We start from the raw sequence: 56644 nt of genomic DNA, 5'->3' as shown, positions 1-56644 counted from the left end.
ACAACCCCTGCGCCTCCTGGCCGACGTCGTACACATCCCGAGGCCAGGGGCGCGGGTCGGGCGGTGCCGTGTGCTCGCGCTGCCTTCGGCGCCGAAGGCAGCGCGACCGGCTGTCCCTCTCGAAGGCCATGAGACCGTGGCCGCCTGGTCTTCGCTGGGGCACAGCGCCTGAGCGGAAGCTCGATGATCATTCTGGTCCGGAACAACGCGCTGTCACCATCCGTCAGACGCAGGGGACACGCACCGACATGAAGGCTCGCGCATTCCAGCAGTGTCTCCCCGAAGGACTGTCGTCGCCGACGCCACGACGACTGGCTCCGCTGTGGCCGTACGCCTGTGCGACCCCGCCTTGGATCTGCCGTGGAGACGGTTCATCAGGAGTGCCGAGCTGCCATGTGGCAGTAGCGGCGACGGGCTGCGCCCACGCCTGCACAGCTCGGGGGGACGGGGCCGGCCCATGGCTTCGTGTGTGGGGTGCTCATGGCAGTGGCAATCCCCGGGTCAGTGGGCGACGGGCCATCCGCTGCTCCAGTCCAGGAGATTGATGCCGAGTTTGGGCCTGCCGTCGTCGTTGCCGTCGTAGTAGTGGTAGACGATCAGATCGCCGTCGGCGTCCTTCATGATCGACTGGCCGCCGGGGCCGATGTACCGGCCATGGGACTCCAGCACCGGTGTCCCGCCGTTGTTCATGAGCGCGACTCCGTTCCTGTCGTGGTACGGCCCGGTCACGCTGGTGGCACGCCCGACCTTGACCTTGTAGGTGGAGCCGGTGCCGGCGCAGCAGGTGTCGTAGGAGGCGAAGAGGTAGTAGAAACCGCCCCGTTTGACGACGAAGGGTGCTTCGACTGCCTTGGTGCCGCTGGGGCGGGAGGCGAGAGAGTACCGGGTGGTGTTGCCGACGAGTTGCTTTCCGGTGGCGGGATCGACCTGGATCATCTTCAGGCCCGTCCACCAGCTCCCGAAGGACAGCCACCAGGTGCCGTTGTCGTCGACGAAGAGGTTGGGGTCGATGGCGTTGTAGTCGTTGGAGGCGGCGGAGGAGTAGACGATGCCGTGGTCCGCCCAGGAGCCGGGGAGGCCGGTCGCCGAAACGGCCAGCCCGATGGCCGACTCGTTCGACCCGAAGGTCGAGACGGAGTAGTACATCAGATATGTGTCACCCTGGCGCGAGATGTCCGGCGCCCAGGCTTCGGTCGCTCCGTACCGCGACCACCAAAGCGGCCTGGAGGGGAAGGCGTCGCCACCCGCGCCGAAGGCGATCCGGTCGGTGGAGGTGCGGTAGGACAGACCGCCTCCGGTGGCGTAGAGGAGGTAACGCCCGGCAGATGTGCGGATCATCGTCGGGTCGTGGACGGCGGTGGCTCCCGTGACCGTGCCGGGGTTGGGGTAGGCGGAGGCGGTGGTGGGGGCCAGGGCGAGGAGTATCGCGGCCGTGACGGCCACGAGCCCGGTCCTGCGGGCGGATGGAAACGGGCGGGACGTGCGGAGGGTCTGGGAGGTACGGGCGGTCTGAGAGGTACGGGGGCTGCGGCTCATGCGGACGCTCCTAGGTGGGGGGTGCTGTTCGTCACGTCGAACAGCCGTCGCGTCGTCGGCCGGGACCGTAGAACCGAACACCTTGCACGTCAATGACCTGCGCAGACACCCGAAAGTCTTCGCAACTTTCGCCCCCCAAATCCTGCCCCTGCCTACCCTGTCCGGTGTACGGGCTACTGAACATGGCCGACCGCCGCCGAGGCTCGAAGCGGGTCGGGCCAAGCCGGTGGCAGTCTGTGCTCCGGCAGCAGGTGGGCGGGCCGACGTTTGCCAGGCCGCTGTTCTCCTCGGTGGAGCACGTGTTCGTGGAGTTGGTCAAGGTGACCGACACGATGCATGGCGGATGCCTCCGGAACGCCGGTCAGTCGTCACACCCTGCTGAGACTGATCACTTCTCTCCCGGACCCACCCGCCGTTATGCCCTGCGTCGTCGGCGTGGACGAGTGCACCCAGCCCAAGCGCCGTATCCGCGGAACCGTGCTTGTCGATGGCGCTTGCCCGGCCGTGGCGGACACGTTCGCGGCCCGGCCGGCGCCGAGCGGCCCGGCATCGAGATCATTGCCGCGACCGGGCTCCCCTCGTCGTCGACAGCGCCACTCGTGGTGCCCCGCCGGCCCTGCGGGATGCGGTCGTTGGCATCTCCGGGCCAGCCTGGACGAAGCCGCCGAAAAGTGCGTCTACCGTCACCGCGGCTGCCTGCGCCCGATGCTGTTGCCATCGACACAGAGCGAGTCCGCGAGAACGTCGGACTCCTGATCGTGCGCTACTCGGCTGGAGCGTCGAGCCGACCCGTCGAGCTGACGCTCAGCAGGCCGACACGATGAACCGCTTCCGGCGCGGCCGGGATCCGCGGCGGGAACTCCGCTCGGCTTCCTCCCTCGCCAGGGCCGGCCCTCGCCACGGCCGGCCTACGTCAGCTGATCGGCTGCCGAAGCTCGGTCCGGATCCGGAGGGTACGCTCGGCGAGGCTTGCCAGGTCCACGTCACTGGCGTCCTCGAAGGAGACCGCGGGATCGATCTCGCCGATCAGAGCGCCGGTGTTGCCGTCATTCCAGGCGCACATCGGCATGATGACCCGCACGTTCAGGTCTTCATTGGTGACCACCTGGCAGGTGACCGTGACGTCCGAGCCGGAGGGGCGGAAGTCCCTGGGCGCCCGGGTGATCGACACGCCGTCCGGGTCGGCGGCGTCCTTCAGCATGGTGTCCCGGGCGTCGTCGACGTTCTTGAACCGGCCGTATACACCGCTGACGTTCAGTTGCCCACCACGGTCCGAGGGCGTGTAGATCGCGACGGCCGCCTGGACGTCAAGGCCGCCCAGCGCGCTCTCGGCGTGCCGCTCAAAACTGTCCTGCGGGGAGTCGGAGAAGTCCTGCTCCAGCTTGTAGTCACCGCCGAGCAGGGTCTTGGGCAGGGTCAACCGGTACCGCGCCTCGGGAAAGTCCCCGTCGGTGCCGACCTCGCTGACCATGCTGACCATGACCGCGGCCCAGGCGACGAACAACAGGGCCATGACCCCGCCTACGACCCCCAGGACGACACCGACCCGGCTCTTCTTCTGCGGGGGGAGCGGCAGGAGGTACGGCTGGGTCGCGGGAGACCGCTGCGGCGGGGGCGTGGACACGCCATGAAGCTACTGCACGCACCACGCGTCCAGCACGTGACAGGCCCTCGACCGCCGCCTCTTCATCGGTGGTCCCGGCACTGTTCACCCCCGCGTCGTTAGCCGTCCGCATCTCCGCGAGGATGTCCTGGGGGTAGGCACCGTCGAAGTCCTTCGCCCCGCGTGATCCGAGACAACACCTCGACCCTGTTCTTCCCTGCCCGGCGGCGGCCTCGCGGGCCCGTCGGCACGTCCGCGACGCCCGGCCCACTCCCAGTGGGTGCTCTCGCCGGCTCTCGTCACGCCGGTGCTGTTTCAGGTGCTGTTCCAGGTGCTGCGGGAGCAGGAGCGGCTGGATGCGCTGGTCCGTCCGGGCCGGTCCCAAGAGCCGACGCGTCATGGTGTCCGCGTCTGCCGGGGACGCTGTGAGGCCGTGTTCGGTACCGGCGAGGTCTCAAGTCGCGGACCGGGGTGTGGATGCTCCCGCGACCGGCTCGACCAGCCATTTCTGTTCCGCCTCTGCGTTGCGGGGACTTGGTACCAGAACGGTGCCGGTCTCGGGCGAGGCGGGGGCGATCACGAGGTTTCTCTCGTCGCGTGTGAGGAGTTCTCCTTCGGGGCTCAGCTCGAAGCGGAGCCCGAACGAGACGTCGCCCGAGGAGTCGCAGTACTCCAGATCCAGCACTTCGTCGTCCCCGCCGGCGTCCAGGCACAGATCCGGTTCGGCGAGGTTGCGCAGGAGCCCGTCCTCAACGTAGGTCCACCGCTGCGTGCTGGCGGCTGAGCAGGCGGACAGGGTGGCCTCCGCGCCACGCTCGGGCTGCCCTCCCCGGACGTCCATGCACAGGTCTGCGGCAGCATTGCGCAGTCGGCCGCTACCCGGGGGGACAGGGAGGGCGGTCGAGGTCGTGGGGGAGGAGGGTGACGGCGTGGGCGTAGGCCGCTGTGTCGCCGGAGCCGGTGCGGTGGTGTCGGACGAAGTGCCTGCCACGACGAGTGCTGCCGCGACAGCGGCCGAACCGGCGGCGATCCCGGCGACGAAGATCTTCGTGCCCTTGCGGGTGGAGCCAGGCCTTCGCCTCCTTGCCGGCTTCTGGGGCGTCTGTGGGGTGTTCGAGGGCCGGGCGTGGTCTCCCCCGGCGGTCGCGCCAACGGGCGCTGTGCGCGAAGGGCGTGCCCGGCACGCGGCCAGATAGGGGTGAGCGCTCTCACCGAGCAGCGCTTCCCCCAGCAGTACGCCCGGTTTCGTGGCGCAGAGCCTGAGCTGTTCGGCGGTGTCCTGACAGAAGGAGCACTGATCCAGATGCAGTTGCACCTCGGGCAGCGTGGAACCGGCGCCGTGTGAGGGTGCGTCGAGGAGGCGGCTGTAGTCCCGGCACTCTCTTCCCGCTGCATACTCGACATGCGTGCGCAGGAGCGCCGAACGCCATTGCTCCCGGGCCCGGTCCAACTCGAAGGGCGGTATGTCTCCTTCGATTCCGAGCAAGGCTGCGGGAACGGCCGATGATTCGGCTTCCACGTCCAGATGCCACAGAACGTACTGCGTGGTCCTCGGGAGCCGCAGAAAAGCGACCTGGCTCAGGTGCCGATTCTCGGCGACCGAATGTGGTGGGGGCCTGCTGCTGTCGGCGGCCCCGGCCTGGTCGTACGACAGCCCCGAAACGGTGCCGGTCTGTGCGCGCGCTCGCGCGGTGTCCCGCACGGCGACGAGCAGGCGAGGGCGCAGGGCATCGGTGGACCCGGCTCTTTGGAGGCCCTGCACCACATGGCGGAATGCCGCAGCGGCGAGCGCTCGCGCAATGGCGGATGAACCGGAGGCGCAGATCTCCGCATATTCGGAGACTGATGGCCCGTGTCGCGCGATCAACGCCGCGACTGGCGTTGTGCCCTCGATGGTCCGGGACATCCTCAGCGCGGCGACGAGGGCGTCGTCGGACATCCCTGGAGCGGTCTCGGGGTCGGGAGCCGGGCTTGCGGGAAACGGGTGAGCGAAAGACACAGGGGCTTTCCTTCTCCCAGGCGCGCTGGGCAGCCTCATCCCGGGCCGACGCGGGAACAGCAGCAGCGCGGACCTGGTGTGGCCGTGCGGAGAGGGAGGTGTTGAGGTGGTGACCGCCCGGGCGATGCCGCGCGACCGCCTTGTGGGGGAGCGGGCGACGCCACGACCCGTGTGAGCCGGTAGGCCGGATACGGATTGTTCTAACGTGAACCACCCTGTCATACAGGCCAGATGCCCAACAAGGGATGCCAGGACGAAAGAGAAAGGGATCGGCTCTCGCAGTCAGAAGGGTCGTTGGACCATGCGCGACCGGGACTTGTTCACCATGCGGATTCGGCCGGTCAATACACGACTTTCGCGTTCACCGCACACCCGTTGGAGACCGGGCATTGACGCCTCGGTCGGGTGTGCGGACGGGCCGGTTGGTTCAACGACCAGCGCCTCCACGGCGCGACCGGCGAGACCCGCCCACGAGCACGTGGCCAGCCACCATGTTCTTCGGCAGCCCTGCCCATCGGCTGGAGCCAACGGCTGGAGCCAACGGATAGGGCCTGCACCGCTTCCGGAGCGGGACACTCTCGGCATTTTCAACCTCTCCCCGACCCGCAGATATTGACAATGACTCTCTCAGGACGCCCCATGCGGGATTAGCATGCGGGGATGGAGATTCCCGTGGGCCAGGTGGTGGTCCACTACGTGGAGCACGGGTCCGGTCGCCCCGTGCTGGTACTCCACGGCGCCGGCGTCGACCACCGCGAGGCTGAGGCTTGCTTCGAGCTGGTTTTCGAAGGCGTTGCGGGGCTGCGGCGGATTTATCCCGACCTCCCTGGAATGGGCCGGACAATCGCTCCCGACACGCTGCGCAGCGCCGACGACGTCCTCGATACGCTGCTCGACTTCGCCGACGAGGTCATCGGCGGGGCTGCGTACCTCCTCATCGGTCACTCGGCGGGCGCGTACTACGCGCAGGCAATGGCCGCGAGGCGCCCGGCGAAGGTCGCCGGTCTGGCGCTCATCTGTCCGTTCTTGCCAGGGCTGCGTGACGTCCCAGCGCACCGCGTCGTCGCCGGATCGGGCGAGATCGGTGATGACGTCTTCCGGAGCTACTTCGTGATCCAAACCCCGGCGATGCTCGAACGATACGAACGTTACGTCACCCCGGCCGCCGCGCTGGTCGACCAGACAGCGCTCGAGCGAATCGGCGAACGATGGGAGCTCACCCCCGATCGCACACCGGCATACGCGGGTCCGACAGTGGTCGTGGCGGGGCGGCTGGACTCCACGGTCGGGTATGCCGCCGCTACCGACCTCATCGACCACTACCCGCACGCCTCGCTCTCCGTGGTTGACGACGCGGGGCACGCCCTACCCCACGAGCAACCGGAACTTCTGCGCGCCCTCCTCACCGAGTGGCTCACGCGCGTCGAGCGCTCGAGCTGACTCGAAACAGGCTCGACCCAGATAGGCATGGTGTCGGGTTGAGAGGGGGGAATGGCCAAGCGAGGGCGAAGCAGCCAAGAGTGTGCGTGTTGCTGACCGGCGATGTGGGCCTGGTCCCGGGCCCGGCTGTGCATCGGAAGGTTCCGTTCGAGGTGGGCGTTGACCAAGTCGTCGGGGTTCGGCCTCCGGCGAGTACGACGGCAGAGAGTGCGGCTCGATGCAGCCCGGGTGATCGACCAGCCAGGGCGTGGACCTTGCGGGGGCGGTGCGCGGAGTGGCCGGACGGGAGGAGGTAGGACCTTGTGGTCGCAGTGGCCGACGAGCCGGTCCAGGAAGGCGGCCCATGACCTTGGTGTCAAAGGTCTCGGTGAAGACTCATGAAGTGCATGCGGCCGTTGGCGCTGATCGCGGACACGCACTGACCGTGGACCGGTTGCCCGTGCGGCGGACGACCGGCGTGAACCCCTGGCACACCGCCGCGACATCTCCGCGAGTCCGGCAGGTCACCAGCGCCGCCACCACCCGCAGACGAAGCCGCCTTGTGCGCCGCAGGCGACAACTTCTGTGCGTCCCCGACCAGTTCACTCACGCAGCGATCAACGACGCACAATGCCTCAGCGTCCGCAGGTCGCGTCCAAAGTGTCGGCGGAGGGCAAGGTCCCGGGTGGCGGAGGAGTTCACCCGCGACGAGTCGGTCGCGGCGACGGCCGCGACGAGCCTGCTGCGCTGACCGGACGTCGCGTTCAGGGCTCATCCAGCACTCCGAAACCCTGATCACCTGGGTAGCCGTCACTCTCATGACCAGGCGCCTCGCACGGAAAGGGGCCACCCCCAGCTGGCCGAGAAATCCGGCGCCAGCCGACGGCTGACCGGGCTGCATCGCAGGGGGTTCGGTCAGCCGCGTCGTCCGAAAGTCGGGGTGTCGAAGGGAGCCAGCGGGCGAGCGGAGCTTACAAGTCCTCGGCCGCGGCAGTCAGGGGCGGCAGCCCCGCACCTTCCCAGCGGAGGGGTCAGCAGCTTGACGCGCCGGAGGCATCGACCTGACCGTGGCCGATCGCGACCAGCGCGCGGTCCAGGACCTCCTGGACCTGGCCGAGGGCCGAGATCGTGGTCACCAGGCCCTGAGCTTGGTAGTGGTCGACGACCGGCGCCGTTTCACTGCGATAGACCTCCAGTCGCCTACGAACGGTTGTCTCGCGGTCGTCATCGCGCTGGTACAGCTCACCGCCGCAGACGTCGCAGGCTCCTGCCACTTCAGGCGGGCTGTAGTGGATGTGAAAGATGTGTTCGCGGTTCTGACGGCACAGCCGTCGCCCAGCGATCCGCCTGACCACCTGGGCCTCGGGAATCTCCAGGTCTAGCACGGCGTCCAGTCTCGACTTCGAGTCGGCCAGGATGCCGTCCAGCGCCTCCGCTTGGGCAAGATTGCGAGGGAAGCCGTCCAGCAGGAATCCGCGCCCGGTGTCCGGGCGGGCAAGGCGCTCTTTGACCACCCCGATGGTGACCTCGTCCGGTGCCAGAAGGCCGGCGCGTATGTGCGTGTGGGCGTTGTGCCCGAACTCGGTGCCCCGCTCGATGTGCTCGCGGAACAGGTCACCGGTGGAGATGTGCTGGATCGACAGATGCGCGGCAAGGCGCACTGCCTGCGTGCCCTTGCCAGCTCCGGGCGGCCCGATCAGGAGGATGCGCATCGATGAAGTGTCCCTTCGTCATGCGTGGCCATCAAGCCGTCTCTGTGACACACGATCGCCGCGCACTGATGTCATTGCCCATCCGGTGGGCCACCCCCTGGCGGTGGGGATAACCACACCATGGGAGATCGCCGCGTTGAGGTTGATGCTCCTCCGGTCTCGTTCCCTGATCGTTCGTGACAGAGCCAGGTCCAGGCCGAAAGCGATGGGTACCGTTCTGGTGGCCGATCAGGGTTCAGAAACACATGCTCAGCTTGTTCTTTATGGTCTGAGTCGGTTTCGTTCGGTGATGCTCTCGGGTCGCTTCACGGTCTTGCCCACGTCGTAGCGGGTGGCGGGCCGCCGGTTCTTCGAGCCAGGTGGCCTTCCCGGGCCGGGTGTTGAGGGTTTCGGTGCACGGGCGGGGCAGGACAGGTGCGGCCGGAGGTTCCGAAACCCCCGGCGGACGCGGGCCGGGGTGAGCCGGCCGGGCTCGGCAGGCTTCTCCCACGGCCGCCGCAGGTCGGCGGCCGCGCCGCGCAGAAGCCGGATCTGGGTGTGCGCGGCGATGATCAGCCAGGTCCGGCACTCGCCGGCTTCGGGGGTGCGCAGCTTCGGACGGGTCCACCCGAGGGTCTGTTTCATCAGCCTGAAGAGATGCTCGATGTCGAACCTCCTCAGGAACGCCTGCCAGCGCACGTCGGCGTCCTCGCTGTTCAGGCCGGTGGCGGACGACCAGAGCCAGAGTGGGAGGGGATCGCCTCCGCCGGGCAGGTGGTCGACCTGGAGGCGGATCAGCGTGCCTTCGATGATGGGGAGTTCGCCGGTGTGGTCGATCCATGCGGAGCGGGTGGTCAGGCGGGGGTGGATGCGGTCCCAGGCCATCGCGCGGGCGGTGCCGTACCGGGCGGTGCCGTACCGGTCGGTGACCTGAACGGTTGCCGCGTCCGGCTCGCCCCAGGTCTCCGGCCTGGCGAAGCGGAACTCCTTGCCGTGCTTCGGCGGTCGCCCGCCCTGGGGATAGGCCAGGGCGTACTCGTTGAGCGAGGGCGTCGGCCGTCGCATGACGCGGTCGGAGTGCACCCCCTAGTACCTCGACCGGGAGGCCGGTCAGGAGGTGGGCCATCCGCGGGGCGTCGTAGCCGGCGTCGAAGACGATGAGGATGTCGCGGTCGCCCAAGTGCCAGCGGCCCATCTCGATCAGGTCCTCGGCCACCCGGCGGAGCTGGGCGGCAGTGACCTCGGCGACGTCGTCCCCGGGGCCGAGACGCACGGCGTCCAGGAGCTGGCACCAGGATGTGCGGCCCGATTCGAGGGCGGCGACGAAGGAGTACGGCCAGCCGCGGATGAACTGGTCCGAGGAGCGTCCGCTGCGACCGTAGACGTGGCAGAACAGGCGGTCCGCGCTGGTCGGCGCGTCGGGGCGGAGCCAACTGCTGACGTCGACCGCCAGGACCAGGCGCCTGTCGGCGGCCCGCGGCTGCGGCAGACCGGCCAGCACCTGCCGCAGCCGGGGCACGTCCACACTCCCGCAGTTCAACGCCTCATACAGCGCCGTGCCCGCGCCGGTGCTCGGCCACCAGCGTCAGGTCCACCGGCGAGGTCACCGGACCGTCCGCGCACAACAACGCGCCCACGAGGTCGAACAGTTCGTCCCCGCGCGCGGTCAGACAGTCGAATAAGTCCTCCCGGAAGCGTGACGCTTGCGCGAACGCCTCCCCGGGACCGGTGGCAGGCAGCAGACTCACCCTCACGGCCTTCGTCTCGATCGGTGCACCTTGGTCGGAGCACACGATCAGGCGAAGGCCCCTTCAATGTCCGGCGAATGCCCAGGTGAGTGATCCAGTTCGAGATGTTGTTCGATTTAAGGAGCCAGGCACGGGCGCTGATGCCTCAGCTAGCGAGCAGGGCCTGCATCCACTGGTCTTCGCGTTGCTCGATGTATTCGGCGTCGTTTCGCCAAGCGTCGCCGTGGCCTTCAGCCCACAGCCTTGCCCAGGGCTGGGCTCCTTGGGCTGCCTGGTCGCGCAGGAAGTCGTGCATGGAACGCGTACGGCGCCCCAGCAGAGGCACCAACCGACGGCGTTCGGACTCAGCCAGACCGTAGGCGTCGGCGAAGACTCGCAGTCGGTCCGCCGCGTCCGGGCTCTGCCAGTCCGGATGCGCGGACAGCGGGATGAACCCGTGAATGGCGTATGCGACATCCCACAGGCGCGAGCCGGGACCTGCAGCGTCCCAGTCGATGAAGGCCCACCGCGCCTCGTCTGCGACCACGAGGTTCCAGGGGGCCAGGTCGTTATGGGCGATGATGTCAGTGCCCTCAGCGGGGATCAGCGTCTGCCACCGCGCATCGGAGGGCGCCGTGAAGTCCTGCACGGCGTCGTGGAAGTCCCGGATCAGCCGTGCCACGCGAGCCAGTTGTCGAGCCGGTTCCATCAGCGAGAACCGGTCGGGCCAGACCACATCTCCCGGCATGAAGGTCAGGACCTCACGCCCCTGATCGTCAATGCCGAGCGGACGAGGCGCCGCGCAGAATCCCACCTCGTGCAGGTGGGCAAGCAGGGCATGCACAGCGGGAGTCCATGGTCCGGTCGGACGGCGAACGGTGTCCCCGACGCGAACGACGCCATCACTGACGTTGCCACCGGACAAAGGCTCTTCATCATCGTGCCGCATCGAACCAGTGTGTCGGATCAGCTCGTCGTGATCACCCCATTAAGAGGGAACGTCAGAGTAGGGACGGAGGTTAGAGAACAAGCTCAGCTTCTTCTCTATGGTCTGACCTCGATCGAGCGGACCGCGTACGCGCGGTTCAAGCGGCTGATCACCGCGCATGAGCTGCACTTGTTCTTCGCGCCGATGCGGGAGGAGGCGGCCGGCTCGCCGAACTGGGCGCCACCGGGGGCCGGTTGAGGTCCTCGATGGCGCCCGCTGCCGGGGCGCTGTGGCCGGACCTGGCGTACGCGGATCCGGAACCGGACACGGACCAGGAGTCGTACGGCTACTCGGGCAATCTCAACACCAGCTACAACCGGCTGAACACGCTCGCGCAGGCCTGCTCCAGCCGGGCACCGGCCTGACCGGCGACTCGGGACCCAGGGACGACATCCTCACCGGCCTTGGCCATCCGTTCCGGTTGTGAGGGCTGGGACGTTTCCCGGTTGTGGGAGCGGAGGGGGGGATAGCGTGCCCAGGTCACTGTTCATGTGAGCGTGCACCACGTGCACAGGGGGGAAGTCACACATGCGGAGCATGCGCAGAGCGCTGGGGCGGCTGTCCACTGTGTTACTGGCGGGGGCCCTACTCGTCCTGGTCGGTACAGGAACCGCCCACGCCACCACCACGGTCGAGATCCCGGCGGCCACCGACGGCGGTATCTCCGCGACCGTCAAGTTCTACGGCGCCGTGGTGCCCCAGCCCTACAACCCGGATCCCACCGCCTACTTCGGCGACCGCAAGTGCCAGCTCATCTACCACGACTACGACCCGACGGCAGGCTGCGGCGGCTTCAAGCTGAGCGTCAAACTGCACAACGTACGCAACCAGCCCGGCTACACCGCGGGCCTGAGCAGCACCGGCGGCTACTTCCAGGCGTACGCCGACACGGCCCGCACGTTCGGCTGTCTGCGCGCGGACGGCACGTTCGACCACAGCACCAGTTTCGTGGTCCGTACCCAGCAGCAGCCCCTGTCGGCGACGTACTACGAGCCCGACAGCAACTACATCCTCTACGCGCACCGGAACTACTCCGGCGAGTACGGGCCGCATTTCTACGTCAACTTCGCGCCCGTGCAGGTGAATTGCCCCGACGGCACGACACCCACCCAGTACGGCCTCAAGGTCACGAACGTCAGCGTCACCATCGACGACGCGAACGTCTTCGGCAACACGACCTGGAGTACGCCGGGGCCGTTCTACGCGTAACGGCACCCAGGACACATACGCGTGCGAGGGCCCCGCCAGTGAGCCCGGGCCCTCGTTCCGTCTGCGCCTCAACTTGTTCCTTATGGTCTGACCTCGAACGATTCCCCGAACGTGATCGCTCGTACGGGGATTCCTGGGACGTGAACACGGCCTCCGTCTGATCCTGTGCTCCGACCAAAGAGGCACTTGACCAGCACGAAGGCCGTGGGGGGAATGAGTCTGCTGCATCACGATGTCCGGTGGGAAGCGTTCGCGGTGGCGTCACATTCCGGGACGACTTCTTCGACTGCCTGACCGCGCGCGGGGACACGCTGTTCGAGCTGACTGACGCCCTGCTGTGCACCGACGGGCCGGTGACCACCACGGTGACCTCACCCTGACGGCCGAGCACCGACGCGGGCACGGCGCGATGTACGACGCGCTCAACTGCGGGAACGTGGATGTGCTCCGGTTGCGGCAGGTGCTGGCCGGGCTGCCGCAGCCCGAGGCCGCCGACGGGCGCCTAGTCCTGGCCGTCGACGTCACCCACTGGCTCCGCCCCGACGCGCCGACCAGCCCAGACCGCTTGTTCTGCCACGTCTACGGCCGCAGCGGACGCTCGTCGGACCAGTTCGTGCCCGGCTGGCCCTACTCGTTCGTCGTCGCGCTGGAGTCGGGCCGGACCTCGTGGTGCCAGATCCTGGACGCGCTGCGGCTGGGGCCGGCCGACGATGTCGCCGAGGCCACCGCGGCCCAGGTCCGCCGGGTGGTCTAGGACCTGATCGACATGGGGCGGTGGCAGCCGGGCGACCGCGACATCCTGGTCGTCTTCGACGCCGGCTACGACGCCCCGCGCATGGCCTGTCTGCTGGAAGGACTGCCGGTGGAGGTCCTCGGGCGGATGCGCACGGACCGCGTGATGCGCAAGCCCGTCCCGGTGCCGTGGATCTCACCGCCGCAGGGCGGGCGCCCGCCGAAGCACAGCAGGGAGTTCCGCTTCGCCACATCGGAGACCTGGGGCGATCCGGATACCGCAACCGTGCAGGTCACCGACCGATACGGCACTGCTCGCGCGATGGCCTGGGACCGCATCCATCCCCGTCTGACCACCCGCTCGGCATGGATCGACCACACCGGCGAACTCCCCGTCATCGAAGGCACGTTGATCCGCCTGGAGGTCGACCGCCTGCCCGGCGGCCACGATCCACTCCCCGTCTGGCTGTGGACGTCGGCCACCGGCCTGTCGGGCGTGGACGTCGACCTGCGCCGGCAGGCGTTCCTCCGCGGATTCGATCTTGCACACACCTTCCGGATGATCAAGCAGACGCTGGGCTGGACCCGCCCGGAGCTCCGCACACCCGAGGCGGCGGACCGATGGACCTGGCTGGTCATCGCCGCCCACAGTCAACTCCGCATCGCCCGCCCGCTGGCCGCCGACCTCCGCCGCCCCTGGGAGAAGCCGGCCGAGCCCGGCCGACTCACCCCCGCCCGGGTCCGCCGCGGGTTCAGGAACCTCCGCCCGAACTTGCCTTGCCCTGCCGGGCCCGTGCACCGAAACCCAACCGGCCCGGCCCCGGCCGACCTCCCGGCTCGAAGACCCGACACACCGCCACTCGCTACGCCGTGGGCAAAGCGGCGAAGCGGCCCGAGACCATCACCGAACGCGACCAGGTCAGACCGCTTCTGCGCCCGTGTGAAGGGCGCCCCCGACGACCACCCGGTCACCTTCGAGGACCCGGACACGCAGGAGAAGACGACCCACGGCAGGGCCGATGGGCGTATGGCGTGCCTTCACCACTGCCTGACCTATACGGCCACGCAGGCGATTATGGCCGGGGCCGGTGCCCGCGCGCTCGGCATCCGGGTCCATCCGGCCGCCGCCGCCGCGGCCGCGCTCGCGGTGTCCTTCACAACCCACTACGCCGCTGATCGCCGCGTCCCGGGCAAGGGTTTGCTGGAGAAGATCGCCACCAAGACCGGCAAGAGCAACTTCTTCCTACAGCTGGGTCCGCGTCGGCGACGACAGCGACTTCGCGCTGTAGATCCGCCCCGGGACAGGCGCACCGGCGTCCAACCTAGCCGCCTGCCCCGGGCCTACCCAACCCGTACGAGACGAGAGGGAGATCCCCATTATGGGTTCCGTCCTGCATGTGCAGGCCCGGTTCGGGCAGCGCGCACTCCTACTGACCACCGCAGCCGTTCAGTTGACCGGCTGGACCGTCCACGCCCTCGCGCTGCACCGGAGGCTCGCCGCCGCGAAGCGCGACCCGCTCACCAGGAGCGGCTGCTGCTCGTCCCATACCTCGACACACACATCGCTCAGCAGCCCAGTCGACTCTGCGGCTGGCGACAGGGCATCGCGCAAGGAACCTGTGGGAGTGCATCCTCGCAGTGTCAATACCTCGCGCTTCGGCGGCACCTTGTCCGCAAACATGCACTCGACGCTCGCGCACCGACCCCAGTACTTTTCCTCGTCCTCCTCGTCCTACACGGACCAGCAGGTACTTGACCGGGAAACCCCGATCTCAGGCAGCGTGATCTGCGATCCGCACAAATACCCCGAACACCCAACCGATCTCCTGCCCAAGATACGACGTCGGTCAGGAGACCACCGTCGCGGGAGACCAGTGCCCAACAGCGCGGTTGCTGTCGCGCTTCTCCGAGGTGCGGCGAGCACTGAGGAATTGCGCAGGGGCGGAACACTGCCTCTTCACCAGTAGACCAGGCCGTGGTCGACGCGTTCCGCGCGATGCTCGCCGCGCTGCGCGAGCCGGAGGCGTGGACGCCCGGACTCGCCCAGAACGTCGCCGTGAGGGTCGGCCCGTTCATCGAGCGCGCACACTCGCCCCGGTGACTGCCACGGACCCGAGCCGATCGCCATTGCGCTGGTTCACCCCGACACCCCGCACGCAGTGGCCTACCTCCACGGCCACGAGCTCGGCTACACCAGCAAGGGCTGGCTGCGCTGCCAGACGGACGCGATCCTCGGTGTCCGGCAGCCGGCCTACGCGATGCTCACCCACGCCGCAGCGGGCCTGGACCTCCCCACGGACGTCGGCATGGCCCCGGCCCACTACGGCGTCATCGTCGAAGCCTGCCGCAGCGATGGCACCGGCTACACCCTGCTCCGCCTCGGTCCGTACACCCGGACCTGGCTCGCTGGCCGCGACGCCGACCGACTCAACAGCGAGCTGCAAGGCCGCGCGGCCACCGTCCTCCCCGGCTTGACTGTCACCGCCAGGGACATCCCGTTCGACGTCAGCGACTACGAGAGCTACGCCGCCCCCCATGATGCCGACATCACCGCGCTCCTGGCCGACGCCATCGCGGAGCGAGCGCGTGACCATGCGACCTTGCTCGAAGGAGCAGAAATCATTGCCTTGCCCCATTCGAGTCGGCTGGTGTAGGCAGCGAGCTGTATAGGCCACCGCACCCGGTGGCAGGCTGACGTGAGGGGGCACTGGTGGGGTTCCAAGAGCGGTGGCAGAGCAGGCAGGAAGAGCTTGCAGCTCAGGCAGAGGCCCGGGAGACCGCAGCTGTCGAACGGTGGAGCGAGTACGTGGAACGATTCCAGGACCCCATCTTGGAACAGGCTCGCCTGGCGTTCGAACGCGGTGACGGCTGGTTCGAGACTGGGATCGATCAGCGCAGCTCAGGAAACCTGAACCCGTATGGAAACACCGGACAGGACCTCGGCATGCCATCAACGGTCAGGATGAAGCTGGATCAGCCCGATGTGCCTCTCTCGCCGCGCAGTGACCTGCTCTCGCGCATCGAAGAGTGTGGGCTGGAAACTGCGTACCGCGCAATACCTCTATGTACAGCTTGGCGAGGAGTCACGCGACAAGTGGCTGTCGTCGGGACAACGCGTGGCGATCAAAGGGAAGATCGTCGGAATGTACCTGTTCGAACGAACTGTGGCCTCCCGCGAGGAGTCGCTCAACGACAGCGCCCAAAAGCCCGATGACCAGGCCTGAAAGCAGGCGATCCGGCGCGACGCACCTGTGGCTGGCTTCGTTCACTCCAACCGGTTCTGGCTCAGGTTCTGTGGAGTGGTCATGGCGAGCGAGTGAGCCGCTGCCGAATCGGATGCGCTCGGAGCTGAGGTGAGGTGAGCTCAAGAGCCAGGTTGTCCTGTCCGGCAGCCATGTGGTCGAGCCATCGTTCATACCAGGCGAGAAAATCCGGGGCTGAGGAGACGTTCGGTCCCCAGAAGCCGTCTGCGTTGCCGATGAGCATGCGCCCGGTGAGAGGGCCGGTTATGCCTATGAGGACGAGATCACTGCAGCCGCGTTCGATGACGTGTAGGAACAGGTCACCACGGCGGGTGGGGCGATAGGCCCGGCTGAATCCTCTTGAGCCCGTGCTGGCGTCTCTGGAGTTCATCGTGACGAGCGTGCAGTCCTTCAACGGGATCAGTCCGTAGTACGGAGACGCACCACTGCCGCCCACGTTGGTGAGGAAGTCTCGATAGGGCTGCGGGAGTTCCACGTCATGCTCGGCTTGAAAGGCGTCTGCCTGACCTTTGGTGAGGCGGGGGCCGAGACGAAATTCGTGCCGCTCCTCCCCAAAGGAGTGGCTTCGGTTGGGGGCGTAGGGGATGCGTGCCAGCTTGCGTCGCAACCGCGGGATGCGGGAGTCCATGCGAGCTCTTCTCTCGTGTCGCTCGCAATCTATCGCACAGCGCCAGATCTCATCCTGCGAGCAGGACTCGCTTCCTCAGCAGCTGGAAGCCGGCCCGGCCGAACACCTGGCGCTTGAGCATCTTGATCCGGTTGACGTGCCCTTCCACGACGCCTGAGCTCCAGGGCAGAGTGAGGCCGGCGATGACGGCGTCGCGGTCTCGGTCGATGCCTGCGGCGAGGGTGTGGAGGCTGGGCAGGTCGTTCTGCCGGACGGCGTCGAGCCAGTCGGGTGGGTGCTCGCCCTGGCGCTCGGTGAGCATGGTCGCGATAGAGCGCACGTGCCGGGTGAGGGCGTCGAGTTCTGAGCAGTGCGCCCGGACTGCCTTGAGCTGGAGTTGTTCTGTCTCGGTGAGGGTGTCCGGACGGCGGAGGATCCATCCGGCGACGGTGAGAGCGTCCGCGAGGAGTGCGCGGGCCGCCCTCAGGACGGAGAGCAGCACCGCGCCGAGGCCGCTGCCGGCCGTGGCGGAAAGGGAAAACAGTCTCCCGATGCGGGAGTTGCCCTGCTGGAGCAGCGACCGGTCCAGCAGGGCGGGGAGGTGGGCGATGGCGGCGGCATCGTGCACGACGTGGCGGTGGCCTGGACGAAGGCGACCGCCACCAGCTGCTGGAAGGTGAGCCAGTCGAACGCGGCGAGCGGCAGAGTGAGCAGGACGATCACGCACACCAGGTCACCGCCGATCATGAGTGGGCGTTTGGGATGCCGGTCGGCCAGCGCCCCGGCGTGCAAGGCGACCAGCAGGCTGGGCAGTTGCGACAGGAACGCCAGCGCGGGCACCTGAGCGGTGGAGGCGTTCAGCTCAACCACGGCCAGATAGGGCACGGCCACGCTGCTCACCGGAGATCCGGCCACGCTTGTCGCCTCGCCTGCCACGTAGAACGGGTACGGGCGGTGGTGCCACAGAGCCTGGGGGCGACCTGCGGGGGAGCGGAGACAACAGCCGGGCGCGGGGCGGGATCAGGAGAGGCCGTCATGCCCCACCTCCGCTCGCCGTCACGGTGGGGTTCCGGTACAGCCGCCCCGCCATGAAGTTCGCCAAGACCTCCCGGGTGTAGGGGTGGCAGTCCGTAGGCGGGTTGCCGGGATCGATCCATAACATGGCCTTGTGCTTGTCCAGTTCGGCGTCGCACGGCTCTCCATGCCACTGCTGCGCGGTGAACACCACACCGATCACCCGCGCCCCGTCGGGACCGAGGTAGTGGACCGTCTGGCAGATCTCCAGGTCCTGGGCGGCGACGCGGACGGCGGTCTCCTCGTACGGCTCGCGCGCCGCGCTCGTCGAGGGCTCACTGCTCTCCAGCTTTCTGCCGATCACGGTGACCTGGTCCGGACAGGTCTCGGACGTGTCGTTGTGCCGCACAGCCAGGATCCGCCCGTCGTCAGGCGGGAGCAGGACCATGCGTTCGCCGGACTCAAATGCTGCTGCTCGCTCACGCGGCCTGCACCTCCAGGCGGGCCAGCGTGGCCCGCCCGCAGGCGACGATCTCATCGTCGCCGTTGGGGCCCCCACGAGACGGCGCTCGCCGCATCCAGCACAGACAGGCAGCGCAGCGACCACTGCTCTTCGGCGGTGAGCGGACGGCGTACCCCTCGAAGAACGCGTGCTGAAGGTCGGGACGGCCGACCCAGGAGCCGCAGGCGAGGGTGACGAGGTCGGCAACCGCGGCATGAGGGCGGGCCCGCTCCAGATCCACCGCACCGACCACGAGGACCACGGGGCTGGCGTCGAGCAGCCAGTTGCGTTCCTTTCTCTAGGCTTTCCCGAGTTGTCGTCCGTCTTGCTCATGGATCTTCTGGGAGAGAAGTGTCGGATCGTTGGGGTGTTGCGTTCTACGACTTTCTGAAGCCGCCGCCGGGCCTGGGCGGGGGTGTGCTGGAGGGGTTCGGCGCCCTCCATGAGCGGGCTCGCAGATTCCGGACATCTGGAAGCCCCCACGAAACGTGGGGACCGGACCGGACGGCCTGTGGCCCCGGCGGCTCCGGACAGGGGCGTAAAGACGTCAGGGACGACCGTCGCGCTGTCCGGGGCGGCCTTCCTTTGCAGCCCCCCGCGGGCCGGTCCGCCCGCGGCCGGAATGCGTCACGCTTGATCTCCTACGCCACGACGCGGGACGCGACCGTCGAAGCGGCCGAGCTGGACGCGGTTTGAATTTCGTTCCTGTGGTTTGCGGCGCCCTGTATATACGCACTGGCCAGTGAAAATGCTCCCAAAACTGAGTCGATCGAAATAGGGAACTCCTGGAAGGGGGTCGACCGGGTCGAGCCGGTGGTCTGGAGCCGATCTCCTCGCGGGTGCGGTGCGGTGCGGTGCGGTGCGGTGCGGTGCAGATGCAGCCGTCGCAGCCCGGAGGATCGGTCGCAGACGCTCGGAAGGGAAGGATCCGGCTGCCGCGCCGCCTCCTCCGGTACATGTCTCGATTGCTTACGCTCTCCGTCAGGAAAAGCGGCACCGAATATTGCGCCGCATCCGGAAGTTGCAATGTGACGGGCAAGTTTCCTGGAGCGATGACGCGCAGGTCGAAATGGGACTCCTTTGTTGATTTTCCGCAGAACTCCGTCCGGGCCAGTGTGTTCTCCCCCACGTCCAGTGAGGTTTGGCGGGCTTTTTTTCCCTTTTTCCGGCACTTTCGGCTTCCTCTTTGACTCTTTGACAAGCCGGACCGTCGGTTCTTATTCTTGGCGCGTATTCGGAGCCCCGATGTCGTGGCTCCGGGGACTGGCCTGGTCGACGGGGGACGATGAACAGGTGCTTGCCTAATCAGCCGGCGAAAATCGGATCTGACCCTTCCGCTTATTAGCTCTCAGGCGAGGGCCGCGCACGCCGCGCCGCCTCCCTGCTTTCCCGGCCTCTGTCACCGCCGCTCTTTCCGTGCGCGGTCGAGTGTGACTCACCAGCACATCTGAACGACTTTCCGTACGCCGTTCGGCACGCCGTTCCGGTGATCCCGGGCATGACGGCCGACGAAGAGGAAGAAGGCATCCCGCATGACCACAGCAGTGACGAGGACGCGGACCATCGTGGACCTGTTGTGCGACGCCGCCCGGGACCACACGGAGTCCGGGTTGCGCTACCCGCGGGGCGCGGACGACCGGGACGCCCCCTTACAGAGCTACTCCGGCCTCCTCGACGAGGCCCGCTCGGTCCTCACCGGCCTTCGGGAACGCGGCCTCGCGCCAAGGGACAAGGTCGTCCTGCTCCTGGAGAAACCGCGGGAGTTCCTTGCCGCGTTCTGGGCCTGCCAGCTCGGCGGGTTCGTGCCCTGTCCCATGGCGGCCCTGGGCGGGGACCCTGAGCGTTGGGCGGCCCAGCTGACGCACGTCGACACCCTCCTCGGCCATCCGCTGATCGTCACCAGTGCCACGCTCGCCGCCGAACTCCCGCGTGCCAAGGGCCTGTCCGTCGCCCCGTTGGAGGATCTGCGCGCCGAGCACCTCGCGGACTCCTTCCACGAGGCCGATCCCAAGGACGACGCCGTCCTCGTGCTGACGTCCGGCTCCACCGGCAGTTCCAAGGCCGTGATGCTCAGCCACGCCAACCTGCTCGCCTCCATGGCCGCCAAGAACGGCTACCACGGGCTGACTCCGCAGGACATCAGCCTCAACTGGGTCTCCTTCGACCATGTGGCCGCCCTGCTCGAATGCCACCTGCTGCCGCTGTACGCGGGCAGCACCCAACTGCACGTCGAAGCGTCCGTAGTGCTCCAGGAGCCGCTGAACTTCCTGCGGATCATCTCCGGCTTCGGCGTCACCATGACCTTCACCCCCAACTTCCTGCTGGGGCTGATCAATCCGCAGGCGGACCGGCTCGACGAGGAGAACGGCGACGAGATCGATCTGTCGCGGCTCCGGCACGTCATCAGTGGCGGTGAGGCCGTCGTCCGCACCACCGGCGAGACCTTCCTCAGCCGCTTCGCCCCGTACGGGCTGCGTGCTGACGCCCTGTGGCCCGCGTTCGGCATGTCGGAGACCTGCGCCGGCAGCATCTACTCCGTCGATTTCCCGGCCGCCGACCAGGGCCAGGAGTTCGCCAACCTCGGACGGCCCGTCGAGGGGCTGCGCATCCGCATCGCCGACGAGACGCACCGCGAACTGCCTGCGGGCAGCGTGGGCGAGCTCCAGCTCAACGGCCCGATGGTCACGGCTGGTTACTACAACAACGAGCAGGCCACACAGGACGCCTTCACCCCCGACGGCTGGTTTCGCAGCGGGGACCTCGGCAGGATCGACGACGGTCGGCTCACCCTCGTGGGGCGCACCAAGGACAGCGTCATCGTCAATGGCGTCAACTACTTCAGCCACGACATCGAGACCCTCCTCGAAGGCCTCGACGACGTGGCTCCCTCGTTTGTCGCCGCCTTCCCGACCCGCGCCCCCGGCAGCGACACCGAGCAACTCGTGGTCGCCTTCCATCCGGAGTGCGCCGACGACGACGAGCTCGCCCTGTACCGGCTGCTGAGCGCGGTGCGCAGCAGCGTCGTCATGCACTGGGGGTTCCGGCCCGCACTCATCCTGCCGCTCCCGAAGGACGCCTTCCCCAAGACGAGCCTCGGCAAGATCCAGCGCGCGCTGATGCGCAAGCGGCTGGAGGCAGGGGTGTACGACGAAGTGAAGGGTGTCGTCGACGACCTGCTTCTGCGTCGGCTCGGCGGCTATACCGCGCCCAGGGGCGACACGGAGAAAGTCCTCGCCGACATCTACGCCGAGATGTTCGACACCGACCCCGACCGGATGAGTGTCACCGCCAACTTCTTCGACCTGGGCGGCACCTCACTCGACATCCTGCGTCTGCGTTCCCTGGTCGCCCAGCGCCTCGGCGCGGACGGCCTGCAGATCATCACCGTGCTGCGGGCCCCCACCGTGCGTGCCCTGGCCGCTCACCTCGACGGGGCCGCGGACGGCGAGGGGGAGTACGACCCGATCGTGCCGATGCAGGTCACCGGCGACAAGACCCCGCTGTTCTGCGTCCATCCGGGCGTCGGCGAGGTCCTCGTCTTCGTCAACCTCGCCAAGTACTTCGTGGGCGAACGGCCGTTCTACGCACTGCGTGCCCGCGGCTTCAACCCCGGCGAGAGGCCCTTCGAGAGCTTCGCCGAGATGGTCGACACGTACGTCAGAGCCATCCGCTCCCGCCAGCCGCACGGCCCGTACGCCGTCGCGGGGTACTCGTACGGCGGCGCGGTCGCCTTCGAGATAGCCAAGGTGCTCGAAGCGCAGGGCGAGCGCGTCGACTTCGTCGGCAGCTTCAACCTGCCGCCGCACATCAAGTACCGCATGAACGAGCTGGACTTCGTCGAGACGGCCGCCAACCTGGCGTTCTTCCTGGAGCTGATCGACAAGAAGCAGTCCCTCGAACTGCCCGCAAGGCTGAGGCCGTTGTCCAAGGACGAGCAGCTCGCGTACTTCATCGACCATGCGCCCGAGGGCCGTCTCGCGGAACTCGACCTCACCTTCGAGAGGTTCAAGGCGTGGGCGGAACTCGCGGACGGCCTCACGAACCTCGGACGCGGCTACTCGCCCGCCGGCGAAGTCCGCTCGATGAGCGTCTTCTACGCCATCCCGCTGCGCGGCACCAAGGAGGACTGGCTCAACAACGAGCTGCGCCGCTGGGACGAACACGCCACCGGCGAGAACCACTACATCGACGTAGCCGGCGAGCACTACACGCTGATGGGCCCGACCCACGTGGCGTCCTTCCAGTCGATCCTGCGCAAGGAACTCGACCGCGCCCTCGGCGACGCCTGAACCGAAGCGATCCCCGACCCCCGAGGAGGGGCAGTACGTGAACCGCAAGAAGATCCTGGTGACCGGTGCCACAGGACTGGTGGCGGGACCGGTCGCCGAGGCGCTGGCCGACGGCAACGAGGTGTGGGCACTGGGGCGCTTCGGCGCCCCCGGGGCCGAAGAGAAGCTGACCCGCCACGGCATCCGCACCTTCCGCTGGGACATGGACGACACCGGCGCCGGCTCCCTGAAGGGCCTGCCGGAGGACTTCACCCACGTCTTCCACTCCGCGGTGAACCGCGGCGAGGACGGCGACGTCAACGCGGCCGTCGAGGCCAACTCGGTCGCCGCGGGGCGCCTGATGACCCACTGCCGTACCGCGGAGGCCTTCCTTTACGTATCCACCGGCGCGCTGTACGCCCGCCAGACCCTCGACCACAAGTACACCGAGACCGACCCGCTGGACGGCAAGGCCGACTGGCTGCCCGCCTACCCCGTGGTCAAGATCGCGGCCGAGGGCACGGTCCGGGCGTTCGCGCAGACCCTCGGCCTGCCGACCGTCATCGCCCGCCTCAACATCGCCTATGGGCCGGCCGGTTACGGAGGTGTGCCGATGCTCTACTTCAAGCGCATGCTCGCGGGCGAGCCGATCCCGGTCCCGCTGGAGGGCCAGAACTGGACCTCACTGCTGTACATCGACGACCTCGTCGAGCAGGTCCCGCACCTGTGGAATGCGGCGAGCGTCCCGGTGACCCTGACCAACTGGGGCGGCGACGAGTCCGTCGGCATCACCGACTGCGTCCGCTACCTGGAAGAGCTCACCGGGGTCGAGGCGAACCTCGTACCGAGCGAAGTCACCCGCGAGACCTACCAGTTCGACCCGACGCTGCGCCGCTCGCTCACCGGGCCGTGCAAGGTGCCGTGGCACGAGGGCATCCGGCGCACCCTCGCGGCCCTGCACCCCGAACACCTCAAGAAGTGAAAGGAACGGCTCCCGTCATGACCGACAGCCGCGGCAGTACGGACAGCACAGATCCGCTGGCACCGATCCACGCCGCCTACGCCGCCTTCGCGGCCCGCGACGTGGGCGCGCTCCTGGCTGCCTTCGACCCGGACATCGAGTGGGTGCACCCCGAGGGGATGGACAAGTACGGCCTCGGCGGTACCAAGTACGGGCACGCCGGTGTCAAGGAGTTCCTCGCGCATGTGCCCACCGTCCTCGGTGGCATGCGGCTGCATCCGGGCGAGTTCATCCGGGAGGGCGAGCGTGTGGTCGTCTTCGGCCGCCGGGACATCACCTCCCTGAGCGGCCACACGGAGACGCAGCCGTTCGTGCACTCCTGGGTCCTGCGCGACGGACGGGCCGTCCGCATGGAGGACATCTTCGACACCGTCGCGTTCCACCGTGTGATCGAGAGCTGACGGGCGACGATGACGTACGCCTATCTGGGTCCGGAGGGAACCTTCACGCAGACCGCGCTGCGCCGGCTGCTGCCGACGGTCCCTCCGGACCGGGAACCGGCGCACCGCCCGTTCCCGAGCGTGGCCGCCGCGCTGGAGGCGGCCTTACGGGGTGAGTGCGACGCGGCGGTGGTGCCACTGGAGAACTCGGTGCGCGGCGTCGTACCCGCCACCATGGATCAGCTGGCCTCGGCGAAGATGCACATCAACGCCGAGGTCGAGGTGCCTGTGTCCTTCGCGCTGATGGCTGCCGAGGGCGACGTGGAGGAGGTGACCGTGGTGCACAGCCACCCGCACGCGCTGGGCCAGTGCGAGGACTGGCTGCGCACCCGGCTCCCCGGGGCCCGCACCCGGACCGCCGCCTCCACCGCCGCGGCCGCCCGGGAGGTAGCCGAGGCGGGCCTCCCCGGCCACGCGGCCATCGCGGCCGCGCCGGCCGCCGGCCTGTACGGGCTGCGGATCCTCGCCACCGGCCTCGGCCGGGAGGCGGGGGCCGTGACCCGGTTCGTGTCGGTGGCCCCCCGCTGGTCCCACCCGGCCCGGACCGCACGCGAGCGGACGTCCCTATTGGTCTCATTGGGCGCCGCGGGCCCGGACCTCGTCCCCGACGTACTCAACGAGTTCCGCACCCTCGGCATCGCCCTGTCCTGGATCCAGTCCTGGCCGACGGGCCGGGCGCTCGGCAGCTACCACCTGTTCCTCGACGTCGACGGTCACATCGACACCCGCCCGCTGCGCTTGGCCATGGCGGCCGTCGAGGCCCGTGGCCTGGAGGTCCGCTTCCTGGGCAGCTATCCACGCTGGTCCGCCGCAGCCGGCTGACGCGGGCGGCCGTCGGCGGTGGGAGCGAGCCGGTCGCCGGAGGCGGAAGCGGCCGGCCGGGCGTTGTGGATGCGGTCGGTCGGCCGGCGGCTGACGAGGCCGTCACACCATGGGCCCAAAGGTTTCCTCGGACGTCGGCCGACACCGCTCGTCGGCTGCGGGCCCAGGGGTGCCGCCGGCCTCGCCTCGGCGGAGCTCGCCGACCTCCGGGGGGCGGAGCTCGTCTGTCGTGGGCTGGCAGATCTGGCCCGCGGATCGACGCAGTTCGTCGGCCGCTTCCCGTACGGCCGGCAACAGGGTCGCCACCGGCGGGCTGTCCAGGGCACCCTCGCGCACCACGAGGGTGATCCGGCGGATGGGCCGGATCCCCTTCAGAGCGATGCGGGCGACCGGATGCCCCGGCCGGTCGGGCACCAGGTCGGGGACGAGCGCGACGCCCCAGTCCAGCGAGACCAGCCCGAACACGGCCTGCATGTCCCCGATGTCGGAGACGATGTCGGGGACGAAACCGGCGTCGGCGCACAGGTGCAGGACCAGCTGTCCGAGTTTGGACGTCCGGTCCAGCAGCCACGGCTGCTCCGCGAACTCGGCGAGGGCACGCGGCTCCTCGCTCCGGGCGAGCGGGTGACCGGGCGCGATGGCCAGGCGGATGCGGTCGCTGATCACCTCCTCCTCGTACAGCCCCGGCACCCGTGGCTCGGGCACCTGCGGGTAGCCGGAGGCCAGGACGGCGTCGAGCTTCCCGAGCCGGACCGTCTGCCGGCCCTCGTCGGGATCGACGCCGTGCAGGGTGATGCGCAGTTCCGGATGACGTGCGCGCAACCGGCTCAACGCCGGCACCAGCAGGGCCGGCCCCTCGTGGAGCGGCACGCCCACCCGCAGCTCGCCGGTGACCTTGCCGTCCCGGGCGAGCAACTGCGCCTCCGCGGCCTCAAGTTGCGCGAGGACCCGCTCGGTGTGAGCCACCAGCAGCCGTCCGGCGGCGGTCAGCTCGGCCCGTTTGCTGCCGCGGTCCAGCAGCGCGGCGCCGGTCTCCGACTCCAGGGCGGACAGCTGCTGGGAGACCGCGGAGCGCGTGTAGTTGAGTGCCTGCGCGGCCGCGGCGATCGAGCCCCGGGCCCCCACCTCGCGCAGCAGCACCAGTTTCCGTACATCCAGCACCGTCATCCTCGCTAACGCTTCTGGTTAAGAAGTGCCACGCCAGATTACGGGACAACGGTCCTGACGGCGACTTCAATGGAGATCAACACCCTCCAACGCGCCTACCGGACAAGGGACTTCTGCTATGCCCGCACTGCTTCATCTCGACTCAAGCCCCCGCCGGGGCTCGGTCTCCCGCCAGATCTCGGGCGAGTTCGCGGAGACGTGGCGCAAGGCCAACCCCGGCGGCAGCTACGTCTACCGTGACCTGGCCGCCGACCCCGTACCGCATGTCGACCACGCGCAGATCGAGGTCATGCACCGCTTGGAGACGGAGGGTATACGCGACCTCGCGGTGGCACGCGGGGCGACGCGGACGCCCGAGGAGGAGGCGAGCTGGGCGGTGACCTGGCCGCTGATCGAGGAGCTCCTCGCGGCCGACACCATCCTGCTCGGCCTGCCGATGTACAACTTCTCGGTGCCGTCCACGTTCAAGGCGTGGTTCGACCGCGTCCTGATCGCGCCGCTGATCGCCGACCCGGCCACCGGCCAGGGCCCGCTCTCCGGCAAGAGGGTCGTGGTGGCCTCCGCGCGGGGCGGCGCCTACGGGCCGGGCACGCCTCGCCAGGACTTCGACCACCAGGAGCCGTACCTGAAGGCGGCGCTCAGCATGGTGGGCCTCGCCTCCGACCTGACGTTCCTCCACGCGGAGCTGACCAAGGCGGCGCACGTGCCCCGGCTCGAGCAGTTCAAGGAGATGGCGGCCACGTCGTACCAGGCGGCGATCGACGGCGCCCGCACACACGGCGAGGCCTGACAGCCCCGGGTGTCCCCGGCAACCGCTCTCACCGCAGCGGGAAGTTGCGGTCGAACACGTTCTCCGGGTCGTACCGGGCCTTGAGCGCGCGCAGCCGGGTCAGGGCCGGCTCGGGGAACGCCTCGGCGAGGGCCTCTGGGGAACGGCGGGTGTCGAAACTGAGATACACGCCGTTCACTTCCGGGGCGACCCGTGCCCAGTGGGCGTCGAGGGAGCGCTCCCGTTCGGGCACGGTCGCGGAGAGCAGTTGGAAGTTCTGGGTGCGGTGGGCGTAGGCGGTGGCCGAGAGACTGACGTCGTTGACCGCGCCGCCCACCGAACGGAACTGCCCCATCAGTACCTGCCCCGACGCCAGAGCGTCCGCGACGGAGCGGGCCGTCTGTGTGGAGACGCGGTCGAGCAGTCCGGAGCGGGTGGCGCCCAGGCCCTGCCCTCGGTGCGGGGCGCCGCCGACCGGCACCAGCGCCGGGTACGGGGCGAGCACCGCCTCCTGACGCAGCAACGGGCCCAGGCCCAGCAGGGGAGTCAACACCCGCTGGGCGGCGCCCGGGCGGTCTCCGGCGTAGACCGCGGCGACGTGGGCCATGGCCGGCCGGCCTGGTGCGGCGGGCATGAGGGTGAGGAAGCTCGTGAGCTCGCGGGGCGCGGCCTCGAGGACGGCTCCCCACTCCTCGACGAGCGGCGCGGTTTCCCGCGCGTCGAAGACCAGGTTGGCGAAGACGACGTCGCCGGTCTCGGACGCCTCCAACTCCACCGCCGTGACCACGCCGAAGTTGCCGCCCGCACCCCGGACCGCCCAGAACAGGTCGGGGTGGTGTTCCGCGTCGGCGCGGACGAACGTGCCGTCGGCCAGTACGATCTCGACGGCCGTCACATGGTCGATGGTCAGCCCGTCCCGCCGCGCGAACCAGCCCATGCCGCCCGCGGTGACCAGCCCGCCCACGCCCACGTCGCCGGTGTCTCCGGAGCTGATGGCGAGCCCGTGCGGGGCGAGGAGCTGCGCGACTCTCCCCCAGCGGGCGCCCGCGCCGATCCGGACCCGGCGTCGCGTCCGGTCCAGCACATCGACGTGGTCGAGGCGGGAGACGTCGATGACGACACCGCCGTCGTTGGTCGACCGTCCGCTGATGCCGTGCCCGCCGCTGCGCACGGACACCACTGTGCCCCTGCTGCGGGCGTACGCCAGTGCCACGGCCGTCTCCTCCACGTTCTCGGGGAAGATCACCGCGGCCGGGGCGCCCCGGTGCACGTATCCGTGGCGGACCCGCTCGTAGCGGGCGTCGGACGGCAGGACCGTCCGGCCGGTGAGGGACGCGGGTAACGCGACGTCGGTGAGGCTCTGTTCCGTCATGACGGGGAGGTCCCTTCGGAGGACTCGGGAGGATCGACGGGCTCAAGGAGGCACCGCAGGGTGAGCGTCAGGTACGCCACGAGCCGCTCCGGCGGCATCTCGGCCACCGGGCCGCCGCGCAGCACGTACCGGCTGAAGGCGACGCCGATGAGCTGGGAGGCGAGCAGGTCGACTCGCTCGTCCGCGTCGGGCCCGCTCAGCACCGTGCGGTATGCCTCCATGCTGCTGCGCCGCATCGCCGCGTACAGGCCGGTCGCGGCCTGCTCGTCGGAGGCGGCGCTGCGGATCAGCGCGAGGAACGGGTCGTTGCCGTCGGCGTGTTCCATGCGTTCGACAAAGGCCCGTGCGATCCGCTCCGGCAGGGTCTCGGGCGGGCCGGGAAGCAGTTCGGGCAGATCGCGGGGTCCGGGCACGGCCGCGAGAAACAGCTGCTCCTTCGAGCCGAAGTGCCGCATGACCAGACCGTGGGTGACACCGGCCCGCCCCGCGATCTCCCGGATGGTGGCACGGGCGTAGCCCCGCTCGGCGAACGCGGCCCGCGCCGCCTCCAGAATCGCCTCGCGGTGGACCTCGGGGGCGCGGACGCGTTTCCTGACGACGGCGGGGGCGCTGGGAGGTTCGCTGCTCACTCTCTTAATGTACATCTGGTCATTAGCGCGGCCGATGGCCGCCCCGCTCGGCATGACCAGTCATGGCGTACGGGGAGCTCGACGACTCCGACGGTGTGGTGGGCCAGGCCGCCGCCGCGGTGGCCGAGGTGGCCGACCACGGCAGCACCGAGGCCCTGTACCGCCTTGCGGTGATGCGGCAGGAAGCAGGTGACCGGGAAGGCGCAGAGACTTTGGCGCGCATGCCCTGATCTGGGCACAGGAGTTGCTGCGCACCGCCGAACTGCCCGTCCAGCGGCGCCGCGCGGTGCACGCCCTGTACGACGCGATGCTGGAGGAGGTGATGTACGGCCAGTACCTGGACGTGATGGGCACCGGCCCCGATGACGACGTCGACGCGCTTTGCAGATCGTCCGCTACAAGACCGCCACCGCGACGGTCGAGCGTCCCTTGCAGCTGGGAGCCGCCGTCGCCGGCGCCGACGACACCGCCCTGGGCCTGTGCACAGCGCTGGGGCTGCCCCTGGGGGAGGCGTTTCAGATCAGGGACGACCTGCTGGACGTCTTCGGCAGCGCGGACGGTGCGTGCGCGGCCCGGCCTGGGGGACCTGCGAGAGAGGAAGCGCACCGTTCTCCTCGCTCTGGGCCTGCGTGCGGCCACCCCGGCGCAACAGCGTCGACTGCGCCGCCTGGTCGGCCGGGCCGATCTCGACGCACAGGGGGCGGCCGAGGTGCGGGCCATCCTGGAGGAGACCGGCGCGCGGCGGCGCACCGAGCACATGATCACCTCCCGGTTTGAGCAGGTCCTGCGGGTGCTGGATGCGGCGGCGCTGCCGCCGGCCGCGTCCCTGGCGCTGCACGGACTGGCCGTCACCGCCACTCAGTACACCTCCTGACGTACCAGCAGCTTCCGGCACACCTGACCGGACACAGCACTAGCCGGCTCCTGGCGCCGCGGAATTGTGAGCGCCTGGCACTACGAATGGGACCTTCCTCGTGACCGAAGTGCACCCAGCGGCGGAACGTCGACAGGACACCTTCAACTTGCCCTCGTCCCTCAGCCGTTGATGGATCGTGGTGACCGTCGTTGTCTCCAGCAGGGCCTTGACATGGTCGCGGTGCGGTTCGATCTCTGCCCACCGGACCTGGTTCAGCTTCCGGCTGGCCAGCTCCGGGAACCAGCTCTTGAGCAGCTTGGCCCAGTCCGTCTAGCTCATGGGCGGGCCGCCCGGGGTGATCCCAGCTGCCTCCGCCGGCGCCAGGTACTTCCTGACCGTCTTGTGGTCCACCCCAAGCGAGGCGGACACCTGGCCCTTCGAGCGGCCCGCGTACCAGTGCACGTAGATCTCGACGATGTCGACCACGGTGAAACGTTCTCCTTGCCATCCAGTGTGTCCGTCGACCTCTCGGTTCGCAGGTCGAGGGGCCGCGACGTCTCCGAGAGGGCCAGGACCCTCAACCCGGCACCGGCATGCCCATGGGGAACCCGACGGATACGCAAGGAAGATCCGACAGCTGCTCAAACCACCCGAAACAGGAAATCGAGCCAGTTCGAGCGCGGTCACGAGCACCATCAAGGATCAGCGTCCCCCTGGGGAACCGTGATTGTCGGGGTGGGGAATTACGTGACGCTGATCATGCAGATCGTGGGGAATTGTTGACCGCTGACACGGGTCAGCTGTTGCCGATGACGGCCTTGCCGCGGATGCCGCCCTGGGACAGGGACTGCAGCGCGTGCGGGGTCTGGTCGAAGGGGACCACCTTTCCCACGACCGGGCGTACCGCGCCCTGGTCGATGAGGGTGGTTATCTGGCGGAGCTGGTCGCCGCTGGCGCGCATGAACAGGAACTCGTACGTCACGCCGAGCTTCTTGGCCTGCCTGCGGATCTTGCGGCTCAGGGCTGCGACCGCGAGGCGCAGCAGCGGGTTCAGGCCGGCCTCGCGGGCGAACGCGGGGTCCGGGGGACCGGTGATCCCGATGGCTTTGCCGCCGGGCTTGAGCACCCGCAGGGACTTCTCGAGGGTCTCCCCACCGATGCTGTCCAGCACCAGGTCGTAGCCGGTCAGGAGCTGTTCGAAGTCCTGGGTGCGGTAATCGATCACCGTGTCCGCGCCGAGCGCGCGCACGAAGTCCGCGTTGGAGCCACTGGCGGTCGTGGCGACGCTCGCCCCGAGGTGCGCGGCGAGCTGGATCGCGATCGAACCGACCCCGCCGGCGCCGGCGTGGATGAGAACCTTCTGCCCAGGCCGCACCCGCCCGCGCTCCACCAGCGCCTGCCACGCCGTGAGCGCCGCCAGCGGCAGTGAGCCGGCCTCTTCCATGCTGATCGAGGCGGGCTTGAGCGCCAGGTCGCCCTCCGCTACGGCGATGCGCTCGGCGAACGTGCCGATGCGGTCCTGGTCGGGCCGGGCGTAGACCTCGTCTCCGGGCTTGAAGCCGCGAACCGCCGTCCCGACGCCGATGACGGTGCCCGCTACGTCGTTGCCCAGGATCAGCGGGAGCTTGTAGGGCAGGATCTGCTTGAACTCACCGGCGCGGATCTTCTCATCCAGCGGGTTCAGCCCGGCGGCCTCCACCCGGACCAGCACGTCGTGCTCCCCCACGGTGGGCTCGGGGACCTCCGCCTCCTGCAGCGGCTCCTTGTACTTGGTGACGACGAACGCTCGCATGGGGCGCCACTCCTTGACTCCATCCTGTTTATCCAGGCATGAGGCTAGATCAGCCAATTCGGCGTGACATGGGGCCTCGCCTCACTCCATCAATCCGATTGCACCGGCGGGTACGTCGCCGCGATCCGCGCCGCGCAACTCGGCAAGAACATCCAGTCCGGCAGTGCGGACAACGGACAGCCGCAAACCCTGTCCATAACTTCGGTTCCGGCGGGCTACCGGCAGGCGGGGCGGACCGCGGTGGAGGAGCGGGGGAGCGGCGTGGCCGCATCGCGGGTCGAGGCGGTCCGGCGGGCGGGCGCCGCTGACGGGCGGCCGACGAGGCCGCCGTCCTCGGCACCGAGGGCGTCCTGGGCCCGCAACGCGCCCTCCCCGGTGCCACATACCGGCCGCGAGCACCCGCTGGCAGCAGCAGGCCCGGCCACCACCGAAGACACCCCTCCGGCGTGAGCCGCAGCCCTGCCTCCGCCCCCGTGCGAGCCGCCGCCCCGGCCGTCACCGAAGCACCCCCGCGAGCCGCACCCCCGCCCCCTCCGAAGCCCCGAGCCGCAGTTCCGTCCCGTCCGGCCGTGCCCGGCGGCCGGCGTCAGGCGACGCTCAGGACGATCTTCCCGGTGGTGCGGCCCTGCTCGCCGATCTCGTGCGCCTTCGCGGCGTCGGCCAGCGGGACGACGGTCTCGACCACGGGCGTGAGCGCGCCCCGCTCGGCCAGGGCGGCGATCTCGCGCAGACCCAGGTGGTCGGGCTCGACCAGCATCCACACCGCCCGCACGTGGCCGGGGACGTCGGCGGGGACGTCGTCGGGGCCGGGCAGGGTGATCAGCCGGCCGCCCGGGCGCAGCACCGTCAGGGACCGCTCGGCGTTCTGGCCGCCGAGCCCGTCCAGCACCACGTCCACGTCCCCGACGGCGTCCTCGAAGCGGACCGTGCGGTAGTCGATCACCTCGTCCGCGCCCAACTGCCGCAGCAGGTCGTGCTTGCCGGCGCTGGCCGTGCCGATGACGTACGCGCCGCGGGCCTTGGCGATCTGCACGGCCAGGTGGCCGACCCCGCCGGCCGCCGCGTGCACCAGCACCCGCTCACCGGCGCGCACCCCGGCGGTGTCCACCAGGGCCTGCCAGGCGGTCAGCGCGGCCAGCGGCAGCGCCGCCGCCTGCACGTGGGTGAGGTTCGCCGGCTTGGGTGCGAGGTGGCGGGCCGGGGCGACGACGTACTCGGCGTAGGCGCCGGCCTGCCGCGGGAACAGCGGCATGCCGTACACCTCGTCCCCGGGGCGGAACATCCCCACGCCCGGTCCGACGGCCTCCACGGTGCCGGAGACGTCCCAGCCGACCGCCGGGACCTCACCCCACTCGATCAGGGCCCCGCTGGCCCGGGTCTTGAAGTCCACCGGGTTCACACCGGCCGCGTGGACCCGCACCAGGACCTCGTTCAGTCCCGGCTCGGGCCGGGCGACCTCACGCTCCACGAGCACCGCCGGTCCGCCCCACTGCTCCACGACCACCGCACGCATGCTGTCCGCCTCACTCTTTTCCGTCTTGATCGGATACCGGCCGCCCGGGCCCTTCCCGGCGCGACGCAGTCCACGATCCGGCACCCGCCCCCACCATGGTGTTGGCCGTCTGGACACTATGTGACAGGATCTGGCCATGAGCGAGATGCAGTGGCCGTGCACCGACCCGAGCCCCGACCCGAGCGCCGACGCGGCCGGGCGGCATCGCATCGCCGTCCTCGCCCTGCCCGGCGTCCCGCCCTTCGAACTCGGCATCCCCTCCCGCGTCTTCGGCAGCGTCCTGGACGCCGGCTCACGCCCGCTGTACGAGGTCACCATCTGCACCGCCGACGGCGCCCCGGTCCTCAGCGACGCCGGGTTCACCGTGCAGCCCGCGGCCGGTCCCGAGGCCCTGGCCGCCGCGGACACCGTGATCGTCCCGCCCACGCACGCCATGCCCGAGCTGGGACGTGGCGGCCCGCTGCCGCCCGAGGTCACCGCGGCCATCGCCGGCATCCGGCCCGGCACCCGCCTGGTGTCCATCTGCGCCGGCTCCTACGTCCTGGCCGCCGCGGGCCTCCTCGACGGCCGCCCCGCCACCACCCACTGGGGCCTCGCCCCCGAGTTCCGCCGCGCCTACCCCCGCGTCAAGGTCGACGAGGAGGTCCTCTTCGTCGACGACGGCGACGTCCTGACCTCCGCGGGCGTCGCCGCCGGCGTCGACCTGTGCCTGCACATGATCCGCCGCGACCACGGCGCCGCCGCCGCCAACCGCGCCGCCCGCATGTGCGTCGTCCCGCCCTGGCGGGACGGCGGCCAGGCCCAGTACATCGACCGCCCGGTGCCCGAACCCACCGTCTCCACCACCACCGCCACCCGCGCCTGGGCCCTGGAACACCTCGGCGAACCCCTCTCCCTGAACCGCCTGGCCGAACACGCCCGGATGAGCCTGCGCTCCTTCACCCGCCGCTTCCGCGACGAGGTCGGCATGACCCCCGTGCAGTGGCTCACCGCGCAACGCCTGGAACTGGCCAAGCAGTTGCTGGAGACCACCGACCTGTCCATCGACCTGGTCGCCCACCGCTGTGGCTTCGGCTCCGCCAACTCCCTGCGCGCCCACATGCGCACCGCCTTCGGTGTCTCACCCGCCTCCTACCGCCGCACCTTCCATACCGACGACCTGGTGAAAGCGGGCGTCTGAGGACACATCGGCGCCGCACATACCCGCTCCGCGGGCCGGCCGGGATCCGCCTGATCATCCGCTGCCGGCCTGCCACTCGGTCGGGTGAAGACACGGCAGCGGCGGAACTCACCCAGGGACGCCGGGCGTAGTGCCGTACACGGACCCGATCCACGAGACGCACGTGAGCGAGCCGGGCCTGCTCGTCGTCGACGTCGCGGCCGCCGACGACGCCACCGCGCTCGCTTTCCAGCAGCTGCTCGCCGACCGGTGGGCGACGGCCACAGCGGAGCAGACGACGCGGGATGCCGGTCAGCCCGGCGTACGGCTGCGCTGCTACCTGGACCTGCGCCAGCAGCTCACCGCGCCGCTGTGGCCGGCCCGACCATGGAGCCGACCACGGCCCGGCCCTGACTCATGACCGGGCGCCCCCTTCGCCGAACAGCGGCACCTCCTGGACGTCGACGTCGCCGCGGATGCGGTGCGGGCGGGCCGGGTGCCGCCACCGTCCGGCGCTGTCGCGGGCGACGTCGACTTCCATCACGCCATCCGGCTGCACCAGGACGGCCTCGAGGGTGCGCTGCGTTCCCCAGCCTGCCGAGAACGCCCAGCCCGGCCACGGATGCGCGCCGCGCGGCGGGGCCAGCTGGTCGGCCACAGCGCGGCCGGCGGCCCCGGACAGGGTGGTGCTGCGGCCGACGTACCGCAGGCGGCCAGCCCGGTCGTAACGGCCCAGCAGCAGCGTGCGGGGCGCGGCAAGCGACCCGGTGACCGCGCCGATCACGGCCTCCGTGGTGACCCGCACCTTGTACTTCCTCCACGACCGCACACCCCCGCGATAGGACTCCTCCAGCCGCTTGAGCCACAGTCCCTCCACCCCGGCCGCCGTCCACTCCAGCCACTCCCGCGCCAGGGCCGGGTCGGTCGTCGACGGGCACAGCACCCACGGCGCCGTCAGGCCGCGCTCCGCACATAGGGCCTCCAACGCCGCACGGCGCCGGGCGTACGGCCAGCCAGTCAGGTCGTCGCCTCGGTGGACCAGGTCGAAGGCCACGAAGTGCGCCGGCCACTCCCGCGCCGCCTGAGCGGCAGGGGCCCCGCGCCGGGCAAGCCGCTGCTGCAGCCGCTCGAACGCCAGCCGGTCCCGCTCCCACACCACCAGCTCGCCATCCAGCCCGGTGTCCTCCGGCAGCTGCGCCAGGGCCGCCGCCCGGATTTCGGGGAACGAGGCCGTCATGTCCGTGCCGCGCCGTGAGCGCAGCAGCACCCGACCGCCCGCGTACACGGCGAGTTGGGCGCGGTAGCCGTCCCACTTCGGTTATGCGCTGCTGAGCTGTCCGCGGGATATCGTCCGGCGCCATGTCGATCACTGGATGGCGGGTGAAGTGCACCCGCCATCCAGTGATCGACATGGCGGGCGCACTTCACTCGCCGAGCTGATGTGGCCGCGGGATGCGTGTGCCCGAGGTGCAGCCGTTCCTGATCAGGCCGGTCGGCATGTACGACGTCGAGTCGAACCGGTACTTCTCGGTGTGGCCGGCGTCGTCGCCGTGGAACACACAGGCCTCGCACCCCGGGATCTGCCTTCAGCGGGGCGGGGCGGACGTTCCCCGCACGACGAGACGGGGGGTGATGACTTGTTCCCCGGCGGGGATCTCCGCACCCTCCAGGCGTGCGACGGCCCGGCCGACGGCGAGCCCGGCGAGGCGTGCGATGTCCTGTCCGACGGTGGTGAGGTCGATGTGGGCCAGGCGGGCCAGATGGCTGTCGTCGAACCCGACGACGGAGATGTCGCCGGGGACCGCGACGCCGGAGCGGAGGAAGAGGTCGAGTACGCCGGTCGCGCAGCGGTCGTTGAAGGCCAGTACGGCGGTGGGGCGCGGGCGGGTGGCCGACAGGGTTCGGGCGGCCTCGGCGCCCTCCTCCTCAGTGAGACCGCCGGGGAGAATGCGGATGAGTTCGCCCAGGCCGTGGCGGTTCATGGCGGTGCGGTAGCCGCGGCGCCGGTCGGCTGCGCCCGGTGCCCGGCCGCCGTCGATGTGGGCGATGTCGCGGTGGCCCAGAGCGACGAGGTGGTCCACCGCCTGGCCGGCTCCCTCGTCGTCGGCGGTCCGTACGACGTCCAGGCCCGGGACGGACGGCCGCAGCCGGCGGGCCACGGAGACGACCGGCAGTTGCCCGGCGAGTTCCGCCAGCCGCGCGGCGGGGGCCTGCGGGCCGAGCAGGATCAGCGCCTCGCAGCGGTCGTCGAGCAGTGTCTCGACGGCGCGCTGCTCGCCGCGCCCGGCGGCCACGGCACTCAGCGCGATCTGGTACCCGGCCGGTTCGGCCGCCGCGTAGATACCCTCCACCAGGTCGGAGTGGAACGGATGCTGGAGGCCGAACTGCACCCCGAGCAGATGGGAGCGGTGGCTGCGGAGCAGCCGGGCCCGGGCGTCGGGTCGGTAACCGATCTCCCGCGCGGCCTGAAGGACGCGCTCGCGGGTGGCCTGGCCGGCCCCTTTCGCGCCGCGCATCACGATGGAGACCAGCGCTGTGGACACCCCTGCCCGCGACGCCACGTCGGCGAGCGTCGGTCGCTTTCCGTTGGGGACCGCTGGGGTCGCCGGCAACCTGTCCTCCCTGGGCGGGGTCGTCTCCTGCAGAGTCGACTATAGAACGTTCTAGCTTTCACACGCCACCGAGCCTTGACAGGGGAGGGCGACAGCTGGCGTACTGCTGCTCCACGGAGTTATAGAACGTTCTAGTTCCTTGAACGTTCTAGTCCGAAGTCGCGGAGAGAGGTACGTGGCGATGTACACACTGGCGGCCTGCGCCGAGATGGTCTTCCTGGAACTGCCGATCGACGAGCGGGCACGGCGCATCCACGACGCCGGTTTCCAGGTCGAGATCTGGGACTGGACCCGGCACGACCTTGCCGCTCTGGCCCGGACCCCGGCCGACTTCTCCTCCATGACCGGTTACATCCGCGGCAGTCTGACCGACGAGGAGGGTGCGGCCGAACTCCTGAGCACCGCCGAGGAGTCACTCAAGGCGGCCGAGCAACTGGGCTGCCCTCGCCTGAACCTGCACGGCACCGGACTGGATGGCCAGGGCCTGCCGGTGGTGCCGGTGACCGGTGAGGTCACCGGTGAGATGTGGATCGCCGCCCACCGCACGCTCACCCGCCTCGCCGAGCTGGGCGAGAGCGCCGGGGTCGTCTTCACCCTGGAGAACCTCAACACCGCCGTCGACCACCCCGGGGTGCCGTTCGCGACGGCCGCCGACACCCTGGCCCTGGTCGCGGCCGTGGACCGGCCCGGGCTGCGGATGAATCTGGACCTCTACCACGCCCAGATCGGCGAGGGGAATCTGATCGAGCTGGTCCGCAGGGCCCATGCCCTGGGCCTGATCGGCGAGATCCAGGTGGCCGACGTCCCCGGTCGCCGCGAACCCGGAACCGGGGAGATCAACTACCCCGCCGTCGCCCGCGCCCTGGTGGGCCTCGGCTACGAGGGCACGGTGGCGATGGAGGCGTGGGCCTCCGGCGACAGCGAGCTCGCTTTGGAGCGCTTCCGCTCCGCCTTCACCGTCTGACTGTTTCCACTGCCTGTACCTACCCTGACGACGACGTACGGAGCACCCGCATGACCACCCAGCAGCCTCTCGCCGTCGGCCTCCTCGGCGCCGGACGGATGGGTTCGTTCCACGCCGAGACCCTCGCCCACCGCCTGCCGGGCGTCCGGCTCGTCGCCATCGCCGACCCCACCCCGGGCGCCGCGCGGAGCCTGGGCGACCGGCTCGGCTGCGCCACCGCCTACACGGACATCGGTGAACTGCTCGCCGACCCGCACATCGACGCGGTGGTGATCGCCACCCCGGCCCGTACCCACGCCGACCTGGTCGAGGCGGCCGCCAAGGCGGGCAAGGCGGTCTACTGCGAGAAGCCGATGGCGGTCACCCTCGCCGAGGCCGACCGCGCCATCGCGGCCGCCGCGGATGCGGGCGTGCTCCTCCAGGTGGGCTTCAATCGCCGCTACGACGCGGGCTTCAGGGCCGCCCACGAGAAGATCGCCGCCGGCGCCATCGGCACACCGCAGCTGTTGCGCTCGCTCACCCGCGACCCCGCTCTTGCCGACCCGGCCCGCATACCGCCGTGGACGATCTTCCTGGAGACCCTCATCCATGACTTCGACGTCCTGCGCCACCTCAATCCCGGTGCCGAACCCGTCGAGGTCTTCGCCATGGCGGACGCCTTGATCCGCCCCGACTTCAAGGACCGCGGCCTGCTCGACACCGCCATCGTCACCATCCGCTTCGACAACGGCGCCCTCGCCACCGCCGAGGCCAGCTTCCAGGCCGTCTACGGCTACGACGTACGCGCCGAGGTCCTAGGCTCGGCCGGGATGCTCACCATGGGCGACGTCCGCCGCACCCACCTGACCGCATACGGCCCGGACGGCGTCGCCGCCGCGTGCGTCACCTACGACCAGCACCTCTTCCACGACGCCTATGTGGCCGAACTCGCCGACTTCACCGACAGCGTCCGCACCGAGCGCACCCCCTCCGCCACCGGCGAGGACGCACGCGCTGCCCTGGCCATCGCCCTCGCCGCCGTCCAGTCCGTCACCACCGGCGGTCCCGTCCGCGTCGACAAGCTCCAAGACCTGTGAAGCACCCCGACGACCCGGGCGGGGACGTCACTGGACGCCGCCCTCAGTAGGAGGCAAGGCAGTGCTCCACGCTGGCCCCGCTGTCGTGCCTGACGGCTGCCGTAAAGCGGCGGGCTGCAGGGGGCGACGTCGGCGGGGGAGAGGTTGGGGCCGGCGCGGTGCCAGCGTGCGGGATAGAGCCATCAGGCGGCAGCGGCGCGGGCGACGTCGACGCTGCCTTCGCCCCGCATACGCACACCGCCGGCGACGCCCCAGCGCGTCGGGCGGGTCGATCCCTGGTCGCCCTTGCTGCCCCGTGGGTAGACCGCTTCGGTGAGCACCATCAGGCCACCGCCATCAGGCATTGCCGTGACGGTGTGTCCGAGCTGGACGAGCAGCCCTGCTACTGCGGCCTGCACGATCACCCTCATGCTGTCGTGGCTTGCTGCATGGCCTGCCTGGTCACGGCTGAGCGCGGTGAATCCGTCCGAGGCTGTCCAGCTGACCAGAGCGCCCGCGGGCGCCTCGGTCACCCGCAGCCCCGGAATCCCGCTGTCCGTGTCGCCCAGCACCTGAAAGCGGGACTGGATCAGGCAAGAGCTCACCCGGGAAACGAGTTCAGCCGGGGTGCACGACACACACGTCGCCTGCCCACGAGAAGCACGATCATGCCACCGACCTGCACAGGCGCCTGTTCGGACGGCGGCAGGACGCGGGGGCCCCGGACGACGGCAACCGGCGGGTGGGCCACCGTGTGGCCCGGCCGTACACGCTGACGGCTCCCGTCCTGCGAACAGGGAAGGGAGCCGCCCAGGTGTGTCCGGAGGAATGCCTTCAGCGGGTCGCGTGACGGTGCGAATGCCGGTTGCCGGTGACGAGACGGTAGAGGGCGAGCAGGATGACGGAGCCGGCGATCGCGGCGATCCAGGTGGAGAGGTCGAAGAACCCGTCGATGGAATCGACGCCGAAGACAACCTTGCCGAGCCAGCCGCCGAGCAGACCGCCGACGATGCCGATGAGCATGGTGACGATGATGCCGCCCGGGTCCTTGCCCGGCATCAGGGCCTTGGCGATGGCGCCGGCGAGCAGGCCGATAAGGATCCACGCGATGATGCCCATGGTGCCCCTCCGCTTCATCAGATAAAGGCTGTGTCAGCTCATCGTCTGCACCGATCGCGCCCGAACAAACGTCTTCTCCGCACCCGGCCGTGCCAGCTCCTGATCCGAGACGAGCAAGCCCGAGAGGGGGGCCGCGATCAGAGAGCTCGAAGTCGCGAAGTCCCGGTACTTTCGGCCTCCCCCTCTGTCTGCGTGCGAGCGTGGAAGCAGAGACCAACCGCATGCGGGAGCCGGCGATCGAGTTGCTGGAGCAGGTGGGAGCGGACCGCAAGCGGCTGCTGGGCGGCGACCACCGACGCCTGGCGGCAGTACACCGGCGCGATGCCTACACTCCGCGTCCGAATGCACCTGTACCGGCTGGAGACCCATTCCGCCGAAGCCGCGGCCGGAGGGCCGCGGCCGCCCGGTCGGCGAGCAGGACCACGAGCACCTCATGCGCTGGTGCCGTGAACTCGCCGCCGGGGCTGCCGCCGAGATCGAAAAGGGGCCGAAGAAACATCGACCGTACTCTCGCGCCTCTCACCCTCGCAGAAATCCGGAGATGCCTGGACGCTCTCCGTCCCGGCCCAGCGCGTCACGGGCATCCGGACCGCGCAGTGACCTGTCCCCCCCAGACGACGCCACCAAGCCATCGCCAAGCGCTGCGCGGTGAAGGCGTCGTGCTTCACCCGAACGGGACGGGCCGGGCCTGCCTCCGGGCCGGAGGTGAGGTGCCCCCGGCCGGGACGGGGGTTACCGTCCGGGCCGGGGGCAGGCGGTCAGTCGCCCAGGCTGGGCAGGAAGGAGACCATCCTGCTGCCACTCCGGGCGATCAGTACGTCCCCGTAGAGCAGGGCCTGGGGCATGGCCCCGTGTTTGCCGGCGTCGACGTGACCGCGCCAGATCCGCTCGCCCGTGTTCGCGTCGAGGCCGGACAGATCGCCGTCCGGGCCGAAGAAGTACACGACGTTCCGGTGCGGCGACACCACCGGTTTCGCCAGGTCGGGCCAGTTCGCTTCGCTGTCGGGCACCTTGATGCCGACCGGGACGGTCCACAGGGTCTTTCCTGTCGTGAGTGAGTAGGAGGACGCCTGGCCCGCACGGGACACGGAGATCAGACGGTCCCCGACGAGGGCCTTGGCGGCAGGCGTCCCCCGGACCGGGTAGGACAGCGGGGTCTGCCCGCCCGAGTTGTCGATGACGGTCAGCCTCTCGGTCCCCGCTTTCTGCTGCTCCGTCTCGAAGACCACGCTCGCCCGCTCCGGCATCCTGGTCAGGACGATCCGGTCCCCCCAGGTCCCGACGATCTGCTGCCTGCCGGGCAGGGCCGTGACCTTGGTGGTCCGTCCGGTGGTCGGGTCGAGACGGAGGACGTCGGTCAGGCCGGGCTTCTTGGTCTCCGGCGAGCACAGCAGGTAGGGGACGCCGCTCAGCACCACCCGGTCGCACCAGATGCCCTTGCCCCAGCTGTGGCGCCACTTCACCTTGCCGGTCCGCGGATCGACGGCCGACAGCGTCCGGTCCTTCGGGGCGTTGGCCAGGACCGCGCCGTCGATGAGCAGGACGGCCTGGTCGTCGCGGTTGTCGCTCGCCAGCTCCACCGTCCACAGCACCTCGCCGCTGTCGGTGTCCACCGCCATCAGATCGGTGCCGGGAGCGTAGTTCCCGTCCTGCCCCTTCTCGGCGGTGTGGTTGCGGTAGCCGTAGAACACGCCGTCGCGCACGGCGACCGGATGGTCGGCCCCGAAGCCGCCGTCGCCGTTGACCTTGACCGTCCACAGCAGTTCGCCGGTGTTCGCGTCGAACTTCGCGGCGTCGTACTTGGACCCGGCGCAGTACAGCGCCGAGCCGTCCACCAGGCAGCCCCGCTCGACGGCGCCCCGCGCGTCGGTCCGCCACGGCTGCCAGCCCTCCGGCGACTGCGCCGGCCGCGCCGGCCGGTCCTGGTCGCTCACCCCGCCGCCCCCGAAACCGAACACTGCCCCCACGGTGATCGCGGCCACGGCCGCCGCCGTCCCCGCCACCTGCGAGAAGCGGCGCCGGGCGCGCCGCCGCATCACCCTCTCGACCAGGTCGCCGGGCGCCCGTACGCGGTCCAGGTCGACGGCGTGCAGCGTCTCCCGGACCTTCTGCTCCACCAGTTCCGTCGTCATCCCTGAGCCCCCTTCGGCGTAAAGCTGAGGTGCTGTGCCTGTTCGCCCGCGGGCCCGGCAGGCCCCAGTTCCGGTACGAGGGCCCGGAGTTTGGCGAGCGATCTGTGTGCCGTGCTGCGCACGGTGCCGACCGGGCACCTCAGCAGCGCCGCGACCTCGGCCTCCGGCAGGTCCTCGAAGTAGCGCAGGACGACCACGGCCCGCTGGCGCTTCGTCAGTCGCGCGAGCGCCGCCCACAGCGCGATCCGCAGCTCGGACTCCACCCCGGCGTCGGCGTCGGTGCCCGATTCGGGCAGTACGGGCACCGTCGTCTCCGCGCGGTGTCCGCGCAGCCGCCAGCGGTTGACCTGCTGGCGGTACATGACCTGCCGCACATACGCCTCGGGCTGCTCGATGCTCGACCAGCGTCCGTAGACCTTCATCAACGCGATCTGCAGCAGATCCTCGGCTCCATGCCGGTCACCACCCGTGAGCAGCACCGCGAGCCGCAGCAGCGCGGTGGAACGCATCGCTACGAACTCCCGGAACTCGTCGTGACTCGACGCTTTCATCAACCCTCCCCCTTCTCGGCACTCCTTACGACGTGCTGAGCCGCGCACGGCTATCCCTCGTCGAGGAAGATTGTGCGTCCGCTGTCAGGGAGGTACGCGGCCGCCGAACGCACGGGTCCCCGCACTCCTTAGGAACGACTGGTGACTGGGCGATGTTTCTCGAACTTCCATCCGACGTCCTGGACGCAGCAGGGCAAACGGCGGATCACCAGCTATTGGTTCGGGACGATCAGGCCGCGTGGCCGTAGCGCTCTGATCTCGAAGTCGCAGTCTTCGGGTGCCTGCTGCCTCGGCGGGAAGGCCGCAGGCGGGCATACCGCACCCTGAACGCGGCCCTGCCGTCCGGCCTTGGCCGTTGGCGGTTTCGGTGAGGAAGCGGCCCACGGTCCCGAGCTGGCTCAGAGCTTCGGTGGTGGCCACTGTCGCCACCTCGATCCGGTGACCAGCGGCCCGGTAGGCGAGGGAGGAGGCGCTGAAGTCGTCGGAGTCGGCGAGCGCGGACTCCACCACGGCGTCGAAGCGCCGGTCGCGGACGTGGGCTTCGACGGCGGCCTGCCAGCGGACGGTATCGGGGCGGACCAGGGCTGCGCCCGTACGGACATCGGTGGCCAGGAGACCCGAGTAGTGCCGGTGCGCGGGCTTGTACAGGTCCCGGCTGACCCGCACCGCTGCGCCACGACCGTCCAGGACCGCCTGGACGAGGTCGGCGATGTGGGTCTTGCCGCCCCCGGCTGCCCGGCGACGACGACAACGACCGGTCGGGCTTGCGCGACAGCGCTCTGTGTCAGGGCCGGGAGGATGACGAACAGGCGCCGGCAACCGTCCACTGCGGAACTGCGGTTCGCCGAGGACCTCGCCCGGATCCCGTGGTCGGCGACAGATTCGATCGCCAACGGTCTGTCGTCGCCTTCATCGAGGGCGAGCTGCCGGGTGGCCCGGGCGTCGGGTCGGAGGGCATCAGCACGCAGGGCGATACCGCGGACCCGAGCGCGCTGAAGCCCCAGGGACTCGTACGGCGCGTACGCCGCGCGGGCCAGGACCACGGTGTGATGGGTGGCTTCGGGAAGGGTGCGGCCGCGTCGGGTGGAACTGTGGTCGGCGTAGCGGACGGTGCAGGTCAGACTGGTGCCGATCTGGCCGGAGTCGCGGAGGCGGGCGGCGAGGGCGAGCAGGGCGCGCCGGTGCTGGGCAGGGTCGAGTTCGTCGCGTTCGAAGCGGTGCTCAGCGCTGATGCTCGCCGGTGCGGGGGTGAGGCCGACGACCGTGGTGTCCCGGCCGAGGGCATGCTCGTGGAGGGCGCGGCCGGGCCCGGGCGCAGAGGAGGCGCTGCCGGGTGAGCTGGGGGACGTCGCCGACGCCGCCGACCATGTGCAGGCCGTACTCGGCGAGGGTGGCGGACACCTTCGCGCCGATCCCGGGCAGTTCCCGGACCGGTCGGTGCGATCTCTCGGGTTGGTGTCGGTGTTGGTGAGAGTCGGTCGCGCTGGTCCAGGGGTGGGTGTTACGGGGCTGGTCAGCGGCTGTTTACGGGTGGGCAGGCCGCTGTCATGAGGTGAGAGATTAATGGGTGGGATCGCTGTCATGGGGCTTTATCGCATGGCAGCTGATGTTGTCTCAGGTTCGATAGTTCTTATGTGCTGAGGTTGGCCCGGTCGGTGTGATCGTGGGGTGGACCAAGAGGTAGGGGCCGGTCGTGGGCCCGTGCTGCCCAGGGGTTGGTGGTGCGTCGTCTGCTGGAGCGGCAGCAGGCGGGGGAACTGGCCACGCGGCATGTGCGTGCGGTCGCGGAGACGGTGGGTGTCTCGGAGCGTACGGTGTGGCGCTGGCTGGAGCAGGCCAAGACGACCGGGCAGGTGGAGGCGCCGGTCCGGCAGGGGTATGCGGTGTCGGACGAGGTGTGGACGCTGCTGGGCGAGGTGGCAGGGAATGTCGCTGAGCTGAGACGCCGGCTGGCCGCGGCTGGCGGGGCGTCGGTTCCGTCGGCGTCGACACTGCACCGGGTAATCCGCAGGGACCGCCGGGCGGGCCGGGCGTTGATGGTCGAGCGGGAGCACGTGGTGGCCGGGCCACGCAGGCCCGATCCGCTCAGCGAGCTCGGCCTGAACGTCGTGGCCGGCCAAGGCACAGGCGGGCAGGTGATCCTGCGGGAGCAGAAGCATCTGGCGCAGGTTCCGGTCCTGGTGCCGGGCGCGCAGGTGGTGCACACGTCCGCTGTGCGGTCGGTGCTGCGGACGGTCGCGCACGCGGCCGCGGTGGGGGCGGTGGTGTGTCTGTACGGCGACGCCGGCCAGGGCAAGACCGTCGCGCTGCAGTACGCCCTGTCCCAGCTGCCGCACCCGGCCCGGGTCCGCCGGGTCCATGTCGGTGTGCATCCGACGGTGCCGGAACTGCGCCGGGTGCTCGCGGACGCCCTCGAGCTGGGCAGGCGGCTGCCGCGCGGGGCGGTGGAGGCCGACCTGACGCTGGTGAACGCGCTACGGCAGCCCCGCGTGCTGGTGCTGGACGAGGCACAGCGTCTTCCGGGGCCGGCGCTGGAGTTTCTGCGCGGTCTGTGGGACCACCCGGACACGGACACGGCACTCGTGCTGGCGGGCGCGGGCAGCGAACGGGCGCTGCGCCGGGTGCCCGCGCTGGCCTCTCGGGTGCTGACCTGGGAGTTGGTGCCTCGTCTTCGCCCGGGCGAGGTGGCCGCAGTGATGGCGGCCTTCCACCCGCTGTGGGAGGACGTGAGCGAGGACGATGTCGCGTGGGTGGACGAGCATGTGGGCCACGGCAATTTCCGGACCTGGGCGAAGCTCACCTCGCACCTGACCGCCGAGATCTACGGCAAGAGCCGTGCGGTAGTGGACCGCCGGATGCTGGAGCGGGCCTGCGCACGGCTCATGGGGCCGCTGTGACCGGCGCCTCCGGGATGGGAGAGGCTGGCAGCCACGAGGACGGGCACGCGCGGGGAGGTCTGCCTTCTTCCTCCCTGTCGGCGCTGCGCGGCCCTGCCGTGCGCCGGCTGCTCGCCCTGCGGCAGGACCAGAAACTGACGTCCCGCCATGTACGGCTGATGGCGGAGTCGTTGGAGGTGACCGAGCGCACGGTGTGGCGGTGGCTTGCCGCTGCCGAGCGTGACGAGTCCGCGGCTGCGGAGCCCGGGGCGCGGGCCCAGAGCAAAGGGCGCTTCTCCGTCACTCCGGAGGTGCGCCGCCTGCTGGCCTTGTGGAAGGGCAACGTCGCGGCGGTCCATCGTGAGCTGACCGCTCGCGCGGCCAAGGGCGAGGGGGAGCCTCCTCCGTCGATCCCGACGCTGCACCGGGCGATCCAGCGGGATCTGACGCCGGGGGAGCGGGCGGGGCTTGCGGGAGGGGAACGTGCGGCACGCAAGCACGATGTGTTCCTGGCCCGGGCGCGCGGCTGGCGCAACCAGGTGTGGGAGACCGACCACGTCCAAGCGGCGGTGCTGGTCGACGTCGAGGGCAAGGCCCGCAGGCCGTGGATCACCTGGTTCACCGACTGCGCGACGAACGCGATCACCGGTGTCGCGGTCACGCCGGGGGATCCGTCGCGGGAGTCGGTACTGGCCGCGCTGCGCTCCGCGGTCCTGCGCGAGGACCCCTACGGCCCGATCGGCGGCCTGCCCGAGAAGGTACGGGTGGACCGCGGTAAGGACTTCCTGTCCCGGACGGTGACCGCCGCGTTCGATCTCCTCGACGTGACGGTGGAGGACCTGCCCGCCTACACCCCCCACCTCAAGGGCACCGTGGAGGGCCTGAACCGGGCGGTGGAGAGTATGTTCCTGGCCGCGCTGCCCGGCTATGCCCGCCAGCCGCGCCCCGGCAAACGGGCTTCCCGCCCGAAGGACGAAGTGCTGCTCGGCTTCGAGGACTTCACCGCCCGGCTGCTGGCCTGGACGCTCTGGTGGAACACCGAGCACCGCCCGGCGCCGTTGCGGGGAAAGACTCCGCTTGAGGCGTGGCAGGGGGATCCCACTCCGCTGCGGGACGTGCCCGCGACGGATCTGTGGACGTTCACCCTGGAGGACGCCGGCACCCGCACGCTGACCACCCGCGGCATCCGCTTCAGGAAACGCGACTACGTGGGGCCGTGGATGACCGGCCAGACCGGGATCCAGGTCCGCATCCGCTTCATGCCCCACCACGACCACCGCATCGAGGTGTACCACGCGGCCACTGGCCGCTATCTGGGTCCCGCGGACCTGGCCGACCAGGCCACCGAGGAACAGGTCAGCGCCGTACGGCGAGCACGGGCCGCCCGTGCGCGCCGTCTGAAGAAGGACCTGGAGGCTTCCCAGCGCGAGCGCTACGCCGCCGCCATCCAGCCCGAGGCACCTCAGCGGCTCGGCGCGCTGACCACCGCGCAGGCCGAGGCCGAACTCGCCCAGACTGCCGGGACCGACCTCGCGCAGCTCGCAATGCCGGACCTCATCCCGCCCGCCGCGCCCCCGGCCGACTGGCGTACCCCGCCTTCCCTCGCCACCCGGACCACGCCCTGCCTGCCTGCTCCCGTCCCGTCCGAACCTGCCTCCGACGGCCCACTCGAACCCAATGCACAGACTGCTGAAGACGGAGACGCCTCGTGACCGCGGCCACCTACCAGTACGTCGACCTGCCCGATGCGTCCGTGGTCACCACCCGTGCCCTGCTCACCGCCCGGGAGAACATCTCCGACACCGTCGCCGCCCGCGCCATGATGTGCATCCACGGCGGCGCCGGCTTCGGCAAGACCCTCGCCGTCAACATCTGCCTGCGGGGACTCGAGCCTCACGAGGACGTCCGCAAGATCACTTTCCGGGCCCGTCCCACCGCCCGTGCGGTGCGCTACGAGCTGTTCACCGCGCTCGACCTGGCCGGTGAACCGCCGCGTCATCCCAGTGAGTTCGACCGCCTGCTGAAGACGGCCCTGGCTGAACGTCCCCGCACCTTCCTCGTGGACGAGGCCCAGTGGCTCAACGGGGAGGCATTCGAGTACTTCCGCTATCTGTGGGACGAACCCTCAACCCAGCTCGCGATCATCTTCGTCGGCGGGGAGGGCTGCCACACCGTGCTGCGCCGTGAACCGATGCTGTCCTCCCGCATCTTCATCTGGCAGCACTTCACCCGCCTCACCCCCAGCGAGGTCCTGGAGGCCATCCCGCTGTTTCATCCGGTCTGGGTCGACGCCGACCCCGATGACATCACGTTCGCCGACCAGCACGCCGCGCACGGCAATTTCCGCGCCTGGGCCCAGTTGACTGCCCACACCCGCACTGCCCTGGCCCGCACCGGCCGCCCCCGGGTGGATCAGGAGCTGCTGCGCTGGGCCTTCAGCCGCCTCGCCTGACCACCACGTCACCATGCCGCCAGCCGTGCCACCGTCCGTCGCCGTGGTCCTCGACCCGGGCGACGACGCGGTCCACACGCACACCGCCCTGGCCGCCCACCATCCGCCGTCCGGCCGGATCACCCTGCACCCCGGCCCGGGCACCACCAGCGAAACCGGCCTCGCCCACGACCTTCTGGCCGCTCTGGGCAAACCGCCCCTGCTCCCGGGCCGTTTCCCCGCCGGCCGTCAGCCCGCCTGGGAAGCCGCCACCGCCTGGATCAACGCCCTGCCCGTGAACCGGCTGACCGTCCTGCGCGCCCACCGCCTCACCGCCCGCCGCACGATGCGCCTCCTGGAGCTGCGCGCCCTGACCGGCATTCACCTGACCCTGGTCTGCCACCGCCCTCACCTGCCCGCCGCCCTGCACCAGGCCCTGCAGACGGCCGACTTCGCCATCACCGCCGACTTCCAGGCCGCCCGCCGCCACTACTACGGCACAACCGCTCCCGTACCCCGGCCTGCGGAGGAGCCCGCCCGGCCGGCCAACCGGTGGCTCACCCTGCCCGCACTGGACCGCCTGGTCTCCTACGACAGCCCTGCCCCCTGTACCGCCCCGTGCGTACCGCCGCCGATCACCTTCCGGCACCGCCCGCCACCGACACCCCTCACCGAGCAGGCAGTACAGGAAGTCGCCCGACGCCTCTCCACCGTGACCGCCCACCCCCGCCTGGCCGCCGCCCTCGCCGCCGCCCTCTTTACCGGCGCATCCATCCAGCAGCTCGCCACCGCCCGCCCCGGCGACTACGACGCCGCCGCGGCCACCCTGGCCCTGCACGACCGGACCCGCTACACCGACGGCTGCGCCTCGCACCGGGTGCCGCCGTGGGCACGCGTCTCCCTGAAGGCCGCCGTGTCCTTCGCTCAGCTCGCGCCCGGCCAGGACCAGCATCTGCTGGCCGGCCCCCACGACCGCGTCCACCTGCTGCGCATGGCGGAGGCGGCCAGGCTCCGCCCGCCGCAGCCGCCTGTCGGTCAGCGCACCGGCCCTGTCGGCCGCATCCAGTGGGACTGGCGCGAACGAAAGGAAGCACAGTGCTACGACACGATGCTGACACGGCACCAGATGCCGCCCTCGCTCTGAGCTCGAACCCGCGTGCACGTCAGTCGATGGAGAAAACGGCGAACTCCACGTCGGTGAAGGCGATTCCGAGCCCATGGGCACGCAGGCCTCCGTCCCGGAAGTAGGCATGCCCCAAAGCACGGGCGAGGATCACCATCTGCTGCTGCTCACCCCCGCCGGCGTCCCGGGCGGCGAACAGCTCGCGGGCCACTTCTCCCGACAGGTACTGGGTGATCAGCCGTACCCGCGGATCGTCCGACGAGCCTGCCGGAGCGGCGAAACCGAACCGCGCCCTGGTGTGGAAGACAAACCCGTCGGCCTCGGCCCGGGCCCGTCGGCGGGCGCGCACCAGGGGCTGCCACCGTGCCCTGACGGCCTCATCGATCAACCCCGCATGCACAGCACTTGGACGGCGACGCATTCCCGGCCGGGTCGTGACCCACCTTTGTACCGTGCGCTGGGAGATCCCCAGGAGGACAGCCATGTTCTTCGTGGAGCCCTTCTGCGCCCTGAGCAGGAAACGCACAGCGGCGTCACCAGTAGGCACCGGACGGCTCAGCAGCGCTCGCTCAAGCCCTTTGACGATCTCTCCCATGTCCTCCCCCCGAGCCGTTCTGCCGCCGCACAGCGGCCGTCTGCTCCCTCAGGTCTTTCACACTGGCCCGTTGCCTTTGGCCAGTTCCGGCGTACGCGAGACATCCCTGCGGGTCCTCGGCTACTGACTCTGCTGTCCTATCTCGAGCCTGAGCTCGTCTCACTGAACCTGATCGCCGCTCCGTAGGGTTCGCGCGGCACCCAGCTGGTCGAGCAGCGTCCGTCTTTAAGAAAAGCTAGCTAACTTCTACTAGGTTTCTATAGTCTTCTCCTCGTGAACTCCTACAGCGAGGACCTCGCCAGCGTCGAGCGTGAACTCCGTGAAGCCGAACTCGAGCGTGACCGACTCGGAGCTCATATCGAGGGGCTCAAGGCCAAGCGGGACGCCTTCAAGAAGCTGAGTGCAGCGGTGTCCGAGCCGGGGTCGGCGGTCCAAGACCTCACCAAGGCGGATGCCATCGTCAAGATCCTCAGGGCGTCGCCTCAGCCCATGTCTCTCGGTGATATTGCGGATGCTTTGACCGCCGGGGGCAAGCAAGCCAACCGCAACGGCGTCTCCGTCTACATAGACGGTCTGCTTAAGGCCGGCCGCGTCGTCCGTGTTGCCCGGAACCAGTACCGCGACGCCTGACAACTTCACTGAGGTGCGCCCATAGTTCGGTGAGCGACACCCGGCACTGGGCCGACGCCGCCCAGCTGCCGCCGGCAGACCTCGCGCGGATGCTGGGCACCTATGCGGCCCGGGTGATGACGCCGCGCGGCTCCACCGCCGTCACGGGCCTGGAGCTGATGACCGCGCTGCATCGGCCGACCCGCGCCTCCGAGCCGGACGCGACGGGTAGGCGGCATTCCGAGCACAACCCCGGTTCGCTGGGCAAGGACCCGGTGGACTGCGCGCCGTGCGAGGCCCCCGACGGGCACCCACAGCTGAAGGATCTGCCGCGCTTCCACCGCCGCACCCGGCCGAGGTCCTGGTGGAGGAGGCGTACGACTGGGCACGGCCGCTCACCGACGCCGAATGCACCCTTCGGCACCTGGTGGGCGTCGACGTGAACATGGCCTTCGCCGCCGGCGCCAACGGCCTCACGGTCGGCCTCGGTGCGCCGTCGTACATCAAAGCGCCGGTGTTCGACGCGAAGTTGCCCGGTGCGTGGCTGGTCGACCTTTCCCACGTCGACCTGTTGAGGGTGAAGGTCGCCAAGGACAAGTGGGCGGACCTGGACGCTGACCTGCTGCCTAGCCCGTTCACGCCGAAGGGTGAGCGCCCGACGGTGGTGGCCTGGTACGCCACGCCGGCCGTGGCGTACGCGGTGGAGCTCGGCTACGACGTCACGCCGATCGAGGCGTGGGTGCGCTACGACAACGGCCGTTACCTGGACGGCTGGTACAACCGGCTGCGCGACGCCTACCTCGCCACGATGGCCGACATCGGCGTGCACGCGGACATGCCGCCGGCCGACTTCCTCGCGGCGATGGACGGCTACCGGCAGCGTGACCCGCAGCTGGCGATCGTGGTGTCGGCGATCAAGGCGACCGTGAAGGACGGTATCGGCAAGCTGCGCGAGCGCCCTCGCGGGGAGGGCTGGAAGCCCGGGCAGCCGTGGCGGGCCCTTGCCCGGCCCACCTGGCGCCCGGACATCCGCGTCTCAGGTGCGGGAGCGGCAGCTGGACTTCGGGGACGTTGAGGTACTTGGCCATCCTCGTGGCGGTGCCCCGGGCTGCCACCGGAGCCCGGGGCACTGACCGTTACCTGCCTCGGATTGAGGTGATGAGGTTGATGAGGGCGGCCATCAAGGACGTGGTGCCGCTGATGATCGCGGCGATCTCGCTGGTGTTCATGGGGGCCTTTCGGGTGCCGGGGCCCGGCCCGGCCCGGAGCCGGGCGGGCGGTCGGCTCGGCCCATAACCAGCAGTCGCTGCCCGGCTCCATGATGCACGTCCCTTCATGAAGCCGCCTATCGCCCAGGAGGGTTATCGGCGCAGGGCCCAGGTCATGACGCGGGCGAGGCCCCAGGCGGCGCCGGCGGCGGGGAACAGCGGGAGGGCCGCGGCGAGGTTGCCGAGCAGGATCAACACGACGGCGATGCCGAAAACGATCGTGCCGATCACGGTGAAGACGTAGAAGGCGATGCGCGGCGCGACCCGGGCGGCCTTCTCCCGCAGCTGGCGGCGGCGGTGGGCGCGGCGCAGGTGGGCGACTTGGCGTACGCGTCCCCGTGCGGCCCGCACGTCGTTCTTCTTGACGTCGAGGTCGGCCTCCATCGCGGAGAGCAGCGCGGAGAACGCCTCCGTCACGTCGTGGGCGTCGAGGCCGGTGTCCACCGTGGCGAGGAGCGCGGCAATGGCGTCGGTGACCTCGTCGTCCTCCTTGGTGTCGACGGCCGTCTTCAGCGCGGCGAGCCGCATGTCGAAGCCGGTCTCGATGACCTCGATCCGGTGGGCGGGGGAGGCGCTCATGATGGTGCTCCTGTGCTCGGTTTCGTCCTACGCCCGATACGACGAAGGGCCGGGACCCGACTGTGAAGTCGCAGGTCCCGGCCCGTACGGCGATCGTCTAACGGAAGCGTCCTACCATGCGCGCTCCTCTCGACGTGGCATCAGGTCGCATGCTGCTAAGCCCTCTTGGGCTCCGACGTAACGGGTGTACGGGCGGGCTGTGACCTGCGCGGGGTAAGCCCCGCCGACTGCGGAGCCTTGAGGGTCGGGTCGTCCCACACTGCTACGGGAGTGCGGGCGGCCCGAATGCGCCTGACGATGCTGGCGATGAACGACGTCACGGCAGTGACGACGATCGAGACGATGAACAAGATGCGGTTGAGCACGGGGTTGGTCTCCTTCTCGATGGGCTTGTAATCCGTGGTCACGTTCTTGGTCGTGCTTCTGTCCTTCTTGGTCGTGGGGTTCAGGGCGATCGGCGATAGCCCCACTCGGGCCAGCCGATGAACGCGGAGGGGATCGGACCGATCCGCGCCATCCGTTGGCCCGCGAAGGGATACCCCCAGGCCCTAGTCCTGCAGGTGCTCACGCAGGCGCTGACGCACCTTTTCGTCCTTGAGGGCGGCCTGCGCCAGGGACAGGTCCTTGCGTACCGAGGTGACCTTGATGCCCAGCATCTCGGCGATCTCGGCGTTCTCGAACTTGCCGACGTGACGCAGCACGTAGGCCTCGTGCTGCCGCTCGGGCAGCACCTCACTCAGGACGGCCCGGACGCGGAGGTACCCCTCCGTCGCCTCGACGACATCCGGGTCCGTCCACTTCTCCGGCACGGCGCCGTGCTTCTCCAGCGCACGCGCCTCCGCATGAATACGGCGCAGTTCGTCCACGGCCCGCCTGGAGAGAATGGTGGCGATGAACCCGCTGGGGTTCGTGATGACCTTCGGGTACGTGGGGAGGGTTTTGACGATCTGCTCGATGCCGATCTGCAGGACGTCCTCGCCGTGGTGGTACGACACGATGCGCCTGGTGAGCGCGAGCCAGTGCGACCTGTGCGTGACGAGGAGCTCCATGACCGCCTCCTTCGCCTCCTCTGCGGTCATGGCGCGTTTCTTGGCACGGTTCTGGAACAGCTCGGGGATCACTCGCGCCCGCTTACGCGGTCGCCCTGACCCTGCGACTGACTCGGTCACGTTGTTCTTCTCCATCGATCTTCTGGTGACGCCGCCACACCGACCGAGCGCCACCGGGCCGCTACTGCCCCTACCAACCACGACGTCGTGGCTGCGGCACGAAGTGTGAACTGGCAGGTCACAGCGGGAGCTTCCGGGCACGCTGCGCACCAACTCATGCGCCTGGACGGCCGGATACGCGTCGGCGGGCCGGGACGAAGGCCACTGGCCCGCCGCCCCCGTGTCTCACGTCAGGGCCGGGACCAGGACGGCCAGCAGCGCGATGAAGAGCGTCATGACACTGAAGAACACGAAGCTGCCGCGGCCGATGGCCGTGGAGACCGGTGCTCCTCCCTCGCGGGCGACGTTGTATCCGATCAGGCCTGCGATGGCGGAGACCGCGGCGAGGGTGACCAGTGCCAGAAGCAGGGTCAGGAGGTTCTGCGTGCTCACGCCGCACCCCGCTGGTTCTGCCGACGGGTGACGGCCTTGGTGTGCAGCTGTTCCGGGATCCAGATCCGCTTCTCCCGGGCCGCCTGGTACAGGACCGTCCGGAAGCGCGACCTGCGCTGGCGGGCGGCGGCGGGGGAGAGCTTCAACCGCTCGGCGATCTCAGCGTCGGGAAAGCCCATGACCGTCAGACGTACGACCGCCTGCGTGTGCGGCGCCTGCTCATCGAGGATGTCCTCGAAGTCCGTACTGAACACCTCCGAGTCGATCTCGTAGCTGGCGGCCTCGAGCAGTCCGCCGATGCCGGCTTCGTTCGCGGCGTCCTCGGTGAAGTCGTACACGGCATGCAGATGGGCCCAGTGGACCCGCTGCCTGGCCCATCTCACGTACGCGCGCCGGAACACCCACACGCACTGGCCGATGAAGTACGACATCAGGCTGCAGGCGCCGCGGGGTCCGTGGTGGTCGGCCTTCCAGCCCTGTCCACGCTGCAGGTCGCGATGGAACTTACGTGTCGCTTCGGTGAGGACGTCGACCATGATGATGTCCCGCTCGAGAGGGCTGCTGCGCAGCAGGCTCATGTCGTCCTCGTGGACGAAGAACTTCCAGCCCCGCTTCTTGCACTGCCTCACGGCAAGCCGGGCAAGCGTGCCCTCGCGGAGCATGCCGAGCAGGCGCGGCTCGGCCTCCCGGATCAGCTCGATCTCGAACACCTCGTAGGCCAGCCCTTCGAAGCCGCAGCTGGCCAGCTCCTCGATCCGCGCGGCGTCCTGCCCGATCCGGGCCGTGTGCTCCCCGCCCAGCACCGCGTCGATGGTCTCGAAGATCTCTACATCTACGCTCACGGCATAAACCCCCTCGTCCTGGCCTGCTTCAGACCTCCACCGGTTGCTTTAAATGCGCGCGATGAAGCTGCGAAGCAGATCGCTTGTTGTACGGGGTTGTGTGCAGGCGAAGTTGGTGAACGTGACACACCAGCTGAAAATCTTTTTTCGCGAGGCTCAAATACGAGCTTGCGGGCCCGTTATTGCTGCACGGACCCGCAACCGAAACCCACTATCCGGCCATGGGCCGGGCGCCCCTGTGTCCCCATCCTGAGGGGCCAGAGCCGCGCCTCACCTGCAGGCGGGCTCGCTCACGCCCACTGGATGCCCAGCTTGCGCAGCGCGTCCAGCTGCTCCTCCGTGAGCTTCTCCCGCCTGGCCCGGGTGTTGGAGACCCATACGCCCAGCTTCACGGTCACCGGCTCCGCCTCGCCGGCGACCGCGATCTCTTCGCTGTGGCCGCGGGGCACCGGCTTCTGGCCCTCCCGTTTGATCCACTGCGCGAGGGCTGCCATGCCTCGCTGGAACGCCTGTTGCGCCTTGCTCGGGCCCTTCGCCGCCGTACGGCCGGCCGCTGCTGCGGGGGCGGCAGTCGGTGCCACGAGCGGTGCGATGCCCAGTGTGGTGAGCCGTTCCTGTTGGTTGGTGGGTAGCTGGGCCCAGGTGCCCGGCTGCTTCTGCTGCTGGAGCCACTTGCCGATGTCGTCGCCGTCCATCAGCACGCCGGGTGCGATGTCGGGGAGTTGGCCGTCGGCGTCGACGAGGTCGGCGAGGACGCGGTAGTGGCGTTGCCAGTCCAGTGGCCACGGGCAGTCCCAGTCCGGGTCGATCTCGGTCAGCTGCGCCGCGCGCCGGGCGGCCCGCTCCGGGTCCTTGCCCAGGCCGTTCTTCGCGCCCTTGCGCCGGAGGTTGGCCATGTGCTGCCCGACGGGCACCATCGCCTCGCCTTCGCCCCACAACTGATCCTGGCGCGGGGCGAGGTGTCCGGTGGCCCGCCGGTAGGACCGGAGCGCGGCGAGCTTGTTCTCCCACGCCTCCTCGCCCGGCTCCCAGACCATCCCGGCCTCTGGCGCGTTCAGGAGGACCTTGCGCCGCTCCTCCAGCTCACCGGCCCGCAAGGCCTTGCGCTGCTGGTGCACCCACCGCCCAAGCGGAAACGCCTTCGTCGCGCCGACTTCGACCTCGACGTCGTAGGGCACGGCGTAGAGGCCGGTGATCTGATTCTCCGCCCGCCAGCGGATCAGGGCCTGGTAGCCCTCGAGGCCATACCAGGGATTCGGGCCGGTAGACCCGGGTGCGCAGGAACGCCGCGATGGTCGCGGCGTCGCGCGGGCTGGAGAAGTGCAGCAGGGCCGATTCTGCCGCGGCGTCGGTTTCGTTCTGCTCTTGGTCCTCGCCGTCGCTCGCGCCGCCGGCCCGATGATCCGCCCGTCCTCGTCGCGCTGGAGGTGGACCTGGCGCTTGCCGCTGGTGAGGGCGCGGGAGGCGAGCTGCTCGACCAGGCGTTCATCGTGGCTGCGCAGGCCCTGGAGCACGGCCACGAGCGGCTTGAAGCTGGCGGAGGCGACCATGTTGGTGGGGTCTTCGCCGGGCTCGAGGAACACCGGCACGATGATCCTGGCGACCTTGGTGCTGCCGTCTTTGTTGAGCCGGAGGGCGCGGCCGATGTTCTGCACGATCTCGACCTGGGAGCCGCGGGTGTCGGCGAAGCAGACGGCTTCGACGCCCCGTTCGCCGGTGATGTCGACGCCTTCTCCGAGCACGCGAACGCTGGCGAGGAAGGCGCGGTGGACTCGGCGCCCGGCTGCGTCGATGCCGCCTGCGAACTGCCTGATGACCTCGCGCCGCTCGGTCACGAGGTGGTCCCCGCACAGCCACGCCGACCACACCCGGTCCGGCGGCACGTGGCGGCCGGCCTCGAGTTCGTAGAACTCCGCGTTGATGGAGGACTTCGGCAGCTTGTCGGCGGCGGCCAGGTCGTCGTCGGTGGCGTCGTTCATGTACAGCTCGGCAGCCGTCGCCGGGAGCTTCTCCGCGAACGCGGCGGCCTCTTCCACCTTCTGGTGGAACGTCATGACGGTCTTGAGGTTCCACTTCGCCGCGTGTTCCAGGAGCGCGGTCTGCAGGAGCGCCAGACGCCGGCCGCGCCGGGCTTCCTCGGACTCCCCGACGACGGGGGAGGGGTCGCGGATCTCCAGGACGTCGATCTC

General features: G+C 69.8%; 53 protein-coding genes and 8 pseudogenes. 27 read left to right on the top strand and 34 right to left on the bottom strand.

Annotated features, from left to right (window positions below; translation table 11 throughout):
• Nucleotides 1-501 precede the first annotated feature (501 nt).
• The 3 genes from K1J60_RS00290 to K1J60_RS00280 all read right to left on the bottom strand — a co-directional run bounded on the left by K1J60_RS00290 (nt 502) and on the right by K1J60_RS00280 (nt 5078).
• Nucleotides 502-1536, bottom strand: coding sequence for an arabinan endo-1,5-alpha-L-arabinosidase (locus tag K1J60_RS00290; protein WP_220644328.1), 1035 nt, complete (start codon nt 1534-1536; stop codon nt 502-504).
• 913 nt (nt 1537-2449) lie between these two features.
• Nucleotides 2450-3160 carry a hypothetical protein gene (locus K1J60_RS00285; RefSeq protein WP_259407484.1) on the bottom strand — a complete coding sequence of 237 codons (711 nt, stop codon included), beginning with the start codon at nt 3158-3160 and terminating at the stop codon, nt 2450-2452.
• A gap of 433 nt (nt 3161-3593) precedes the next feature.
• On the bottom strand, nt 3594-5078 hold the full coding sequence (locus K1J60_RS00280; RefSeq protein WP_220644327.1) for an RICIN domain-containing protein: 1485 nt from the start codon (nt 5076-5078) through the stop codon (nt 3594-3596).
• Nucleotides 5079-5798: 720 nt separating this feature from the next.
• Here K1J60_RS00280 and K1J60_RS00275 point away from each other — a divergent pair.
• Together K1J60_RS00275 and K1J60_RS45490 are read left to right on the top strand one after the other, a co-directional pair.
• The gene (locus tag K1J60_RS00275; protein ID WP_259407483.1) at nt 5799-6578 is read left to right on the top strand and encodes an alpha/beta fold hydrolase; all 780 of its coding nucleotides are present in this window, start codon (nt 5799-5801) and stop codon (nt 6576-6578) included.
• Between the two features lie 749 nt (nt 6579-7327).
• Nucleotides 7328-7441, top strand: a pseudogene (locus tag K1J60_RS45490) (IS5-like element IS4811 family transposase); the annotation flags it as partial.
• Nucleotides 7442-7588: 147 nt separating this feature from the next.
• Here the strand turns inward: K1J60_RS45490 and K1J60_RS00270 are convergent.
• From K1J60_RS00270 to K1J60_RS00255, 3 genes and pseudogenes are all read right to left on the bottom strand, one after another.
• Complete coding sequence (locus K1J60_RS00270; protein ID WP_220644326.1) at nt 7589-8269, bottom strand: adenylate kinase; 681 nt, start codon at nt 8267-8269, stop codon at nt 7589-7591.
• 261 nt (nt 8270-8530) lie between these two features.
• Nucleotides 8531-9996: pseudogene (locus tag K1J60_RS00265) on the bottom strand (NF041680 family putative transposase).
• 145 nt (nt 9997-10141) lie between these two features.
• The gene (locus K1J60_RS00255; protein ID WP_259407482.1) at nt 10142-10819 is read right to left on the bottom strand and encodes a phosphotransferase enzyme family protein; all 678 of its coding nucleotides are present in this window, start codon (nt 10817-10819) and stop codon (nt 10142-10144) included.
• On the opposite strand from K1J60_RS00255, the gene K1J60_RS45485 reads away from it, so the two are divergent.
• The 7 genes and pseudogenes from K1J60_RS45485 to K1J60_RS00225 all read left to right on the top strand — a co-directional run bounded on the left by K1J60_RS45485 (nt 10793) and on the right by K1J60_RS00225 (nt 16128).
• Nucleotides 10793-11161 (top strand): hypothetical protein, encoded by a 369-nt coding sequence (locus tag K1J60_RS45485; protein ID WP_259407481.1) that lies wholly within the window; start codon nt 10793-10795, stop codon nt 11159-11161. The two genes, K1J60_RS00255 and K1J60_RS45485, sit on opposite strands and share 27 nt — an antisense overlap.
• A gap of 8 nt (nt 11162-11169) precedes the next feature.
• Nucleotides 11170-11328, top strand: a complete 159-nt coding sequence (locus tag K1J60_RS00250) for a hypothetical protein (RefSeq protein WP_220644323.1) — start codon at nt 11170-11172, stop codon at nt 11326-11328.
• 172 nt (nt 11329-11500) lie between these two features.
• Nucleotides 11501-12172, top strand: coding sequence for a hypothetical protein (locus K1J60_RS00245; protein WP_220644322.1), 672 nt, complete (start codon nt 11501-11503; stop codon nt 12170-12172).
• A 213-nt stretch (nt 12173-12385) separates the two neighbouring features.
• Nucleotides 12386-13831 (top strand): annotated as a pseudogene (locus K1J60_RS00240) (NF041680 family putative transposase); the annotation flags it as partial.
• Nucleotides 13832-14879: 1048 nt separating this feature from the next.
• On the top strand, nt 14880-15005 hold the full coding sequence (locus K1J60_RS45475) for a hypothetical protein (RefSeq protein ID WP_259407480.1): 126 nt from the start codon (nt 14880-14882) through the stop codon (nt 15003-15005).
• A 58-nt stretch (nt 15006-15063) separates the two neighbouring features.
• Nucleotides 15064-15558: a hypothetical protein gene (locus tag K1J60_RS45470; protein WP_259407479.1), complete on the top strand. Its 495-nt coding sequence runs from the start codon at nt 15064-15066 to the stop codon at nt 15556-15558.
• Nucleotides 15559-15933: 375 nt separating this feature from the next.
• Nucleotides 15934-16128 (top strand): hypothetical protein, encoded by a 195-nt coding sequence (locus K1J60_RS00225; protein ID WP_220644321.1) that lies wholly within the window; start codon nt 15934-15936, stop codon nt 16126-16128.
• Nucleotides 16129-16207: 79 nt separating this feature from the next.
• Here the strand turns inward: K1J60_RS00225 and K1J60_RS00220 are convergent, their stop codons facing one another.
• The 5 genes and pseudogenes from K1J60_RS00220 to K1J60_RS00200 form a co-directional block, all read right to left on the bottom strand.
• A complete protein-coding gene (locus tag K1J60_RS00220) occupies nt 16208-16795 on the bottom strand; it encodes an SMI1/KNR4 family protein (protein ID WP_220644320.1) in 588 nt (195 codons plus the stop codon).
• 49 nt (nt 16796-16844) lie between these two features.
• Nucleotides 16845-17222: pseudogene (locus K1J60_RS00215) on the bottom strand (ISL3 family transposase); the annotation flags it as partial.
• 35 nt (nt 17223-17257) lie between these two features.
• Complete coding sequence (locus K1J60_RS00210; protein ID WP_220644319.1) at nt 17258-17689, bottom strand: MFS transporter; 432 nt, start codon at nt 17687-17689, stop codon at nt 17258-17260.
• 118 nt (nt 17690-17807) lie between these two features.
• Complete coding sequence (locus tag K1J60_RS00205) at nt 17808-18236, bottom strand: NUDIX domain-containing protein (protein WP_220644318.1); 429 nt, start codon at nt 18234-18236, stop codon at nt 17808-17810.
• Between the two features lie 31 nt (nt 18237-18267).
• Complete coding sequence (locus K1J60_RS00200; protein WP_220644317.1) at nt 18268-18552, bottom strand: hypothetical protein; 285 nt, start codon at nt 18550-18552, stop codon at nt 18268-18270.
• A gap of 1270 nt (nt 18553-19822) precedes the next feature.
• On the opposite strand from K1J60_RS00200, the gene K1J60_RS00195 reads away from it, so the two are divergent.
• From K1J60_RS00195 to pheA, 4 genes are read left to right on the top strand one after another with little or no spacing between them, the layout of a single operon-like run.
• Nucleotides 19823-22579, top strand: a complete 2757-nt coding sequence (locus tag K1J60_RS00195; protein WP_220644316.1) for a non-ribosomal peptide synthetase — start codon at nt 19823-19825, stop codon at nt 22577-22579.
• Nucleotides 22580-22616: 37 nt separating this feature from the next.
• On the top strand, nt 22617-23540 hold the full coding sequence (locus K1J60_RS00190; RefSeq protein ID WP_220644315.1) for an NAD-dependent epimerase/dehydratase family protein: 924 nt from the start codon (nt 22617-22619) through the stop codon (nt 23538-23540).
• A 17-nt stretch (nt 23541-23557) separates the two neighbouring features.
• Nucleotides 23558-23980 carry a nuclear transport factor 2 family protein gene (locus tag K1J60_RS00185; protein ID WP_220644314.1) on the top strand — a complete coding sequence of 141 codons (423 nt, stop codon included), beginning with the start codon at nt 23558-23560 and terminating at the stop codon, nt 23978-23980.
• 9 nt (nt 23981-23989) lie between these two features.
• A complete protein-coding gene (gene pheA, locus K1J60_RS00180; RefSeq protein ID WP_220644313.1) occupies nt 23990-24841 on the top strand; it encodes a prephenate dehydratase in 852 nt (283 codons plus the stop codon).
• A 102-nt stretch (nt 24842-24943) separates the two neighbouring features.
• On the opposite strand, the gene K1J60_RS00175 is transcribed toward pheA, so the two are convergent.
• Entirely contained in the window at nt 24944-26008 is a 1065-nt protein-coding gene (locus tag K1J60_RS00175; RefSeq protein ID WP_259407478.1) for a LysR family transcriptional regulator, read from the bottom strand.
• Nucleotides 26009-26126: 118 nt separating this feature from the next.
• On the opposite strand from K1J60_RS00175, the gene K1J60_RS00170 reads away from it, so the two are divergent.
• Nucleotides 26127-26798: an FMN-dependent NADH-azoreductase gene (locus K1J60_RS00170; RefSeq protein WP_220644312.1), complete on the top strand. Its 672-nt coding sequence runs from the start codon at nt 26127-26129 to the stop codon at nt 26796-26798.
• A 28-nt stretch (nt 26799-26826) separates the two neighbouring features.
• On the opposite strand, the gene K1J60_RS00165 is transcribed toward K1J60_RS00170, so the two are convergent.
• Both K1J60_RS00165 and K1J60_RS00160 read right to left on the bottom strand, forming a co-directional pair.
• Entirely contained in the window at nt 26827-28149 is a 1323-nt protein-coding gene (locus tag K1J60_RS00165) for an FAD-binding oxidoreductase (protein WP_220644311.1), read from the bottom strand.
• Nucleotides 28146-28778 carry a TetR/AcrR family transcriptional regulator gene (locus K1J60_RS00160; protein WP_259407477.1) on the bottom strand — a complete coding sequence of 211 codons (633 nt, stop codon included), beginning with the start codon at nt 28776-28778 and terminating at the stop codon, nt 28146-28148. The genes K1J60_RS00165 and K1J60_RS00160 overlap by 4 nt, the downstream gene beginning before the upstream one ends.
• Nucleotides 28779-28840: 62 nt before the next feature.
• On the opposite strand from K1J60_RS00160, the gene K1J60_RS00155 reads away from it, so the two are divergent.
• A complete protein-coding gene (locus K1J60_RS00155) occupies nt 28841-29008 on the top strand; it encodes a hypothetical protein (RefSeq protein ID WP_220644309.1) in 168 nt (55 codons plus the stop codon).
• Nucleotides 29009-29022: 14 nt separating this feature from the next.
• Entirely contained in the window at nt 29023-29652 is a 630-nt protein-coding gene (locus K1J60_RS47385) for a hypothetical protein (RefSeq protein ID WP_450165325.1), read from the top strand.
• Between the two features lie 312 nt (nt 29653-29964).
• Here the strand turns inward: K1J60_RS47385 and K1J60_RS45460 are convergent, their stop codons facing one another.
• From K1J60_RS45460 to K1J60_RS00130, 4 genes are all read right to left on the bottom strand, one after another.
• A complete protein-coding gene (locus K1J60_RS45460; protein ID WP_259407476.1) occupies nt 29965-30120 on the bottom strand; it encodes a hypothetical protein in 156 nt (51 codons plus the stop codon).
• A 310-nt stretch (nt 30121-30430) separates the two neighbouring features.
• Nucleotides 30431-31426, bottom strand: coding sequence for an NADP-dependent oxidoreductase (locus K1J60_RS00140; RefSeq protein ID WP_220644308.1), 996 nt, complete (start codon nt 31424-31426; stop codon nt 30431-30433).
• A gap of 215 nt (nt 31427-31641) precedes the next feature.
• Entirely contained in the window at nt 31642-31788 is a 147-nt protein-coding gene (locus K1J60_RS00135) for a hypothetical protein (RefSeq protein WP_220644307.1), read from the bottom strand.
• Between the two features lie 224 nt (nt 31789-32012).
• Nucleotides 32013-32939 carry an NADP-dependent oxidoreductase gene (locus K1J60_RS00130; RefSeq protein ID WP_220644306.1) on the bottom strand — a complete coding sequence of 309 codons (927 nt, stop codon included), beginning with the start codon at nt 32937-32939 and terminating at the stop codon, nt 32013-32015.
• A 136-nt stretch (nt 32940-33075) separates the two neighbouring features.
• On the opposite strand from K1J60_RS00130, the gene K1J60_RS00125 reads away from it, so the two are divergent.
• Together K1J60_RS00125 and K1J60_RS00120 are read left to right on the top strand one after the other, a co-directional pair.
• Nucleotides 33076-34119 carry a GlxA family transcriptional regulator gene (locus K1J60_RS00125; protein WP_398683080.1) on the top strand — a complete coding sequence of 348 codons (1044 nt, stop codon included), beginning with the start codon at nt 33076-33078 and terminating at the stop codon, nt 34117-34119.
• A 130-nt stretch (nt 34120-34249) separates the two neighbouring features.
• Complete coding sequence (locus K1J60_RS00120) at nt 34250-34519, top strand: DUF6207 family protein (RefSeq protein WP_220644305.1); 270 nt, start codon at nt 34250-34252, stop codon at nt 34517-34519.
• Here the strand turns inward: K1J60_RS00120 and K1J60_RS00115 are convergent.
• The 3 genes and pseudogenes from K1J60_RS00115 to K1J60_RS00110 form a co-directional block, all read right to left on the bottom strand.
• A pseudogene (locus tag K1J60_RS00115) lies at nt 34514-35401 on the bottom strand (ATP-dependent DNA ligase); the annotation flags it as partial. The gene K1J60_RS00120 and the pseudogene K1J60_RS00115 sit on opposite strands and share 6 nt — an antisense overlap.
• Nucleotides 35402-35522: 121 nt before the next feature.
• Complete coding sequence (locus K1J60_RS45455; RefSeq protein ID WP_259407475.1) at nt 35523-35657, bottom strand: hypothetical protein; 135 nt, start codon at nt 35655-35657, stop codon at nt 35523-35525.
• 27 nt (nt 35658-35684) lie between these two features.
• Nucleotides 35685-36710 carry a LacI family DNA-binding transcriptional regulator gene (locus K1J60_RS00110; protein WP_220644304.1) on the bottom strand — a complete coding sequence of 342 codons (1026 nt, stop codon included), beginning with the start codon at nt 36708-36710 and terminating at the stop codon, nt 35685-35687.
• A 181-nt stretch (nt 36711-36891) separates the two neighbouring features.
• Here K1J60_RS00110 and K1J60_RS00105 point away from each other — a divergent pair, with 181 nt between their 5' ends.
• Both K1J60_RS00105 and K1J60_RS00100 read left to right on the top strand, forming a co-directional pair.
• Nucleotides 36892-37674 carry a TIM barrel protein gene (locus K1J60_RS00105; protein ID WP_037666355.1) on the top strand — a complete coding sequence of 261 codons (783 nt, stop codon included), beginning with the start codon at nt 36892-36894 and terminating at the stop codon, nt 37672-37674.
• A 50-nt stretch (nt 37675-37724) separates the two neighbouring features.
• Entirely contained in the window at nt 37725-38750 is a 1026-nt protein-coding gene (locus K1J60_RS00100) for a Gfo/Idh/MocA family oxidoreductase (protein ID WP_220644303.1), read from the top strand.
• A gap of 182 nt (nt 38751-38932) precedes the next feature.
• Here K1J60_RS00100 and K1J60_RS00095 read toward each other — a convergent pair whose 3' ends face one another.
• The 6 genes and pseudogenes from K1J60_RS00095 to K1J60_RS45450 all read right to left on the bottom strand — a co-directional run.
• Nucleotides 38933-39334: a hypothetical protein gene (locus tag K1J60_RS00095; protein WP_220644302.1), complete on the bottom strand. Its 402-nt coding sequence runs from the start codon at nt 39332-39334 to the stop codon at nt 38933-38935.
• Nucleotides 39335-39563: 229 nt separating this feature from the next.
• On the bottom strand, nt 39564-39848 hold the full coding sequence (locus K1J60_RS00090) for a GlsB/YeaQ/YmgE family stress response membrane protein (protein ID WP_220644301.1): 285 nt from the start codon (nt 39846-39848) through the stop codon (nt 39564-39566).
• A gap of 758 nt (nt 39849-40606) precedes the next feature.
• Complete coding sequence (locus K1J60_RS00085) at nt 40607-41980, bottom strand: outer membrane protein assembly factor BamB family protein (RefSeq protein ID WP_220644300.1); 1374 nt, start codon at nt 41978-41980, stop codon at nt 40607-40609.
• A complete protein-coding gene (locus K1J60_RS00080; protein ID WP_220644299.1) occupies nt 41977-42531 on the bottom strand; it encodes a SigE family RNA polymerase sigma factor in 555 nt (184 codons plus the stop codon). Before K1J60_RS00080 ends, K1J60_RS00085 begins: the two co-directional genes overlap by 4 nt.
• A gap of 84 nt (nt 42532-42615) precedes the next feature.
• The gene (locus K1J60_RS00075; RefSeq protein ID WP_259407474.1) at nt 42616-43350 is read right to left on the bottom strand and encodes a zeta toxin family protein; all 735 of its coding nucleotides are present in this window, start codon (nt 43348-43350) and stop codon (nt 42616-42618) included.
• 155 nt (nt 43351-43505) lie between these two features.
• Nucleotides 43506-44114 (bottom strand): annotated as a pseudogene (locus K1J60_RS45450) (DinB/UmuC family translesion DNA polymerase); the annotation flags it as partial.
• A gap of 138 nt (nt 44115-44252) precedes the next feature.
• Between K1J60_RS45450 and K1J60_RS00065 the strand changes: the two are divergent.
• The 4 genes from K1J60_RS00065 (at nt 44253) to K1J60_RS00050 (ending at nt 48982) form a co-directional block, all read left to right on the top strand.
• On the top strand, nt 44253-45428 hold the full coding sequence (locus K1J60_RS00065) for an ATP-binding protein (RefSeq protein WP_220644298.1): 1176 nt from the start codon (nt 44253-44255) through the stop codon (nt 45426-45428).
• 98 nt (nt 45429-45526) lie between these two features.
• Nucleotides 45527-47119 carry a Mu transposase C-terminal domain-containing protein gene (locus tag K1J60_RS00060; RefSeq protein WP_220651191.1) on the top strand — a complete coding sequence of 531 codons (1593 nt, stop codon included), beginning with the start codon at nt 45527-45529 and terminating at the stop codon, nt 47117-47119.
• Nucleotides 47116-47859 carry an ATP-binding protein gene (locus tag K1J60_RS00055; protein WP_220644297.1) on the top strand — a complete coding sequence of 248 codons (744 nt, stop codon included), beginning with the start codon at nt 47116-47118 and terminating at the stop codon, nt 47857-47859. Before K1J60_RS00060 ends, K1J60_RS00055 begins: the two co-directional genes overlap by 4 nt.
• 13 nt (nt 47860-47872) lie before the next feature.
• Nucleotides 47873-48982, top strand: coding sequence for a hypothetical protein (locus tag K1J60_RS00050; RefSeq protein WP_259407472.1), 1110 nt, complete (start codon nt 47873-47875; stop codon nt 48980-48982).
• A gap of 19 nt (nt 48983-49001) precedes the next feature.
• Here K1J60_RS00050 and tpg read toward each other — a convergent pair whose 3' ends face one another.
• Nucleotides 49002-49556, bottom strand: a complete 555-nt coding sequence (gene tpg / locus K1J60_RS47015; RefSeq protein WP_220644296.1) for a telomere-protecting terminal protein Tpg — start codon at nt 49554-49556, stop codon at nt 49002-49004.
• A 273-nt stretch (nt 49557-49829) separates the two neighbouring features.
• Between tpg and K1J60_RS00040 the strand changes: the two genes are divergently transcribed.
• From K1J60_RS00040 to K1J60_RS45440, 3 genes and pseudogenes are all read left to right on the top strand, one after another.
• Entirely contained in the window at nt 49830-50186 is a 357-nt protein-coding gene (locus K1J60_RS00040) for a hypothetical protein (RefSeq protein WP_220644295.1), read from the top strand.
• Between the two features lie 35 nt (nt 50187-50221).
• Nucleotides 50222-51204 (top strand): annotated as a pseudogene (locus tag K1J60_RS00035) (telomere-associated protein Tap); the annotation flags it as partial.
• A 128-nt stretch (nt 51205-51332) separates the two neighbouring features.
• A complete protein-coding gene (locus tag K1J60_RS45440) occupies nt 51333-51461 on the top strand; it encodes a hypothetical protein (protein WP_259407470.1) in 129 nt (42 codons plus the stop codon).
• Between the two features lie 65 nt (nt 51462-51526).
• On the opposite strand, the gene K1J60_RS00030 is transcribed toward K1J60_RS45440, so the two are convergent.
• The 6 genes and pseudogenes from K1J60_RS00030 to K1J60_RS00005 form a co-directional block, all read right to left on the bottom strand.
• Nucleotides 51527-52012 carry a hypothetical protein gene (locus tag K1J60_RS00030; protein ID WP_220644294.1) on the bottom strand — a complete coding sequence of 162 codons (486 nt, stop codon included), beginning with the start codon at nt 52010-52012 and terminating at the stop codon, nt 51527-51529.
• Nucleotides 52013-52167: 155 nt separating this feature from the next.
• Nucleotides 52168-52482 carry a hypothetical protein gene (locus K1J60_RS00025; protein ID WP_220644293.1) on the bottom strand — a complete coding sequence of 105 codons (315 nt, stop codon included), beginning with the start codon at nt 52480-52482 and terminating at the stop codon, nt 52168-52170.
• A 78-nt stretch (nt 52483-52560) separates the two neighbouring features.
• Entirely contained in the window at nt 52561-53091 is a 531-nt protein-coding gene (locus K1J60_RS00020; protein WP_220644292.1) for an RNA polymerase sigma factor, read from the bottom strand.
• Between the two features lie 315 nt (nt 53092-53406).
• Complete coding sequence (locus K1J60_RS00015) at nt 53407-53613, bottom strand: hypothetical protein (protein ID WP_220644291.1); 207 nt, start codon at nt 53611-53613, stop codon at nt 53407-53409.
• The gene (locus tag K1J60_RS00010) at nt 53610-54455 is read right to left on the bottom strand and encodes an RNA polymerase sigma factor (RefSeq protein WP_220644290.1); all 846 of its coding nucleotides are present in this window, start codon (nt 54453-54455) and stop codon (nt 53610-53612) included. The genes K1J60_RS00015 and K1J60_RS00010 overlap by 4 nt, the downstream gene beginning before the upstream one ends.
• A 290-nt stretch (nt 54456-54745) precedes the next feature.
• Nucleotides 54746-56644: pseudogene (locus tag K1J60_RS00005) on the bottom strand (Helicase associated domain protein); the annotation flags it as partial.

Source organism: Streptomyces akebiae (assembly GCF_019599145.1).
GTDB classification, from domain to species: Bacteria; Actinomycetota; Actinomycetes; order Streptomycetales; family Streptomycetaceae; genus Streptomyces; species Streptomyces akebiae.
Note: the sequence above shows the minus strand (reverse complement) of the source record. Positions and strands in the feature narration are given on the sequence as shown.

What these genes read in the sequence shown, in the direction of transcription:
- K1J60_RS00290 (WP_220644328.1), bottom strand. Translation starts at nt 1,536, where the DNA reads ATGAGCCGCAGCCCCCGTACCTCTCAGACCGCCCGTACCTCCCAGACC.
- K1J60_RS00280 (WP_220644327.1), bottom strand. Translation starts at nt 5,078, where the DNA reads ATGTCCGACGACGCCCTCGTCGCCGCGCTGAGGATGTCCCGGACCATC.
- K1J60_RS00275 (WP_259407483.1), top strand. Translation starts at nt 5,799, where the DNA reads ATGGAGATTCCCGTGGGCCAGGTGGTGGTCCACTACGTGGAGCACGGG.
- K1J60_RS00270 (WP_220644326.1), bottom strand. Translation starts at nt 8,269, where the DNA reads ATGCGCATCCTCCTGATCGGGCCGCCCGGAGCTGGCAAGGGCACGCAG.
- K1J60_RS00250 (WP_220644323.1), top strand. Translation starts at nt 11,170, where the DNA reads ATGGCGCCCGCTGCCGGGGCGCTGTGGCCGGACCTGGCGTACGCGGAT.
- K1J60_RS00245 (WP_220644322.1), top strand. Translation starts at nt 11,501, where the DNA reads ATGCGCAGAGCGCTGGGGCGGCTGTCCACTGTGTTACTGGCGGGGGCC.
- K1J60_RS00220 (WP_220644320.1), bottom strand. Translation starts at nt 16,795, where the DNA reads ATGGACTCCCGCATCCCGCGGTTGCGACGCAAGCTGGCACGCATCCCC.
- K1J60_RS00205 (WP_220644318.1), bottom strand. Translation starts at nt 18,236, where the DNA reads ATGGTCCTGCTCCCGCCTGACGACGGGCGGATCCTGGCTGTGCGGCAC.
- K1J60_RS00195 (WP_220644316.1), top strand. Translation starts at nt 19,823, where the DNA reads ATGACCACAGCAGTGACGAGGACGCGGACCATCGTGGACCTGTTGTGC.
- K1J60_RS00185 (WP_220644314.1), top strand. Translation starts at nt 23,558, where the DNA reads ATGACCGACAGCCGCGGCAGTACGGACAGCACAGATCCGCTGGCACCG.
- pheA (WP_220644313.1), top strand. Translation starts at nt 23,990, where the DNA reads ATGACGTACGCCTATCTGGGTCCGGAGGGAACCTTCACGCAGACCGCG.
- K1J60_RS00175 (WP_259407478.1), bottom strand. Translation starts at nt 26,008, where the DNA reads ATGACGGTGCTGGATGTACGGAAACTGGTGCTGCTGCGCGAGGTGGGG.
- K1J60_RS00170 (WP_220644312.1), top strand. Translation starts at nt 26,127, where the DNA reads ATGCCCGCACTGCTTCATCTCGACTCAAGCCCCCGCCGGGGCTCGGTC.
- K1J60_RS00165 (WP_220644311.1), bottom strand. Translation starts at nt 28,149, where the DNA reads ATGACGGAACAGAGCCTCACCGACGTCGCGTTACCCGCGTCCCTCACC.
- K1J60_RS00155 (WP_220644309.1), top strand. Translation starts at nt 28,841, where the DNA reads ATGGCGTACGGGGAGCTCGACGACTCCGACGGTGTGGTGGGCCAGGCC.
- K1J60_RS00140 (WP_220644308.1), bottom strand. Translation starts at nt 31,426, where the DNA reads ATGCGAGCGTTCGTCGTCACCAAGTACAAGGAGCCGCTGCAGGAGGCG.
- K1J60_RS00130 (WP_220644306.1), bottom strand. Translation starts at nt 32,939, where the DNA reads ATGCGTGCGGTGGTCGTGGAGCAGTGGGGCGGACCGGCGGTGCTCGTG.
- K1J60_RS00125 (WP_398683080.1), top strand. Translation starts at nt 33,076, where the DNA reads ATGAGCGAGATGCAGTGGCCGTGCACCGACCCGAGCCCCGACCCGAGC.
- K1J60_RS00105 (WP_037666355.1), top strand. Translation starts at nt 36,892, where the DNA reads ATGTACACACTGGCGGCCTGCGCCGAGATGGTCTTCCTGGAACTGCCG.
- K1J60_RS00100 (WP_220644303.1), top strand. Translation starts at nt 37,725, where the DNA reads ATGACCACCCAGCAGCCTCTCGCCGTCGGCCTCCTCGGCGCCGGACGG.
- K1J60_RS00090 (WP_220644301.1), bottom strand. Translation starts at nt 39,848, where the DNA reads ATGGGCATCATCGCGTGGATCCTTATCGGCCTGCTCGCCGGCGCCATC.
- K1J60_RS00085 (WP_220644300.1), bottom strand. Translation starts at nt 41,980, where the DNA reads ATGACGACGGAACTGGTGGAGCAGAAGGTCCGGGAGACGCTGCACGCC.
- K1J60_RS00080 (WP_220644299.1), bottom strand. Translation starts at nt 42,531, where the DNA reads ATGAAAGCGTCGAGTCACGACGAGTTCCGGGAGTTCGTAGCGATGCGT.
- K1J60_RS00050 (WP_259407472.1), top strand. Translation starts at nt 47,873, where the DNA reads ATGCCGCCAGCCGTGCCACCGTCCGTCGCCGTGGTCCTCGACCCGGGC.
- tpg (WP_220644296.1), bottom strand. Translation starts at nt 49,556, where the DNA reads ATGGGAGAGATCGTCAAAGGGCTTGAGCGAGCGCTGCTGAGCCGTCCG.
- K1J60_RS45440 (WP_259407470.1), top strand. Translation starts at nt 51,333, where the DNA reads ATGAGGGCGGCCATCAAGGACGTGGTGCCGCTGATGATCGCGGCGATC.
- K1J60_RS00030 (WP_220644294.1), bottom strand. Translation starts at nt 52,012, where the DNA reads ATGAGCGCCTCCCCCGCCCACCGGATCGAGGTCATCGAGACCGGCTTC.
- K1J60_RS00020 (WP_220644292.1), bottom strand. Translation starts at nt 53,091, where the DNA reads ATGACCGCAGAGGAGGCGAAGGAGGCGGTCATGGAGCTCCTCGTCACG.